This window comes from Streptobacillus felis, from assembly GCF_001559775.1.
Lineage (GTDB): Bacteria > Fusobacteriota > Fusobacteriia > Fusobacteriales > Leptotrichiaceae > Streptobacillus > Streptobacillus felis.
Genome location: NZ_LOHX01000101.1, coordinates 1 through 57,671, shown reverse-complemented (window position 1 = coordinate 57,671; position 57,671 = coordinate 1). Strand labels below are relative to the sequence as shown.

General features: G+C 27.8%; 44 protein-coding genes (1 of these 44 running past the window's edge). 24 read left to right on the top strand and 20 right to left on the bottom strand.

What is annotated here, in order from left to right:
* Window positions 1–89: the 5' portion of a metallophosphoesterase gene (locus tag AYC60_RS01785; RefSeq protein ID WP_067320583.1), read on the bottom strand. The gene continues 1,078 nt to the left of window position 1, outside the view; 89 of the gene's 1,167 nt are visible here — the first part of the coding sequence; its start codon is at window positions 87–89; its stop codon lies off the left edge, out of view.
* Window positions 90–267: 178 nt separating this feature from the next.
* Here AYC60_RS01785 and AYC60_RS01780 point away from each other — a divergent pair, with 178 nt between their 5' ends.
* Window positions 268–1,290, top strand: a complete 1,023-nt coding sequence (locus tag AYC60_RS01780) for a hypothetical protein (protein ID WP_067320580.1) — start codon at window positions 268–270, stop codon at window positions 1,288–1,290.
* A gap of 58 nt (window positions 1,291–1,348) precedes the next feature.
* On the opposite strand, the gene AYC60_RS01775 is transcribed toward AYC60_RS01780, so the two are convergent.
* From AYC60_RS01775 to AYC60_RS01765, 3 genes are read right to left on the bottom strand one after another with little or no spacing between them, the layout of a single operon-like run.
* Window positions 1,349–2,533, bottom strand: coding sequence for an ADP-ribosylglycohydrolase family protein (locus AYC60_RS01775; RefSeq protein ID WP_082762535.1), 1,185 nt, complete (start codon window positions 2,531–2,533; stop codon window positions 1,349–1,351).
* Window positions 2,534–2,535: 2 nt separating this feature from the next.
* The gene (gene era, locus AYC60_RS01770) at window positions 2,536–3,435 is read right to left on the bottom strand and encodes a GTPase Era (RefSeq protein ID WP_067320577.1); all 900 of its coding nucleotides are present in this window, start codon (window positions 3,433–3,435) and stop codon (window positions 2,536–2,538) included.
* A 51-nt stretch (window positions 3,436–3,486) separates the two neighbouring features.
* Window positions 3,487–4,710: a phosphoglycerate kinase gene (locus AYC60_RS01765; RefSeq protein WP_067320574.1), complete on the bottom strand. Its 1,224-nt coding sequence runs from the start codon at window positions 4,708–4,710 to the stop codon at window positions 3,487–3,489.
* Between the two features lie 349 nt (window positions 4,711–5,059).
* On the opposite strand from AYC60_RS01765, the gene lacD reads away from it, so the two are divergent.
* Together lacD and AYC60_RS01755 are read left to right on the top strand one after the other, a co-directional pair.
* Window positions 5,060–6,034, top strand: a complete 975-nt coding sequence (gene lacD / locus AYC60_RS01760) for a tagatose-bisphosphate aldolase (protein ID WP_067320571.1) — start codon at window positions 5,060–5,062, stop codon at window positions 6,032–6,034.
* A gap of 124 nt (window positions 6,035–6,158) precedes the next feature.
* Window positions 6,159–10,619 (top strand): S6 family peptidase, encoded by a 4,461-nt coding sequence (locus AYC60_RS01755; protein ID WP_067320568.1) that lies wholly within the window; start codon window positions 6,159–6,161, stop codon window positions 10,617–10,619.
* 27 nt (window positions 10,620–10,646) lie between these two features.
* Here AYC60_RS01755 and AYC60_RS01750 read toward each other — a convergent pair whose 3' ends face one another.
* The 12 genes from AYC60_RS01750 to AYC60_RS01700 form a co-directional block, all read right to left on the bottom strand.
* Window positions 10,647–12,086: an arylsulfatase gene (locus AYC60_RS01750; RefSeq protein ID WP_067320565.1), complete on the bottom strand. Its 1,440-nt coding sequence runs from the start codon at window positions 12,084–12,086 to the stop codon at window positions 10,647–10,649.
* A complete protein-coding gene (locus AYC60_RS08850) occupies window positions 12,083–12,250 on the bottom strand; it encodes a DUF6903 family protein (RefSeq protein WP_180136001.1) in 168 nt (55 codons plus the stop codon). Before AYC60_RS08850 ends, AYC60_RS01750 begins: the two co-directional genes overlap by 4 nt.
* An 8-nt stretch (window positions 12,251–12,258) precedes the next feature.
* The gene (locus tag AYC60_RS01745) at window positions 12,259–13,146 is read right to left on the bottom strand and encodes a carbohydrate ABC transporter permease (RefSeq protein WP_067320561.1); all 888 of its coding nucleotides are present in this window, start codon (window positions 13,144–13,146) and stop codon (window positions 12,259–12,261) included.
* A gap of 11 nt (window positions 13,147–13,157) precedes the next feature.
* The gene (locus AYC60_RS01740) at window positions 13,158–14,054 is read right to left on the bottom strand and encodes a carbohydrate ABC transporter permease (RefSeq protein WP_231724608.1); all 897 of its coding nucleotides are present in this window, start codon (window positions 14,052–14,054) and stop codon (window positions 13,158–13,160) included.
* 66 nt (window positions 14,055–14,120) lie between these two features.
* Window positions 14,121–15,452, bottom strand: coding sequence for a carbohydrate ABC transporter substrate-binding protein (locus AYC60_RS01735; protein WP_067320558.1), 1,332 nt, complete (start codon window positions 15,450–15,452; stop codon window positions 14,121–14,123).
* A gap of 21 nt (window positions 15,453–15,473) precedes the next feature.
* Window positions 15,474–17,591, bottom strand: a complete 2,118-nt coding sequence (gene gnpA, locus AYC60_RS01730) for a 1,3-beta-galactosyl-N-acetylhexosamine phosphorylase (RefSeq protein ID WP_067320555.1) — start codon at window positions 17,589–17,591, stop codon at window positions 15,474–15,476.
* Window positions 17,592–17,599: 8 nt separating this feature from the next.
* Entirely contained in the window at window positions 17,600–18,754 is a 1,155-nt protein-coding gene (locus AYC60_RS01725; protein ID WP_067320552.1) for an SIS domain-containing protein, read from the bottom strand.
* A gap of 131 nt (window positions 18,755–18,885) precedes the next feature.
* Window positions 18,886–19,311, bottom strand: a complete 426-nt coding sequence (gene agaF, locus AYC60_RS01720) for a PTS galactosamine/N-acetylgalactosamine transporter subunit IIA (RefSeq protein ID WP_067320550.1) — start codon at window positions 19,309–19,311, stop codon at window positions 18,886–18,888.
* 12 nt (window positions 19,312–19,323) lie between these two features.
* Window positions 19,324–20,133, bottom strand: a complete 810-nt coding sequence (locus tag AYC60_RS01715) for a PTS system mannose/fructose/sorbose family transporter subunit IID (protein WP_067320548.1) — start codon at window positions 20,131–20,133, stop codon at window positions 19,324–19,326.
* On the bottom strand, window positions 20,123–20,890 hold the full coding sequence (agaW, locus tag AYC60_RS01710) for a PTS N-acetylgalactosamine transporter subunit IIC (RefSeq protein ID WP_067320545.1): 768 nt from the start codon (window positions 20,888–20,890) through the stop codon (window positions 20,123–20,125). Before agaW ends, AYC60_RS01715 begins: the two co-directional genes overlap by 11 nt.
* 18 nt (window positions 20,891–20,908) lie before the next feature.
* On the bottom strand, window positions 20,909–21,382 hold the full coding sequence (gene agaV / locus AYC60_RS01705; RefSeq protein WP_067320541.1) for a PTS N-acetylgalactosamine transporter subunit IIB: 474 nt from the start codon (window positions 21,380–21,382) through the stop codon (window positions 20,909–20,911).
* 294 nt (window positions 21,383–21,676) lie between these two features.
* A complete protein-coding gene (locus tag AYC60_RS01700) occupies window positions 21,677–22,702 on the bottom strand; it encodes an extracellular solute-binding protein (protein WP_067320538.1) in 1,026 nt (341 codons plus the stop codon).
* 428 nt (window positions 22,703–23,130) lie between these two features.
* On the opposite strand from AYC60_RS01700, the gene AYC60_RS08845 reads away from it, so the two are divergent.
* The 8 genes from AYC60_RS08845 to AYC60_RS08530 all read left to right on the top strand — a co-directional run bounded on the left by AYC60_RS08845 (window position 23,131) and on the right by AYC60_RS08530 (window position 31,625).
* Window positions 23,131–23,472, top strand: a complete 342-nt coding sequence (locus tag AYC60_RS08845; protein WP_197416920.1) for a hypothetical protein — start codon at window positions 23,131–23,133, stop codon at window positions 23,470–23,472.
* Between the two features lie 46 nt (window positions 23,473–23,518).
* Complete coding sequence (locus AYC60_RS01690; protein ID WP_067320532.1) at window positions 23,519–24,757, top strand: dicarboxylate/amino acid:cation symporter; 1,239 nt, start codon at window positions 23,519–23,521, stop codon at window positions 24,755–24,757.
* A complete protein-coding gene (locus AYC60_RS01685; RefSeq protein WP_067320529.1) occupies window positions 24,750–25,559 on the top strand; it encodes a Cof-type HAD-IIB family hydrolase in 810 nt (269 codons plus the stop codon). The genes AYC60_RS01690 and AYC60_RS01685 overlap by 8 nt, the downstream gene beginning before the upstream one ends.
* An 11-nt stretch (window positions 25,560–25,570) precedes the next feature.
* Entirely contained in the window at window positions 25,571–25,942 is a 372-nt protein-coding gene (locus AYC60_RS01680; protein WP_067320527.1) for a response regulator, read from the top strand.
* Between the two features lie 3 nt (window positions 25,943–25,945).
* Window positions 25,946–26,299 (top strand): CidA/LrgA family protein, encoded by a 354-nt coding sequence (locus AYC60_RS01675; protein WP_067320524.1) that lies wholly within the window; start codon window positions 25,946–25,948, stop codon window positions 26,297–26,299.
* On the top strand, window positions 26,299–27,003 hold the full coding sequence (locus AYC60_RS01670; protein WP_067320521.1) for an LrgB family protein: 705 nt from the start codon (window positions 26,299–26,301) through the stop codon (window positions 27,001–27,003). Before AYC60_RS01675 ends, AYC60_RS01670 begins: the two co-directional genes overlap by 1 nt.
* Before the next feature lie 446 nt (window positions 27,004–27,449).
* Window positions 27,450–31,451 carry a hypothetical protein gene (locus AYC60_RS01665; protein ID WP_067320518.1) on the top strand — a complete coding sequence of 1,334 codons (4,002 nt, stop codon included), beginning with the start codon at window positions 27,450–27,452 and terminating at the stop codon, window positions 31,449–31,451.
* A gap of 9 nt (window positions 31,452–31,460) precedes the next feature.
* Window positions 31,461–31,625 carry a hypothetical protein gene (locus AYC60_RS08530; protein ID WP_156447633.1) on the top strand — a complete coding sequence of 55 codons (165 nt, stop codon included), beginning with the start codon at window positions 31,461–31,463 and terminating at the stop codon, window positions 31,623–31,625.
* A gap of 146 nt (window positions 31,626–31,771) precedes the next feature.
* On the opposite strand, the gene AYC60_RS01660 is transcribed toward AYC60_RS08530, so the two are convergent.
* Window positions 31,772–33,271 carry an IS1182 family transposase gene (locus AYC60_RS01660; protein WP_067320516.1) on the bottom strand — a complete coding sequence of 500 codons (1,500 nt, stop codon included), beginning with the start codon at window positions 33,269–33,271 and terminating at the stop codon, window positions 31,772–31,774.
* A 227-nt stretch (window positions 33,272–33,498) separates the two neighbouring features.
* Here AYC60_RS01660 and AYC60_RS08525 point away from each other — a divergent pair, with 227 nt between their 5' ends.
* The 4 genes from AYC60_RS08525 to AYC60_RS01645 all read left to right on the top strand — a co-directional run bounded on the left by AYC60_RS08525 (window position 33,499) and on the right by AYC60_RS01645 (window position 42,637).
* Window positions 33,499–33,642, top strand: coding sequence for a hypothetical protein (locus tag AYC60_RS08525; RefSeq protein WP_156447632.1), 144 nt, complete (start codon window positions 33,499–33,501; stop codon window positions 33,640–33,642).
* Window positions 33,643–33,699: 57 nt separating this feature from the next.
* Window positions 33,700–36,072: a YadA-like family protein gene (locus AYC60_RS01655; RefSeq protein ID WP_067320515.1), complete on the top strand. Its 2,373-nt coding sequence runs from the start codon at window positions 33,700–33,702 to the stop codon at window positions 36,070–36,072.
* Between the two features lie 429 nt (window positions 36,073–36,501).
* Window positions 36,502–37,176 (top strand): Fic family protein, encoded by a 675-nt coding sequence (locus tag AYC60_RS01650; RefSeq protein ID WP_067320512.1) that lies wholly within the window; start codon window positions 36,502–36,504, stop codon window positions 37,174–37,176.
* Between the two features lie 1,489 nt (window positions 37,177–38,665).
* Window positions 38,666–42,637 carry a YadA-like family protein gene (locus AYC60_RS01645; RefSeq protein ID WP_067320509.1) on the top strand — a complete coding sequence of 1,324 codons (3,972 nt, stop codon included), beginning with the start codon at window positions 38,666–38,668 and terminating at the stop codon, window positions 42,635–42,637.
* A 425-nt stretch (window positions 42,638–43,062) separates the two neighbouring features.
* On the opposite strand, the gene AYC60_RS09280 is transcribed toward AYC60_RS01645, so the two are convergent.
* The 3 genes from AYC60_RS09280 to AYC60_RS09275 form a co-directional block, all read right to left on the bottom strand.
* Complete coding sequence (locus AYC60_RS09280; protein WP_067320506.1) at window positions 43,063–43,383, bottom strand: transposase; 321 nt, start codon at window positions 43,381–43,383, stop codon at window positions 43,063–43,065.
* Window positions 43,307–43,504 (bottom strand): hypothetical protein, encoded by a 198-nt coding sequence (locus tag AYC60_RS09440; RefSeq protein WP_269146641.1) that lies wholly within the window; start codon window positions 43,502–43,504, stop codon window positions 43,307–43,309. The genes AYC60_RS09280 and AYC60_RS09440 overlap by 77 nt, the downstream gene beginning before the upstream one ends.
* Window positions 43,505–43,757: 253 nt before the next feature.
* Window positions 43,758–44,027, bottom strand: coding sequence for a transposase zinc-binding domain-containing protein (locus tag AYC60_RS09275; protein WP_156447631.1), 270 nt, complete (start codon window positions 44,025–44,027; stop codon window positions 43,758–43,760).
* A gap of 215 nt (window positions 44,028–44,242) precedes the next feature.
* Between AYC60_RS09275 and arcA the strand changes: the two genes are divergently transcribed.
* From arcA to AYC60_RS01600, 9 genes are all read left to right on the top strand, one after another.
* A complete protein-coding gene (gene arcA, locus AYC60_RS01635) occupies window positions 44,243–45,460 on the top strand; it encodes an arginine deiminase (protein WP_067320503.1) in 1,218 nt (405 codons plus the stop codon).
* A 46-nt stretch (window positions 45,461–45,506) separates the two neighbouring features.
* A complete protein-coding gene (gene argF, locus AYC60_RS01630; protein ID WP_067320634.1) occupies window positions 45,507–46,499 on the top strand; it encodes an ornithine carbamoyltransferase in 993 nt (330 codons plus the stop codon).
* Window positions 46,500–46,508: 9 nt separating this feature from the next.
* Window positions 46,509–47,441: a carbamate kinase gene (gene arcC / locus AYC60_RS01625; RefSeq protein ID WP_067320499.1), complete on the top strand. Its 933-nt coding sequence runs from the start codon at window positions 46,509–46,511 to the stop codon at window positions 47,439–47,441.
* 22 nt (window positions 47,442–47,463) lie between these two features.
* On the top strand, window positions 47,464–48,918 hold the full coding sequence (locus AYC60_RS01620) for a YfcC family protein (RefSeq protein WP_067320496.1): 1,455 nt from the start codon (window positions 47,464–47,466) through the stop codon (window positions 48,916–48,918).
* Between the two features lie 71 nt (window positions 48,919–48,989).
* The gene (locus AYC60_RS01615; protein ID WP_067320493.1) at window positions 48,990–50,438 is read left to right on the top strand and encodes a C69 family dipeptidase; all 1,449 of its coding nucleotides are present in this window, start codon (window positions 48,990–48,992) and stop codon (window positions 50,436–50,438) included.
* 179 nt (window positions 50,439–50,617) lie between these two features.
* Window positions 50,618–50,983 (top strand): YadA C-terminal domain-containing protein, encoded by a 366-nt coding sequence (locus AYC60_RS01610; RefSeq protein ID WP_067320490.1) that lies wholly within the window; start codon window positions 50,618–50,620, stop codon window positions 50,981–50,983.
* Window positions 50,971–51,375, top strand: a complete 405-nt coding sequence (locus tag AYC60_RS09270; RefSeq protein WP_082762534.1) for an OmpA family protein — start codon at window positions 50,971–50,973, stop codon at window positions 51,373–51,375. Before AYC60_RS01610 ends, AYC60_RS09270 begins: the two co-directional genes overlap by 13 nt.
* A 174-nt stretch (window positions 51,376–51,549) precedes the next feature.
* On the top strand, window positions 51,550–51,690 hold the full coding sequence (locus AYC60_RS08510; RefSeq protein ID WP_156447630.1) for a hypothetical protein: 141 nt from the start codon (window positions 51,550–51,552) through the stop codon (window positions 51,688–51,690).
* A gap of 267 nt (window positions 51,691–51,957) precedes the next feature.
* Window positions 51,958–57,609: a DUF3320 domain-containing protein gene (locus AYC60_RS01600; protein ID WP_067320484.1), complete on the top strand. Its 5,652-nt coding sequence runs from the start codon at window positions 51,958–51,960 to the stop codon at window positions 57,607–57,609.
* Window positions 57,610–57,671 lie beyond the last annotated feature (62 nt).

Sequence of the window (57,671 nt, the reverse complement as noted above, 5' to 3'; positions counted from 1 at the left end):
TCGGATGTTTCTAATAAAACGATTTTAACTTCTTTAGTAAATGAAAATAGTCCAAGTACTAATAGTATTGAAAATAAGAATTTTTTCATAATAAATCTCCTTTTAAATAGTCTATTAAAATATTATACCCTATTTTTTATATTTGTCTAGTACAAAAGTTTTTCATTGGTATGATAAGTATTTGAAAATTCTTAGTTCTATTGAAAAGCTAGAATGCCTATGATATAATGAAGCATATTTTAAGAAGAGATAAAAAAGGAGAATTAAATGAAAAAAAATATATTATTAATGACTATGTTACCACTTGCAACATTTGCTAGTGATAAGGTATTTGATTTTAAAAATGCAAAACCATTTGGAGGAGAAGTAGAGACTAATTTAACAGTTTCAAATGAAATATCAAAAGAAGAAAATAATAAAGTAGAAAATACTAATGTTAAACATGACTTAGGTCTTAAAGTAGAAATTTATGATTTCGTAACTTTAGGTGCTAAAGTAGGATATGGATATAAAGGTCAAGCAAAAGAAACGTATTTTGATGCAGCTAATAGTGAATTAAGTGCTAAGGCTGATTTTAAAAAATACGGTAATATTAAATTAACTTATGAAATGGGTGGTAATTATGGTCCTTCAGTTGAGTTAAAATATGCTAATGAAGGAAAATTTAATTCAGTAACAGTAGGAGGACATGCTGCATATAAACATACATTTGTTCCAAATGTTAAAATTGCAAATACAGATCTTGTAGCACAAGATTTAAATGCATTTGATGGAGAAGCATATGTTTCTTATGATGCTAATAACGATTTAACGTTAACTGGAAAAGCAGGAGTAAACGTTAGTGTTGGAACTCAAAAATTATTTAATTCTGATGAAATTAAAAAGACTATAATAGATACTAATGTAAGATTAGGAGCAAAAGTAGATTATACAGTAAATCCTAAAGTAAAAATAACTTCAGATAATGAATTAGGTATAGGTATAAATCAAATTAAAATACCTGTAGGGAAATATGATCCTTCTACAAATGTTAGATTTAAATCAGATAATAAAGTAGAAATTAAAGCAGTAAAAGGATTATTAGTAACTCCTGCATTTTCAGTAGATACTAAAAAATATGACACAAAATTAAATACTAGTGTAAGAGCAGATTATGAAATTCTTAAAGGATTATCAGTAAATGGTACTTTAGGATTTGAAAACGACTTTAAATACAACTCTGATGGAGATAAACAAGAGTATTACTCAACAACACCTTATGCTAAATTAGGTTTAGCTTATAAATGGTAAGATAATTATATGAAAAAAGAACATGCTCAGAAAAAGAAAGAGAACATGTTCTTTTTTTCTATATATTAATATTATTTACTATCTCTTGATATCTTCTTAAAAGATCAGACACTAAACCGTCTGCTATAGCCCTGCTTATAGTTCCAACACCAAATCTTTCACGTCTAATAATACTTGTAAGCATAGCTCTTACACCAAGCATATTAGCATTAGGTATTGCATCTTTAAATGAAGATATTTTAAGCCGTTTTATAGTCTTTTGATATCCAAAATCTACAAAGTTATGATTATTCATAAGTTTTATTAAATCGTTTACCTTTTGTCCATAATTTGCATAGAATTCTGGAGTTTTTCTATTATTTGTAGGTAACCATCTTACTATTTCTTTTTTATCAAAATAAGGTAGATATTCTAAAATTTTATTCATCATAGATATTTTTTCAGCTCTAAGTCCTGAAAGTGCTTCATAATAGTAAGTTAGAAAATCAACAATAGTTTCATCAAGATATGTAAAAGCTAGACTAGATATATTTTCATCTATACCATAATATGCCTCTGCAATAGAACATGAAATAGCAGCTAAAGTATCACTATCCCCACCTAAAGAAATTGAAAGTCTTAAAACATCTTCAAAACTTTCTCCTTCAAAAAATGCAGAAAATGCCTCTGGTACAGTTTCTTGACAACTTTCTACATGCATGTAATTTGGACGTATTTCATCACATTTTCTAAAAACATATCCATAAGTTTCAGTAATATATTCTCTAATATATTCCTTAGTTGCACCCATTCTTGCAAGAAAAATTGCAGATGCAACTGATTTTGCCCCTTTAATACCCTCAGGATGGTTATGTGTAATTTTTGCAGTAATTTCTGCATATTTTTCTACATCTCTTAAGTTATTATATATCCAAGCACAAGAAGAAACTCTCATTGCAGAACCATTCCCATATGAATTATATGGATTAGTTTCATCGCTAAATAACCAGTTGTTAAATTTTATTCCATATCCTGAGTCAGGATAAAATTTTCCCCATTTTTTTAAAGATTTTATTAACTCTTTCTCTGTTAATTCTTCATTTCCATATCCTGCTATTAATCCATCAGCAACAGCTATTGACATAACTGTATCATCAGTGAAAAATGATCTATCTGAAAATAGTTTAAAATCTTTAGTCTTTATATTATTTTGATCAAATTCATATGGTGATCCGACTATATCACCTATTATTGCTCCAAGCATGTTTATCTCCTTTTAAATTTTTTTACATCATAACCCAATTCATTAAGCATTTTTTCATTTTTTCTCCATTTTTTACTTACTTTAACCCAAAGTTTTAGAGTTATTTTTAATTCTGTTAATGCTTCAATTTCACGTCTAGCTTCTATTCCTATTTCTTTTAATAATTTACCACCATTACCAATAATTATACCTTTTTGACTGTCCCTTTCAACATAGATATTAATATCATATCTTCTTCTATCGTCTTTTGATTCTATATTTATAATTTCAAGAGCTACAGAATGAGGTATTTCATCTTTAGTTTTTTGTAGTATTTTTTCCCTTATAGTTTCTATAACTATCTTATTAACAGATATGTCAGTATAGTAATCTTCTGGATAGAACCATATGTCATTTGATAGGTATTTTTCACAAACTTCAAATATTTTATGAGTACCTATACCAAATATAGAAGACATAGTAATTATTCCATCAAATTCACCTAGTTTTTCTTTTATATCAAGCATCTTATTTTCTATATCTTCATCTGACATTTTATCTATCTTATTAACTATTACATAGGTAGGAGTTTTAGAATTTCTAATATTTTCATTAACATACATATCACCTAAACCTATTTCTTTTGTTCCATCAAGTAAAAAAAGTATAAGGTCACATTCGTTAAGAGTTTCTATAGCGAGATTAGTCATATATTCACCTAAAAGATGTTTAGGTTTATGTATACCAGGAGTATCTATGAATATATATTGATTTTCTCCTTTATTTACTATCCCCCTTATTTGATCTCTAGTTGTACCAGCTTTATCTGAAACTATAGCAACTTTTTCTTCTATTAACTTATTTATCAATGTTGATTTACCAACATTAGGTCTACCTACAATAGATATGAATCCTGATTTCATATTTCCTCCAATATATTTTCTATAAAAAATGCACCCTAAGGTGCATTTATATTAATGACAACAACAACATTTCTTTTCAGCTATTGCATCTACTCCTGGTAAAACTTTACCTTCTAAGTATTCAAGTGAAGCTCCACCACCTGTAGATATATGAGAGAATCTTTCAGCATATCCAAGTTGGATAGCAGCTGCTGCAGAATCTCCTCCACCTATTACAGTTACAGCGTCAGCTAAGTTTGCTATAGCTTCACATACACCTATTGTACCTTTAGCATAGTTAGGCATTTCAAATACTCCCATAGGTCCGTTCCATACTACAGTTTTAGCTCCCTCTAATTCTTTAGCAAATAATTCTATTGATGCTGGCCCTATATCTAGTCCCATTTCATCATCTTTAACTTCATCAACTGAAACTACATGATGAGGTGCATCGTTGTTAAATTCTTTAGCAACTATAGTATCTATAGGTAAGATTAATTTGTTACCAGCTTTTTCTATTAATTGTTTAGCAAGTTCAACTTTATCTTCTTCTAATAATGATTTACCTGTATTTTTACCTAAAGCTTTTAAGAATGTAAACATCATTCCACCACCGATGATTACTTTATCAGCTTTATCTAATAAGTTTTCAATAACACCTATTTTATCACTAACTTTAGCTCCTCCTAAGATAGCAACAAATGGTCTTTTTGGTTCATCAACTGCTCCACCTATGAATTCTATTTCTTTTTGCATTAAGAATCCTGCAGCAGAATCAGCAATGTTAGATGAAATTCCTACGTTTGAAGCATGTGCTCTATGAGCTGTACCAAATGCATCATTTACAAATACATCTCCAAGTGAAGCCCAGTATTTACCAAGTTCAGAATTGTTTTTAGATTCTTTTTTAACTACTTCTCCGTTTTCAACATCTTCAAAACGAGTGTTTTCAAACATTAGGATTTCTCCTTCTTTAAGTTCAGCAACTGCTGCTTCTAGTTCAGTACCTCTTGTAGCAGGTATAAATTTAACTGATTTACCTAATAATTCTTCTAATCTTTTAGCAACTGGTGCAAGTGTTTTTGAAGCTTTATCTTCTTCAGCTTTAATTCTTCCTAAGTGTGAGAAAGCTATAACTTTTCCACCATTTTCTAAAATGTGATTTAAAGTAGGTAATGCAGCTTTAATTCTATTATCATCTTTGATAACACCTTCTTTTATGGGTACATTGAAGTCAACACGTACTAATACTTTTTTCCCTTTTACTTCTAAATCTTTTAAAGTTTTCTTTGCCATTTTTTTCTCCTTAAAAAATATGATTTTACAAGATAATTATAGCACTAAAGTGCTTTTTTTTCAAGATATATTTGGGGTTTAAACAGAAAAATAACTTTTTAAAATAATTTTAATTTATAGTATTAAAATTGACAAAAGTAGAATAAAATTTATGAAGGGGGAATATATTTAATGATATGGACTTAAAAATTTCGATACTTTGAGTTAATTAATATGATAATATTATAACAGGTCATTTTTAAATTTATGTAGTTCTTTTTAAATCTATATTTTATACAAAAAAAGTGGAAAAATTCACTAAAATATTGTATAATAGGAGTATATATATTTGAAAGGTGGATTTCACGTTATGAGAAAAATTTCTGAAAATGTTTATGCAGCTATGGAAAGACTTTCTAATAAAGAAGGGATAATAGGAGCATTAGCTATAGACCAAAGAGGTTCTATTAAAAAAATGATAGGAGCTTATTCTGAAGCAACAACTGAAAAAATTGAAGATTTCAAATGTTTAGTTTCATCTGAATTAACTAAATATGCATCATCAATTTTATTAGATCCAGAATTTGGATTACCAGCATCTAAAGTAAGAGCTACAGATGCAGGATTATTACTTGCTTATGAAAAAACAGGTTATGATGCTACTAAAAAAGGTAGATTACCAGATATTTTAGAAGAATGGTCAGTAAAAAGGTTAAAAGAACAAGGTGCTGATGCGATTAAATTTTTACTTTATTATGATGTAGATGATGATAAATCAATAAATGAATCTAAACACATATTCGTTGAAAGATTAGGTTCTGAATGTTTAGGAGAGGATATACCATTCTATTTAGAATTAGTTTCTTATGATGAAGAAGGAAAAACTGGAAAAGAATATGCAAAAGTTAGACCTCATAAAGTTATAGAAATGATGAAAGAATTTTCAAAAGAAAGATATAACGTTACAGTATTAAAAATGGAAATACCTGTAGACATGAACTTTGTTGAAGGATATGGTGAAGAATGGGTATATACTAAAGAAGAAGCTAAGGCATTCTATAAAGAACAATCTGAAGCTACTCCATTACCATTTATCTTCTTATCAGGTGGAGTAAGCATGGACTTATTTAAAAAATCACTTGAATTAGCTAAGGAAGCAGGATCTACATTTAACGGAGTTTTATGTGGAAGAGCAACTTGGGCAGATGCTATCAAACCATATAGCTTAGAAGGAAGAGAAACTGGACAAGAATGGTTACAAACTCAAGGTAAAGAAAAAATTACATCACTTGATGAAGTATTAAACAAAACAGCTAGTGACTGGAGATTAAAATTAGGTAAATAATAATTTTGCAATTGGACATATCAGAGATGATATGTTCTTTTTTTGTTTATATAATACCCCTTTATTTTTATTTAATAGTATAGTACAATAAAAATAGCTAATTAAATAAGGATGTAGATATAATATGAATAAAAAAATTACACTATTATTAATTATTGAAAGTATTTTTTCATACTCAGGAGCATTAAGATATGATATACCTTTTATTGACTATCAATCATTTGCATTAAATAATGGTAAATTTAAGGTTGGAAATGAAAATATAAATATATATAAATATGATGGGACTAAGGTAGGCATTATTGAGAAGATGCCAAATTTTGATGGGGTTAATAAGGAGGCTAATTATTCTTACTTAGATGATCCTCAAATATTATCAGGTGTAAAACATATAGGTAATTTACATTTTGGATATGAATTTTTAAGTAGGCATATAAGAAGAGATGTTAATTTATATGAAAATAATAATAATATTTTTTCTAAAAATGATTCAGAACTTACAACTGAAGAATATTATAGAAGAAGAAATGAAATTAAAAAGTTTAGTGAAATTGCAGAGGGCAAAGAATATATGCCTATAGGAACTGATTGGGCTATAGTGAGGTTAGATAGGGTTTTACATGATGGAACACAAAATGAAGTGTTATATGACCTTTCAAAATTATCTATTGGTGATTTAGTCGCTAGAATGGGGCGGGGGAATACAACAATAAGCAATGAAAACGGAACAATGACACGTGTAAATAGAACTTATACTGGAGGTTTAAATAAAATAACATATTTTGCAAGTGATCCTTTTGAAACAAGGATTAATATAAGTTTTTCGAGAATTCCAGTAACAGTTATGGATATAGGAACAAATAATGGTGATAGTGGATCTCCTTTGTTTTGGTGGGATAAGGATAATAAAAAATGGCTATATTTAGCCAATAATAGTGCTGGAAATGGAGCAAGTGAGACTAATCCATGGCATGTATATTCAGTATTAAGAAGTAATGTTTCAAAATATAAAGAAATAAAAAATAAGACAAATTCAAATGAAATTTCTAATGCGTATAATGTGGTATTTAATAATAATAAACTAATAGTAGATGGTAAAGAAATATATTTTGATAAAAATTTTATTAATGATGACACATCATTAAATTTTTATAAAGTAAAAAATCAAGTATTTAACATTCCTAATTTAACTATACAGGTATTATCTAAAACTAATACTAATGAAGCAAGACTTGAATTTAAAGAGGATACTAAAATAGATGGTATTGCAGATTTAAAAGCAGCAGGATATGTAGTTGCTGAAGGGAAAACTCTTACGTATAAACTAAAAATTAATGAAGGTAATGTAGTTAGAAAAATAGGTAAGGGTACTCTTCATGTTAATTCAACTGGTAACAACGAAGGTGATATTAATATAGGGGAAGGGACTTTAGTATTAAGTAATGCAGGTGGATATGGTGCAAAAAATGTAAGAGTTGCTAAAGGTGCAACTGTTAAAATAATGTCAGCTGATCAACTTAATAAGAATAATATATACTTTGGTCTTAGAGGTGGAAAACTTGATTTAAATGGTAATAATTTAAATTTTGAAGACATTTATCATATAGATAGTGATGCTGAAATTAATAATAGTAATAGTCAAAAATCTAATTTTACTCTTTCGGCTAAAGGGGAACAAGATAGAGTATATCTAGGTTCATTTAAGGGTAATTTAGATGTTACATATACTCCAACAAATGAAACTAAATGGGAGTTAAGAGGTAATAGTGAAATAAATGGTAATTTAAATATTAATAAAGGTAAAGTAAAAGTAATAGGGGATAATGTAATAGTTGGGGCAGATAATGATGTTTTAGAAAATGAGTATATTAGAGCAAGATTTAAGTCAAATGAAGTAAGTGTAAATACTAATTTAGAAATTGGTAGAGCTGCAGAAATTGAAAGTAATATTAATGTTAAAAATGGTGCTAGACTTGATGCTAACTTAGAAGGTATAGTTAAGGATAAACAAGGTAAACTTGACTTTGTTAATGGTAAGACTGAAGAAGAAATTAATAAATCTAAAATTTTAGGAAATATTAATTTTGAAAATAATAATACATTTAATATGAATGTAGAGAATAATAATAAGCTAGAAATAGATGCTAAATTAAGTGGAAGTGCAAACATTACTAAAAAAGGTGATGGAGTAGCAGAAATAAATAGTAAAGATAATAGTATAGCAGGTAATATTACTGTAGAAAAAGGAAGATTAAAGGTAGAAGAAAAAACTAGCTTAGGTAATACAGTAAGTTTAATTAATGGAAATGCTATACTAGAAGTTGAAAATAGGGTTGATTTTTCTAATTTACTTGATAGAATAGATAAAAATTCAAGTGGGGTATTAAGTTTAGGAGAGGATGTACCTATACTTGATACTAAATACAAAAATTATCCAAAACTTTATTTAGGTACTACAAAAAATATTACTATAGGATCAGATAATATTAAAATATCTGATGAAATTAAAACTATTAATTTAGGTGGAGATAATGGTAGTGTTACTTTAAAAGGAATGCATTTATCAAAAGATGCTAAGAATATTAATATTGAAGATGGTACTAAAGTATTAATAGATAAGGTATTAGATGATAATAAATTTAAATTTGTAGTTAAAAATGGTTCTGTAAATATTAGAGAGATACTAACTAAAAATAGGATAATAGATTTACAATATGGAAACTTTGCAGATTATTCAAGTAATGATATTATTCTACAAAATTCTGAAGGAGTACTTGAGTTAGAAAATGAAAATACTTCTGAAACAGATATGTATATAGGTGCAAAAGAAAATACTACAGTAACTGTTAATAATATTACTACTAGTGGGGATTATAAGCTATCGGGTAGAGGTAATCTAATAGTAAATTCTAATCTATTAGATAAAAATATAGTTGTAGATGGACAACGTAGTACTAGTGGTACTGTTAAGATTAATACAGAAAATCCTAGCTACACTGGTAATATTACAGTAATGGGTAATAGAGAAGGTAGTGAAAATGGTAATATTACTTTAATAGTAGATAAGGAAAATGTACTAGGTAAAGATAATAAATTCCTAATTAAAGATGGTGGAGTACTTGATGTTAAGGGTACTAAATTAAACTTAAAATTAGATGATGCTAATAATCAAAGAGGAAGCATAGTTAATAGTGGAAGTGGTATTTCAGAGCTAAATCTTTTAGTAGAGAATAATTTAAAGATTAATAATTTAATTAGTGGAGATATTAAGGTTATAAAAAGAGGTAATGCTGATTTAGAATTTATAAATATTGATAATAAGTTAAAAGAGTTAGATATTACTAGTGGTACTTTAAATGTTAATGTAAATGCTCTAAAAGGTACAAATATTAATATTAAGGAAAATACAAGAGCGAATATTAATATAGATGCTAATATGAAAACTGTAAATAATGAAGGTACTATTAACTTAAATGATAGTGTACTTACTCTAGATAAATATAATCCTAGTAAAACATCAATAATAAACCTTTTTTTAAATAATAGAGAAAGTTTATTAAATATAAATAGTACGGATAGTAGTGAAAAAGTAAATATGAATATATATTTAGGAAGTAATATTAATAAGGATAAGGAAATAGTAATAGGTAGCTTACCTAATGAAATAAATTTATTAAATTCTAGTGACTTATCTAATATGTATAGATATAAATTGGTTAAAAGAGATATGTTAGCATTACTTACTAAAATTATTGAAGAAAAACAAGTTAATAAATTATGGTTCCTAAATGAACTTAATTTACTTTCAAGTAGTGTAACACCTTCTAAATTTGAAAGTGGTATTTATGCATCTTTTGTAAATTATACTAAGAAGGATAATAAGGAAGATAGTATATATAAAAATGATTTATCAAGTAATGGTGTTAAATTAAATCTTGAAATATTAAATAAGGTGAAAAATATTGATATACTTTCAGGATTTGATTTTAGTACTATGTATACTAGTGTTACTACAAAAACTGAAGATAAAGATGTAGATTCAAGATTCTTAGTAACAGAAATTTTACCTAAAATTGGTGTAAAATATGGTATGTTTAGAGTAGAGGGGAGACTTGGATATATTAATGTTTATGATACAGTAAATAGTAAGAATATACATATGATAAAACATAATTTAGACTTATATATAAATCCAGTATTTAAAGTAACTAAGGATTTAGATATAGAATATATGAATACTTTAGGTTATGTAATTAATCCTATTATTTCTTCAAACTATGAAGAAACTATAGAAAATGCATCACCATTTTCTGGAAGATATATAACTGGAGTTAAACTTAAACATAAGTATGTTGATACTTTCTTTGATGTAGATTTAGGATTTAATTTAGCTAAGATTAATATAAAGAAAGATAATGATGTATTAGAAAATACATATACAGATATGTTAAGAACTAAATTCAGTTTAGGTTTAGATGGTAAACCTACAAAAAATATATTAATTAATGCTAAATTTGGTTTAAATTTAAATAGAAATACATATTCAAGCTATAACTTTGATTTAGGATTTGGATATAAATGGTAAATAAAATAACGGAGATATTAATCTCCGTTATTTTTTAAAACTAAGAGTTGGATTAAATTTCATGCCAACTACTAATTTATTGTTTTCAACATAACCTTCTTCTCTATCTTTAAGTTCATTAATTAAATAGTTTCTAAGTTTTGTTGCAATTTCTTCATTTTCATTTATTAAATCATGAAGTTCTTTCTTATCATTTGATATATTAAATAGTTGTTCTACACCAGTTTGACTATACCAAATATATTTCCAATCTTTAGTAATAATAAACTGACTAGAATAGTCATCTAGTGTATGTTCACAATGTAAATATTCATGTATAGCTTCATTATCTTTAATTGTAGTAAGCATAGATTTACCATCTATATCTTTAGTCTTGTTATTTGTTGCAAGTTCAATTAAAGTAGGGAAGATATCCCTTAATTCAACTATTTCATTTATTTGTTTAGTTTTGAATTTACCATTTATATCTTTGTCATATATAAATAGAGGTATATGTGTACTTCCTTGATAAGGGTACCCCTTTCTAAGTAAGTTATGATCACCTAGTTCATCTCCATGATCTGAAACAAACATTATTATTGTATCATCAAGTAAATTATGTTCTTCAAGTCCTATTAAGAATCTACCAATTTGATGATCTATGTGAGTAATTAAACCATAGTAGGCTGCTATAGCTCTTTTTAATTCATCATCTTTTAATATACCTTTTTTTGCATATATAGATTTAGTTAATTGATTTAATCCAAGTTTTTCTATCCAATCTCCCTTAGGTGGAGTTGGAAAATCAGTATTTGCATACATATCATAGTAATACTTAGGTGGATCTAGTGGTGAATGAGGTCTTACAAAAGATAGTTTTAAGAAAAATGGCATAGTAGTATCTCTTTTTCTTAAGAAGTCTAGTCCTCTTGTAACTACCCAATTAGTAGGGTGATATTTTTCCTCATATTGCCAAGGTCTTGCAACCCAAGAATTACAATCTAAACCAAGATCTATAAGGTCAGCTTCATTACCAATTTTTTCTTTTAGCCAATCTAAATAATCATCAGTTTGAGTGTATTGAGAAATGTATGATTTATCATACTTTCTATTTTCATGTAAATATCCATCATGTAATTCTATATGATGGAAACCACAGTTTCTTCTTGCTGGATATACATGCATTTTACCTATACATTTACAATAATATCCATGTTCAGAAAATTCAGTAGCTATAGTTTTTGGATAATCAAAATCTATACCGTCTTCATAACCTACATGGCCATGATTAACAGGTTTTAAACCTGTTAGAAGAGAAGCTCTTGCAGGTACACAAGAAGGTGTAGCTGTATAAGCGTTATTAAAATTATATCCCTCATCTGCTAAGAAATCCAGATGAGGGGTAGATATTATTTCATTTCCATTAATTCCTAAGCTGTCATATCTTAATTGATCAACAACTATTAAAACTACATTCTTTTTTTTCATTTTTGCCCTCTGTTATATTCCCATAAAAGTGCAATAAGTCCAAATAAACCAACAAGCATAAGTCCAAGATTTTTAAGACCTACAGTTTTTTGCCCGTCTACTATTAATTTGAAAAAAAGAACGAATAAAATCAGATAAATTACTTTCTTTATTTTATTATTCATATTTGCTCCTATTCCTTACTTCCACCGGCAGTCATACCTTCTGTAAGTTTTTGTTGAACTATAATATATAGTATTAGTGTTGGTAACATTACTATAACCATACCTGCATAAAGTCTTCCATAATTTGCAGCACCTCTACTTGCAGCCATTAATGTCATTAATCCAACTGGAAGAGTTTTTTGAGGTCCAGGTAATAATGTTAAGGCAATAATATATTCGTTCCAAAATGCTAAGAAATTGAATAATATTACTGTAATTATACTAGGTCTAGCCATAGGTGCCATTACCTTAACCATAGTAGTGAAGTGTCCTGCACCATCTATATACGCTGCTTCTTCATAAGTATTAGAAATAGATTGGAAGAAGTTAGTTAATAGATATATAGTAAATGGTAATGCAGTTGACATATATATTATTGCTAGTACTGTCATATTGTCTAAGAAGAAAGCTTTTTTGATTAATTCATTTCTTCTTAAGAACTTATCACCATCAAGTAACATTAAAAATATAGGGATAACTATATAGTTAACATTGATAAATAAACCAGCTTTCATGAAAGAATTCCAGAAAGCTCTACCTTTAAATTCAAATCTTGCAAGTACATATGATGCAGGTAGTGCAACTATAATTAAAAGTACTAATGCAAGAGCTGTAACATAAATAGAGTTTAATAAATAATCTCCCATTTTTGCATTAACAAATGCATCTACGAAGTTTTGATAGTAAAATCCCATAGGTAATTTCCATGGAGAACCAGCAAATTCAGAATTTTGTTTTAAAGATGCTAAAAATACCCATGAAACAGGAACTATGATAGATATAGCAAAAGTAATTAATGCTACATATATAAATAGCTTGTATAGAGTTTCAGCACTCATACCTTTTTTCTTTTTCATTCACGGCCTCCTTAATATTGTAATATATCTCTATCAGTAACAACGTTAATTATTCCAGATAATGAAAATGAGAATATAAATACTATAACCCCTATAGCCATACCATAACCATAACTTTGGTTAGTATATGCTTGAGAGTACATGTAACTTAAGAATACTTCAGTTGCTCCATCTGGTCCTCCACCTGTAAGTGGAATTACTAATAGGAAACTTAGATTTATTGTACTTATTATAAAAAAAGCTAAAGTAGCTCTAATATTTAGCCATACTAATGGTAGAGTAATTCTAAAGAACTTAGTTATTTTACCTGCACCATCAATATCAGCTGCTTCATATAAACTTTCTGGTATTGCTGACATAGCTGCCATATACATTACCATATAATAACCTATTGCTTGCCATATTAGTGCAAATGCAATAGAGTAGATTACTATACTTTGATCTCCAAGCCATCCAAACTGTGGAGGTTTAATTCTAAACATTATTAATATACTATCTATTAAACCACGACCTGGATCATATATTGCTGCGAAAATTCCTGAAACTACTACTATAGATAATATATTAGGTATGTAGAAAATTATCCTAAATAAATTTGCACCTTTAATTTTTTCTGTAGCAAGTATTGCAGCAAATATAACAGCAATAGCAAGAGTTACAACAGTAACAACCACAATTAAAAGTATAGTATTTTGGAATGTTTTAATAAACTTTGGATCATTAAAAAGTATCTTGAAATTGTTTAAACCAACAAATTGTGGATTTCTTGATAATGCACTAGTTTTGAATAAAGACATTCTAAATACTTGGAATGTAGGTATAATTCTAAACATTATGTATAAAATCATAGCAGGAGCTAAAGAAAAGAATATAAATAAATTTCTTGAATAATTCTTACCTTTCTTCACTATTCCTCCCTAAAAATATTACAGAGAGCATTCGCCCTCTGCAATATGTATATCAATATCTAATTATTATTTAATTACATGAGGTCTTAAAGTATCAGCCATTTTAGCAACATCTGCTTGCCAATCTTCAACAGATTTAGTTCCATTAATTACAGAGTTGATAGTTCCATAAACTGTTCCTTTAACGTCAACACCTTCTACTGGAGCAGTTGCTGCAAATCCACCTGCTAGAGGGTTAGCACCATTTTTGAATGCTTCGTAGAATACTTGGTTTTCTTCACTTAACATATCGAAAGGATAGTTAGTAATAGGTTGAACTGCACCTTTTTCAGCAAATATTTTAGCTGCTACATCAGAATATAAGAAAGCGATAAATTCTTTAGCTGCTTCAACATTTTTAGCTGCTGCAGGCACCCAAATGTGTTCAAAGAAGTTAATTGCATATTGTTTTCCATCTTTTTCGAATGCTGGATATGCAGTCATTCCCCATTTGAATCCTTCAGGAGTAGTAGCTGCCATTTCTCCTACTATCCATGTACCATTAGGCATAAATAATGCTTTGTTATCTATTACTAATTGTTGGTTTTTAGTGAATCCTTCTCCATTAGCATTAGCTACTGTAGTAGGGTGAACATATTTAGTAACTTCACCTAATAATTTGAATACTTCTGTCATTTGTTCTGAAGTCCATACACCTTCTTCATAGCTCATAGCTTTGTTTAAAAATTCAGTTCCACCTTTAGCAGCTAAGATTGGTGGTAAGAATGAATCTAAGTATCCAGGTGTTGGATAAGTTAATAATGAAATTCCTTCAGCTTTTGCAGTTTCAGCAAGTGCTAACATTTCATCCCAAGTTGTAGGAACTGCCCATCCTTTTTCTTCGAATAATCCTTTGTTGAAGAATAATCCAGTAGGTGAATTAAACATAGGCATTAAGTAAGTTTTACCATCTAAGTAAGGATCAGTTTGGTTATTTCCAACTGCACCATCAGTTAATTTAGATCTTACTGTAACACTTTCACCAGGTACTGTCATGTCAAGAACTGAAGTTAATTCAGCTAAAGCTTGTTCTTTAACAAAGTTTTCAGGTATTCCTGCTTTTCTACTTAAAGCTAACATTACTACATCTGGATAATCTTCAGCTTGGAATAATCCAGGTAATGTAGATTCGATATCTTTTGATTGATTTAATTCTATTTCAACGTTAGGGTTTACTTGTTTGTATGCTTCAATTATAGCTGGCCACATTTGATCACCATAAGCACTTTCAATTGCTGCAAATTTTAAAGTAACTTTTTCTCCTTCCGCTGCTGGTTTTTCTTCAGCTTTTGCTCCACATGAAGCAATAGTGAATATAGTTAAAATAGCCATAAGAGCTAATTTAAACATTTTTTTCATTTTTGTTTACCTCCTAAATATTTATTTCTTAATCCATTTAAGTTCATATTTTGATAATTCAACATTACCAAGTCCTGTAATGTTTGATGTAAGACTTTCAGCAGAGTTATTAACTATAGCTATATAGTCTTTAAACTCATAAGCTTCAACATAAATGTTGTCACTTACATATTTTTTATTTAAATCATTAGTAACATATCTAATAATGTTGTATAGGAAACGAGTATTTTCTACGCTATAAGGTAGCCCTTGTAAATAAACCCCCTTACCTTTACCATAATTATTTATACTTGCTTCAACACCGAATTCTTTATCAAGTTGAAGTATTTCTAAATTCTCATTAGTAGAGTAGATATATTTGTTTCTATTTCCTATATATATTTTACCTTGAATTTGGTCAAAAGCAAAATGTTTTTCTTCATTTTGTTTCATGTATCTAGAAAATTGTAAAGTATTTCCAACTTCTTTATCTACACCTAAAACATCTTGTAATTGGAAGTAAGTACCATTTCCACAAGTAGCAGAAGGGTCTCCAACTCCTATAAAGCTATTTCCTTTTGCAACAAATTCTCTTATTGCACTAAGAACTTTTTCATCTTTCCAGTTACATCCACCAGAAAATGATGTATTAGCTTCTCCAACATTTATTATTACCTTAAATTCAGCTAATTTTTCAGGATTTTTAACATCATCAAAGTTAATAAATTCTAAGTTATATGGTAATCCTGAAAGAGCTTCAAGTACACCTATATATGATAAATTTTCCTTAACTCCAGATGCATGACCTGTTCTATTTGCTTGCCATGATTTAATTTTACCCCAAGAGTTTAATATACCAATTTTGTAATCTGGTTTAATACAATCTTCATTAGGGCTATTTTCGTGTATTTCTCTAAATTCATTAGTTGATTTAGTTACACCGTCAACAAATTCAGGGAATTTAGCTGCAAGTGACAAATATCCTCCAAATCCCATTCTGTCAACTTTTTTAGTAAGTATAGCTCTTCTTGATCTCATCCAGTTGTATTCCCATTCTAAGTGAGGAGTATTTCCTTCATAAAAAGTATCTGGAAATAGGTAAGGTAAGAATCTAATTTCTTTTATTCTTACATCTTCCATATCAGAAACCATTCTAATATCTACACCACATTCAGCAGATCCTGCAACACCATCTAGTCCAATATTTTTGAAATATTTACCATAAGGCTCAGTACCTACCCAGTTATCACCTATAAACATTATGGCTTCTTTACCATATTCATGAACTATATCTACACATACTTTTGCAAGAGTAGATACAAATTTTTGCATGAAATCTATGTAGTCTAAGAATACCTTACTTGGATTTCTAAATTGGTTGTTATAATATCCTTTGTCTATAATATCTTCTAAAGTGATTTCATAACCTTTTTCTTCTTTGAATTTTTCAAACATTTTTGGAGAAACTGAAGCAGAATATCCAAACCAGTCTCCAAATTTTTGCATAGCATGTTGGTTATACATAATAGTAAAGTGATAAAAGAAAGTAGTGAATCTAACCACATTAATATTAGTATTTCTTTCGCACCATTCTTTTAAATGAGCATATATATGCTCACGAGTTTTATCAAATACAGCATCATATGGGATAGATTTATCAGTATCCCAGTTGTTAGTCATATGGTTATACATATGAGTTGTGTCCCAAACTTGCTTTGAGAAAAAGTTTACTGTATATTCATGGAATTTTGTAACTTTATTAATTTTTACTACATTACCATCAAAAGTCCAGTTTTCTTTAGTAACAAGCTCTCCTGTTGTTCTATCAAAAACTTGCCAATAATCTACAGTTTCTGGATCTAATTCTAATTGTTCCTTATAGTATCCAGCCATAGGATCAATTTCTAAAGTATCATCAAAAGCAGTATATCTTTCAGATATTAAAGCTTGATGTTGTATTTCATCTGGATTTTGTCTAGGCCATTCTTGATCTTCCCTTGCTGGAAAGTATGTAGAATAAACCTTTGCATCAAGATTTTCAAAAAATTCATTTAATTTTGTACCGTCACTATTTCTAATAGCGTCAGCACCCCATAATTTAATTAGTTCTAAAACTAATTCTTCACAACCTTTTTCTATAGGTAATGTAACTCTACTCATTTTCTCTCCTAAAATTCATAAATTTGGAATTTTTTAACTACTCTGTTAACTTCTCCACTAGGGAAAGGATTATCAGTAGTTAAGTTGAAGTGTTGTGATTTAAAGAATGCATACATTTGTCCGTAGATTAAGTATGTAAATATTGCTTTTTCAAGACTAATTTCTACTGCAGGACTTACTACAACTTTACTTGCTTCTTTAACACAATCACAGTCTTTTAATGAATATGTAACTATATTATTTGCTACATTTTCAGATTTCATTTCTGTTAAAATATCTAGTGCATATTTTCTTGAATGAGCTTCACTAGAAAGTAATAAGAATACTATAGTATTATTATTGATTATTGATTTAGGACCATGTCTGAATCCTAAAGTAGTATCACTTTTAGCAACTACTTTACCTGCTGTAAGTTCCATAACTTTTAGTGTTAATTCTTCAGCAAGACCTTTGAAAGGACCGTCACCTAATACTATTATTCTATCTTGATCTTCATTTGCTATAGCTTTAATAGTTTCAAGTTTAACATCTCTTTCTTTTTCTACTAAAGAGATAACTTCTCTCATATTAGCAGCACTAGTTTTGTTATAGAACACTAGCATAGCTGTCATTAACATACTAGAGAAACTTGAAGTCATTGCAAATCCTTTATCATTACTTCCTTCTGGCATCATTAATACTAAAGTATTATTAATGTATTCTGGAGTAGTAGCCATTTGCGCAAGCTCTCCTTCAGGATTACAAGTAATAAATAAATGATAAACTTCTTTAACTAATTTATTTGCAAGATTAATAGTTGCTACTGATTCAGGAGAGTTTCCTGATCTTGCAAATGAAACTAATAAAACTTTTTTATCTTTTTTAAGATAGTGAAGAGGATTATTAACTATATCTGTAGTAGCTATAGATCTAAAATCTCCTTCTTGCATAGAATTTAACATTGGTGCTAATATGTTACCTACATATTCTGAAGTTCCAGCACCTGTAAATATTACTTGTGCATCTTTACCAACTTTTTCTAAAAAAGCAGTAACTTTCTCCTTGTTTGCTTCAAAATAGTCAACAGCTTTAGTCCATATTTCTGTTTGTCCATGGATTTCTTTAGCTGTATTAAACGAATTTGTTTCAGTTAGAATGTTTTCACAAATTCCTAAATATTTCATTTTATTCACCTCTTTTTTCAACTGGTACTAACCAATTTGTATTCTTAATATATTATACTTTAAAAATTCAAAAAGTCAATATGCTAGTGTAAAAATATATTAAAAAAAGTGATCCTAAGATCACTTTTTTTCTATATACCATCTTCAAAATCATCTGAAGTTTGTTCTTTAACTTTAAGTTCAAAACCTGTAATTTCTTCTTTTCCAACTTCTAATGCGAAGCTATATAATTTTTCAGTAGTAGAATAATCTCTTTCAGATAATACTTCAAGTACCATAGGTAAGTTCATACCACCTATAACTTTAACATTTTTATGTTTTAAAGTTAACATTGAAGCTGTTTTAAATGGAGTTCCCCCAACTATGTCAGATAGAACTAAAACTCCATCTGTACTTGAAATTATTTCATTTTCAATTTTTTCTTCTAAAACTTCGGGTGTTACATCTTGAGTAAAGTCTATTGCAACTAACTCTTCAGCAACTCCATATATTAATTCTACTGAAGAAAGTATTCCAGAAGAAATTTTTCCGTGTCCTGTTAATAATACTTTTATCATTTATGCTCCTTACTATATTATACCAAGGAAAGTTCCTACAATACCTATGATTAATGTAAGTATAACTAAGTTAAGTGGAGAAACTTTCTTTCTTAATAAGTATAACATTAAGAATGTATACCCAACTGGTAATAATCTTGGCATAACTTTATCAAAGCTTTCTTGTAAGTTAACACTTGCTTCTCCAGCAGGTATAACAATTTTAGTTGTTAATCCTATAAATGAAGCTATCATAGCACCTACTACAGTTAATCCTAATATAGTAATAGATTTAGTGAATTTTTGAGTGTTAGCCTTTAATGTAGCTATTGAGTTAACCCCAGTTTTGTATCCATAGTGCATTAATCCAAATTTTAATGTAAATTGCATTGCATTAAATAATACAAAGAATACTAATGGACCAACTATAGATCCTTGAAGAGCAAAAGATGCTCCAAGACCAGCTGAAATTGATAAGAATGTTAACCAGAATAATGAATCTCCTATTCCTCCTAAAGGTCCCATAGTAGATACTTTAATCGCTCTTATAGTTTCAACATCTTCTTTATTTTCTTCCATAGCAACTACTAACCCTAATATAAATGTAATTAATAATGGGTGAGTGTTGAAGAATTCCATGTGCATTTTCATTGATTTAGATAAATCTTCTTTATTTGTATGTATTTCTTTTAATGCAGGGTTTAAAGAATATAACCAACCTGCAGCTTGCATTCTTTCCATATTAAATGCACCTTGGCAAAAGAAAGAACGAATAGCCATTTTATTTAACATACTTGGCGTTACAACTTTTTTAACTTGTTTATCAGTATATTTAGATTCCATTTTCTTCCTCCTCATTTCTTACAACTTCTACTGCTTTAGAAGAGTTTGAATAATAATCATATAAAGCCATTGCTATTGCAACTAATGTAACAGCTACTAAGTCAAGTTTTAAGTAAGCAGCTAATACGAAACCAACAATTAAGAATCCAAAGTATTCTTTTTTAAGCATGATATTTAATAATAATGCAAATCCTATTGCTGGCATCATTCCACCTGCTGTTCCAAATCCAGAAACAACTTTTTGTGGTAATAGATCTATAATAGTTTTAACAGCATCTCCACCGAAGTATACAAATAGGAATGTAACTCCACCAAATAATACGAATCTAATTAGTAATTGAATATATACTAATCTATCAACACCTTCTGGATTAGCTTCTTCTGCAGCTTGGTCTCCTAATTTCATCATACCTGAATATAAAGAGAACATTAAAGTAACAATTATTTGTCCTATTACTGCAAGTGGGAAAACAATACCTATAGCTTCTTGTGCTTGTAATCCTGATAGTAGTGCAAGTGAAACTCCGAAAACTCCTCCAACAACTATGTTAGGTGGTTGAGCACCTGCAAGTGGAACTAGTCCCATCCATACAAGCTCTAAGCTTCCTCCTACCATTAATCCTGTTTTAACATCGCCTAAGATTAATCCTATGATTAAACCTGAAAATATTGGTCTGTGGAAAGTTTGAAGTCCATCAAATTGTTCTATTCCAGCAAATCCAGCCCAGATAGCGATTAAAATTGCTTTTAATAACATAAAGATTCCTCTCCTTTACTATAATAAATTAATTAATTCCTGACCTTTATCTGTTGGTACCCCTTTAATTGTAAGTTTGATACCATGACTTGAAATTTTTCTAAGAACTTCTCTATCATCATCATCTACAGAAACTGTAGGTGTGATTTGAGTTTTCCCTTCAGCAAAGTGCATGTTTCCAACTATCCATTCGTCAAGTTTTAAACCTAACTCAGTTAGTCTTAATACATCTTGTGGTGTTTTACAAACTAAAAGTATTTTTTGACTTGGTGAAGCCTTGTGTATAACAGCAGCTGTTTTTTCAACTGTGAAATATCTAGTTTGTATACCTTCTGGAACAACCATGTCCATTAAAGATTGTTGAACAGTATTTGTAGCAACTTCATCATTTGCAACTAAAATTAAGTTTGCTTGTAAACTGTTAACCCATGTCATTCCAACTTGTCCATGAATAAGCCTGTTGTCTATTCTAGCAGCTAAAATATTTGGCATAAAATTCCTCCTTTAATTTTTTTAGGTGCATAAGGTCCATACCACTGTCACCGTTTAACTAAAGTATAATTCATTTTTTCAATTTGTCAATATCTTATATAGAAATTTTTTTCATTTTTTTGCAACCATTATATTGGACTTTTTCTACAATCCAAGTAAAAACAAGGGTTATAGAAGTTTGACTTAATATACTTAAATATAAAAAATATGAAAATAAATTTCAAAAAATAATATTAATTGAAATTGTATTTTAAAACAAAAAGCATCAAAGTTTTCTTTTGATGCTTTTTCTATCTATTTAACTTTTATTTCATTCCATATTTTGTCTTGTTTTTCTTTAGCCTCGTCATCTAATGCATTAGGTAAAGTTGAATTTTGTAAAACATATTCAAGTTCTAATATTGGAGCTTTGTTTGCTTTAATATGTGAGAATATACTTGGCGTTTTAAATTGATCTAAAACTTTAACAAAGTTTTCAGGTTGATATAGGAAATTTAAGAATTTGTATGCATTTTCTTTATTAGGAGCCTCTTTAAGTATAGCCATAGTATCTATGTACATCATAGCCCCTTTTGGTAAGTAGTAAGTATATTCTTTAAATTCTTCCTCATCTATTTCATAAAATACATCTTGATATCCATGTACTGCAACAAACTCACCAGTAGTTAAACCTTTACCATAAGTAACATTTTCAAATTTAGCAATATTTTCTTTCCATTTTAAGATTAAATCTTTTGCCTCTTGTAATTCATTATCATTTTTAGAGTCTGATGGATATCCTAAATATTGTAATGCCATCCCTATAACTTCTCTTGAATCATCAAGTATAGTCATTCTAGACTTGTATTCAGGATCTAATAGTATTTCTAAACTTCTTTCTTCTGCATATTTAGGATTTACTGAATCATTTTTTAGACTTATACCTGTAGCAAATAAATTATATGGTATAGTATAATCTAGATTCTCATCATAAGTTTTTAATAAATCTTTTGAAATAGTAATGTTTTCAAAAACATTATTAAATTTAGACTTGTCTAATTTTTCTAAGAAATCATTGTCTCTTAAAACTTTTATAAAATCCGTAGATGGAGAAATGATATCATATTCCTTTACTCCTGATAATAATTTAGAAAGCATAACATCATTAGTATCATAGAAACTTACATTAACCTTTATACCAGTTTCTTTCTCAAAATCTTCAAATATTTCATCTGGCACAAATGATTCCCATGTGTAGATGTTTAAAACTTCCTTTTTCTCTGTGTTAGCTCCACAGCTGATTAAAACAAAAAACATTAATAAATAAATTAATCTTTTCATTGTCACCTTCCTTCTTTCTTTTTGATGTTAATATATGATAGCAAAAAAAATAAAATATATCAATTGATTTTTATTTGTGAAAAAAGGTATAATTAATAGGTATTTAAAATTAAGGGGTGATTATTATTTTAAAAGAAATTTTTAAGACATTTTCTTCAAATATTTTGTATATTATATCAAGGGCATTTATATTTTCATTACCTTTATATTTTTTGATTAATTTTGTAAATCAAAACATTTTATTAGTAATAGTTATATCCGTATATTTAACTTTTTCTGTAACCTATTTACAATTTAGTTTTATAGAAAGATTTAGTGGTAAAAGTTTTGGTAATAAGAAATTCTTGTATATATTATTAACGGTAATTTTTTACTTAGTAATAAATACTCTTATTGGAGCAATAATTTCTAGATTTTATGGGATGATAATGATAATAACTACCTCTCTATATATTACATATTTTGTAGTATTAATTAATAACGAAGATGAAGAAAATAAAAATGTTTTTGCTGAATTTAAGGAAGTAGTTAAGGCAAAATGGTTAAGATATATCAAATACTTTTTTATCTTTGCTTTATTCATTACAATATTTGTAGCAACAATATTTTTAATATTAAGCAATATTGATGAATTTGTATATATTTTTTTATTGTCTATAATAATATTTGTATTATCTATTTTATTTATCTATTTAGCATTAGAGACTATAATTATACATAAACTTGTAGAAGAATACAAAAATGAAAAATTAATAGTTGAAAGAGAATAATAAAAAAAGTATAATAAAAAATAAATAAAAATATTTTGGAGGAAAAATGGAGAAAAAAAGTATATGGCAGTCATATAAATTTTCTATTATTTTAATTTTATCTATAATTACAGGTTCTTTAATAGGAGCTGTTTTTGGAGAAAAGGCTAAGGTTTTAAAACCTTTTGGAGACTTATTTATTAACTTAATGTTTACTATAGTTGTACCTCTTGTATTTGCTACTATAGCATCATCAATTTCTAATATGACTAATATGAAAAGATTAGGGAATATAATTAGATCTATGCTTATAGTATTTGTTGTTACAGGATTTATAGCTTCAGTAATAATCTTATTTGTTGTTAAGGTATTTCCACCTGCAGAAGGAGTAAATATAGTTGTAAATGAAGTTGCAGAGTTAAAAACTATTTCAACATGGGATCAAATAGTTAAAACATTTACTGTTACAGATTTTCCAGAATTAATTTCAAGAAAAAATATGCTACCACTAATAATATTTACAATATTTTTCGGATTCTGTGTTAATGCAATAGGAGAATCAGGAAGAGTAATTTCAAACTTTTTAGATGCTTTATCTAAAACTTTATTAAAAATGATAGGATATATTATGTATTATGCTCCTATAGGTTTAGGTGCTTACTTTGCGGCATTAGTAGGAGAATATGGTAAAGAATTAATAGGTTCATATACTAAGGCTATGTTAATATACTATCCTTTATGTATCTTATACATATTAATTTTCTTCCCTATATATGCATATGTAGCTGGAGGTAAAGAAGGAGTTAAATCTTTAAAATATGTATTATCCCCTGCTGTTACAGCAGTTGCAACTCAAAGTTCTATAGCAACTTTACCTATAAATATAGAAGCTTGTGAAAATATTGGAGTTCCTAAAGATATATCTGATATAGTATTACCAATAGGAGCTACAGCTCATATGGATGGAACAGTTATAGGAACTATATTAAAAATATCTTTTCTATTTGGTGTATTTAATATTCCATTTACAGGATTTAGTACTTATCTTACTGCTATACTTTTATCTATAGCAGGGGGAGTAGTAATGTCAGGTATACCTGGTGGAGGTTTAATAGGAGAAATGTTAATAGTAAATCTATATGGTTTCCCACCTGAAGCCTTCCCTATAATTGCTACTATAGGATATTTAATAGATCCACCTGCAACTATGATTAATGCAGCTGGAGATACAGTTGCTTCTATGCTAGTTGCTAGAATGGTAGAAGGTAAAAATTGGTTATTAAAAAAAGGTGAAAAAAATGTATAAAGCAGTAGTAACAGATCTTGATGGTACTTTATTAAATAGTAATCATGAAGTAAGTGAATATAGTAAAAAAGTTATAAAAAAATTTGTAGAAAAAGGATATAAGTTCTATATAGCTACAGGAAGACTTTATGCATCGACTAAGGAAATAGCAGATTCTATAGGGGTAAAAATACCATTAATCACTGTAAATGGTACAAGAATTTTAGATGAGGATGGAAATGAAGTATATAACAATACCTTAGATCTTGAAACTGTAAGAAAGATAGCAACTATAGACTATAAATCATGTGGTGAAGATTTATTAATAAATGGATATTTTAGAAATATATGGTTAGTAACAGATAAAAAAGCGGAGGAGTATTATAGAAAAGAAAGACCGGATAAACCATATTTTCCTAATACAGTATCACCTGAAGAATTTATGTCTAAAACATTTAATAAGATGCACTTCATAGGTAAACATGAAGGTTTATTAAAATTAAGAGAAAAGATACAAAAAGAAATAGATGCAGATTTAAATGTAGTATTTGTTGGAAATAACTGTCTTGAAATATTTAATAAAGATGCTAATAAGGCTAAGGCTGCAGAATATATATTAAATAAAGATGGAATTAAATTATCTGAGGCTATTGCATTTGGAGATTCTTTAAATGACTATGAAATGTTAAAAGAAGTAGGTAAGGGCTATGTTATGGGAAATGCCATTTATTTATTAAAAGAAATAGCTAAAGATCTTGAAATGGTAGATACTAATGATAATGATGGGGAAGCAAAAAAAATAGAAGAAATATTTAATTTGTAAGGAGGTATTAAATGGAAAAAAAGGCTCTTGTTGTAGATGATAACGGAGTTATCAGAGGTAATATTAGAGAAATACTAGAAAGTTCTAATTTTGAAGTATATGAAGCTTGTGATGGAATAGAAAGTATAGATATGTATGAGGAATTAAAACCTACTATAGTGATAATGGATATAAATATGCCAAGGCTTAATGGACTTGAAGCAACAGCTAAGATTATGCAAAATCATCCTGATGCAAATATTGCAATTTGTTCTTCTATGTTATTTATTCCATATTATCAAAAACTTGCATTAAAATCAGGAGCAAAAGCTTTGATTTCTAAACCTTTTACAAGACTTGAACTTATTTCAGGATTGAATGAACTATTAGAGAAAATGAGGTAAAAAATGAAAATAATTATAGAATTACTGTATATATTAACTTTTTCTTTCATAGGACAGGGCCTAAGTAAAATATTAAATTTACCTATACCAGGTTCTGTGATAGGACTAATACTGTTTTTCTTAGCACTGCAATATAATATAGTTAAATTAGAAAAAGTTGAGACTACATCAAAGTTTTTAGTTGATAATTTAGCTATGCTATTCATACCAGCAGGTGTTGGAATTATGGTAAGCTTTAAATATATACAAAATATTTGGGTGAGTATCTTATTGATATCACTATTTACTACAATATTATCACTAGTACTTGTAGGAAAATTAACACAATATTTAATATCAAAGGGGGATAAGAAATAATGCTTATGGAAATTACTAGCGACCCTTTATTTGGTATGCTTTTAACTATAGGAACTTTTGCTTTTTTTAGATATTTATCTATAAGGCTTAAGTCATCAATTATTAATCCAACTATTTTTTCCATAATTTTCATAATACTATTTTTAAACTTATTAAAAATACCTTATGAAAATTACTATAAAGGTAGTGAAATATTTAATAGAATGATAGTTCCTGCAACAGTAGCGCTTGCTATGCCTTTATACAAGAACTTTCATATATTAAAAAAATACTACAAGGAAATTCTTTTAGGTATAGGAATAAGCACCTTACTTTTATTAGTAATGCTTGGATTAATAATGGTAGGATTGAAAATGGAAAATGAAATTATTGCATCTATACTTCCTAAGTCAATCACAACAGCAATAGCAGTAGGTGTTACTGAAAAAATGAATGGATTACCATCTATTACGGTAGTTGTAGTAATAATATGTGGTAATATAGGTGCTATATTTGGTGAAATAATATTTAAATGGTTTAAAATAGATAATCCTATAGCACAAGGTATATCTCTTGGAACAACTTCACATGCTATAGGTACAAGCAAGGCAGTAGAACTTGGAGAAGTTCAAGGATCTATGTCAGGTCTTGCAATAATAATAACAGGAATATTTACAGTTATTTTTGCACCTGTTGTTTACGCATTACTTATGTTATTGAAATAAAAAACTGTACACTGAAAATTGGTGTACAGTTTTTTATATATATCAAAAACTTCAATATTATTTATTTTTTGATTTATAAAAAATAAAATAATATATTATAATACCTAAAAATGAATGTTTAATTAAAGTAAAATATCTAGGCTCTATACCATCTTTCTTTTCAATAAAAAGAAAGATGATATAGACCACTGTATATGCTAATATTCCTAAAAACAAATTTCTATTCATTATTTTTCTCCCCACTATATATTTTAAAATAAATATACCATGTACAAATATAAATTGTCAATCAATTTAATGAATTATGCTTTCTAATAAAAAAATATCATTTTTTTGACATATATAAAGAATTGAGTGTTTTTAAACTTAATTTTTAATTGTAATATTCCTAGTTTTAAGTTATAATATCCTTAGGGGTTTTTTAGGAAGCTAATAAAAAGGAGGATATGATATTTTATCATAAAGGTATTATGAATAAAAAAAAGTTATTATTTTTATTATTACTTTCTTCTCTTGCATATTCAATGGAGGAAAAGAGTAATGTAGAAGGAGAAGTTACATTTGGTGTGGATGCAACATTTGGAGCAGATGGTGCTGAAACAGTAGTTAGATTATTCCCACCTATGATAGATTTACTAAGGCCTATGAAATATAGTGATTATGAAGCTGAGGTAAGTGGTGGAAGTGCTGCCCCGAATAATGTTCAGGAACCAGAAATATATATTCCAGAATATGATGGACTAAACAGAGATGTTGAGCTTGCAGTTAAATACCTATCTAAGAATGCTGAATTAAGAAAAAGATTGGGTGTTAAATTAAAAGAAAATTATCTTGGTTTAGGAATTAAAGTTGATGTATTAGGAAAACAAATCTCTCATACTCAATTTTTGGGTAATAATGAAATCGATAAATTAAAGATTTCATTAACATCTGAAAACAAATATGTTAATGGTGAAATTAACTATTATGCTATAGGCGAGAGTAAGGATAAAGTAGACATAGACAAAATTGATACAGAAAAACCTTTAAAAAATAAGGTTGTAGACTATAACTTTAGTATAAATCCTATACCTGATAAAAGTTTATCTGTTTCGCTAGATTTTGAAGGTCAAGATAAGAATTTAAATATAGGGCCTACTTTAAAATATAGAAATGGTGGGACATATGTAAATACTTCGGTGCTGTTTAATAATGTTAAATCAAATTATGATTTAGAAAAAGAATTACATAAAATTAAACATACTGCACCTGGATATGATAAAATTGAATATTTTAAAAAGTGGACTCTTAAAGAAGAATATAAAAATCCACCTGCAGAAATATCAAAAGAAAAATATGAAAATGAATATGCTGACTTAGAAAAAGCTGAAGTTTCAGGAATTAAAGGAACACAAAGAATACTTGGACATTATTCAGGTTCTTTATATGGTGATTCTCCATTTAGATATATTGCTAAAAATGTATTTGATGAAATACACTCTAATCCAAATTTTTCTAATATTTCAAGTGTTACAAAAGTATTAGAAAAAGATGAAAAACCTGGACTAACATCTTTTTCAATTTCAGCACTTCAGTCTATTGGCTCTGAAATTGGAAATAAAAACGAGATGAATAAATTAGCTGAAAAATTAGCTATAAAAATGTATAAAAGATTAGGAGTTCCTTTAGATAGAAAATATTCTAGTATAGGAGTATGGACTCAAATTCCAAGTGAATTTGCTTACCTTTTACCGGGATATTTTAAAGACTTTGATTATACTAAGATAAAATCTGATGAATTAGATGCAGATTATTTATATGATAATGGGATGAAAAAACCACCTAGACCATCTGAAGGATATGATAATGGTCCTTTAGTTGTAAGTGATACATATAAATTAAAAGAAAGATGGCACTATTTTGGACCAGATATGAATAAATATGTATTAAATGAAATAGGTAGAGAATACAAATTTGATAAGATAAAAGAACTTGCAAATACGAGCACTACAGGTTTAGTACTAGATGGTATTTTAGGTGCTATATTTGGTGGAGGGAAGATACAAGAAGTTATTAAATATTTACCTACTATCCAAGATATAGTTAAAAATCCTTATGAAATTAAAGGTATAGATATGTTAAGAGGGATGTATCTACACCAAAGTGAAAAAGAAAGAAATATGATGAAATATGAAGATGAATTAAAGGAATCATTTTCAGATGTTGATTTAAAAGACAATAAGGCAAGATATTCTACTAAGATAAGATTAAATGCTGGACATTTTGGTAAAAACTATAAAGTGGGTGGAGCATTATTATTAAATGATAATATATATGTTGATTCAGAGAAATATGGATATATTAAAAAATCAAATCACCTTGGATTTGATGCTATGTATAAAGAAGGATTAATAGAATTTGATACTAAGATGGCACTATCTTTTGCAAAAAATAATTTATTTAGAAAAGATAATAGTGAAAAATATGTATATGATACAGTTAATTTAAATACGGATACTTATTTTGGGCTTGATATACCAAGTACTGATAAATTTAATGTAGGTTTAGGTATAAGACATATAGGTGATTATGGTTGGATTAATCCTAAATCATTTACTGATAAAAATGGTGATAAAATTAAATGGAATAATATTGCAAAAAGAGATAATAAAAATAATCCAATAGGAAAAGAAGGAGAAACTATAATAGTTTCAGAAACAACTGAAAAAGTTTTAGTTGAGAAAGAAGCTACTACTAATACTAAATTAAAAAGAGACATACATCAATCTGATTATATAGCTACAGTAGAAAGTGAACCAGTTAAATCAACGTATGAAGTATATAATATAGTATCTCCAAGAATTACAATGAGGTATAGACCATATAATAATTATATATTTTCAACTCATTTAGAAGTACCTATAAGTATAAGAAAAGATGCGCCTGCAGGTATAAGAGGAATATATAGTGGAGAAATAAAATACTTAATAGATGATAGTTTTGCAGATACGATATTTAGTCAGAGAAATCCTATTAAATTTAAAACTTCAGGTAATATTGAAGCAGGTGCTATACTTGGCTCAGATTTAGGATACTATCTAGGATATAAAGCAATGGCAGATGCTACTTTTTTAAGAGCTGATATAGATGGTAATGATAAAGATATAGATTTCAGTTTATCACTTAATCCATTAATAGCTAATTTCTCAGTTAAGCCAAGATTAATTTTAGCGAAAGAAGGAAAAGAAATAGTTACTAAATTAGGGCTTGAATATTCAAAAGATACAGAATTTTCAAGTGTTTTAGGTTTTAGAAAAATAATTAAATCAAAAAATGAAATATTAAAAGAAAAATTGATTCCAGAAATTCTAGAAACATTAAAGGATAGAAATGAAAAAGAGTATGAAAGAATATCTGAAAAAGTACCTAGAATTACTTTTGATAAAAAGCTAGAATATATCTTAACTCCTTTTGTGGATATAAGAAAAGAGGAAGGAGACTTTAAAATAAATATTAAAGCCTCATCTATTAAAGGTAATGCTGAAGAGAGAGGAAGCACTGAAACAACAGGAGAAGAAACTCCAAGAGCAAGTGAGTTAGAAGGTAAGAGTAAGGACTATTTATTCTGGACATACAAAAATTACTATAAAAGACCAAGAAATTATGTTTACTTTAAGAAATTAAATTATGATCAAACAAATACTAGAACAGAATATGTAAATAAATTAAATTATGAAAAATATAATTTTTTAGTCGATGCAAAATATAGTAAAGGTTTAGGGATTGATTTTAATACTAAATTAGATATTAGTTATGAATTTAAACAACTTAAAGGAACAGGAATCGAAACAAGAACGACAAATTCTTATTGGAAGTTAAAAGGATTTGTAACAGATGGAACATATGATAATTCTATATTAAATTTACCTGAAAATGATGTTGTATATGATGAAAATGCACCATATGAAGATATGCTTAAATTTGCTGTAGATAAAGGTTCTGACTATATTTCAAGATATAGAGAACTATATAAAGGTTCATCTTCATGGTTTAAAATGAAAGAATCAGAACTTATAGAATTACTGAAAAAAACACCAGAAGTAAAAGTTGAAACTAAAGAAAATGAAGAGACTTTATTGTTAGAAAATAAGAAGATAATAGGGAAATTAGATACTTATTTAGGATATAACTTTAACCCTATTGAAAAATTAATACTTTCAGTTGGTGCTATGCATAATTTAAAAGTTGATTATACATCTATGAATAAAGTTATAGTAGAAGATGAAAAATTATTTGGAAGCAGAAAGATAACTATAAATAATACGATATCTCCAGAATTTGGGGTAAAATATGATATATTTAAAGGATTGAATGCTACATTAAGAACTTCTATGCCTTTTGATTTTGAAAATAAAGACTTTAAAGGATTAAAATTTAATATAAAAACAGGATTAGAATATAAATGGTAGGTGAAAGATATGATAGAAATTCCTGAAAGAGTAAAAGAAATAATTAAAGATTTTACTGAAGAAGAAAAACAATTAGTTTTTTCAAAAGAAAGCGAAGAAGAAATGTTTGCAGAGGTTGCAAAAATTGCAGAAAAATATTGGAATAAAACTAAATGTGTTCATTTAATTAAATAGAAGGGGCTGTTGAAAAGTGAATAATTTTTAGCTTTTCAATGTTATGCTCAAAAAAATAGAAGGGATTAATCTAAAAATTAGATGATTCCTTCTATTTAATTACATTTTAAGCATAACAAAAATAAGGGTATTACTTTTTTAAACATCTATGCTAATTCTTTTATTTTATGCAATATCTCACCCTTTTTATTATTCTTTATTTTATTCATATAAGTCTTAAAGTTATATCCCATCATTATGAAAGTAAGTTCTCTATTAACAGATTTTTTACCTTTAACCTTTAATTTTCTAACTTTCATATTTTCCTTTATTACTGCAAATGCACCCTCTACTTGAATTGAACGATTTAACCTTAATTTTTTTCCTAATTTAGAATCTATATTTTCTCTAGACCTTTTACTATATTCTCTAAATTTAAAGTTAAATTTAACTAACTTATCTGTTTCAGGATTTCTAAATATTTTGTAATTTATACCTTTAATTTTTTTGTCTTCTATATACTCAAATATTAATCCATCTTTTCTACTCAACTCATTTTTTTCTTCGTAATATACTAAATTATCTATTCTATTTAAATCATTTTTAAAAGTTCTACTTTTAGATTGTTCATAATTTTGTGGTTTAATATATGAATTTAAATTATTTTTCTCTAAATATTCATAATTTACAAGACTTTCATATCCTGCATCTGCAACTATATTATTTAATTCATACCCCTTATCAATTAACAAATCTAAAAATGGTATTAAAGTATTTATATCTGTAGGATTAGAAAAGACTTTAAATCCAATAATTAATTCACTACATACACCAATTTGTAAATTGTATCCAGGTTTTAATTGACCATTATTCATATAGTCGTCTTTCATTCTCATAAATGTAGCATCATTATCTGTTTTAGAATAACTATTTCTATCTCCCATTATATTAAGATGTTTTTCATATTCTTCATTTTTTTCAAAGAAAGATAAAGATCTTTCTAGAAGCTTTTGTTCAAATGATTTTCTTTTACCTTTTCCTTTAACCATTTCGATATTTTTTGATAATAGATAATTTATTATTTCTTCTAAATTAATTAAATTCATATCATAATATGAATTAAATTCACTGATAAGTTCTTTTATTTTTACATTATTTTTTTCTCTATTTTTAATAATTGTTTTTTTCCATACAAAAGTATATCTATTAGCATATGCTTCTAGTTTAGTTCCATCAATATATATACTTTTTGTGTTAATGTTTTGTTTTTCTAATATTCTTCTATTAAACTGAATAAATATATCATCTAAAACATTTTCACATTTTTTCATAAATTTAGAGATAGTTGTGTAATCTGGTGCAGGTGCACTATCAAGTAGATATTTAAATTTAATATTTTCTTTACAATATGTTTCTATTTCTATAAGTGATGTAATTTTTCTTGAATAAGCATAAATTACTACTGCTAGAAGTCTAATAGGATTAATCTTTCTTTTGTATTGGAACAGCTTTTTAAATTCAGTTAAATCTAATCCCTCCAATATATTTATTAATTCCAATACAGGATCTCCATTTTCTATTTGGTAGTAGAAAGCATTAAAAAGTTTCATTTGCTTTATTTCAGAAAAAGTTGTATAATTAGTTGTATAATTAGTAGAAGATTTCATAAGTATATTATACCATAAAACCTACATTTTTACTAGGTTTTACGTGGTTTAATATACTTTTTTTTGTAAGAAAAAAGAGGTAAATTTTATATGATAACTCACATATTTTTACCTCTTTTTATTAATCAGGACTTTTCAACAGCCAATTTTACATTAAAATTTATTGACAAAAAAGTGGGGGGGTGTATAATAAAAAAATAAAAAAAATATAAAAATGGAGTTGAATTATGAAAAAAAGATATTTATATGCAATAATTGCATTTTTATCAGTTACAAGTTATTCAGATACTATTTATCAGACAATAAACAATATATCTGGGACAAATAATTATGGTAATGGGACTGAAAATTTTATATTAGGTCTTGATTAAAAAGCTGATGGAAGTAGAAAAATAGAATTAGGAAATATTATTGAAGATGGTACTAGTATGGCAATTGCGATAGGGGCAACTAATAGATTAAAAGCAGGAGATCAAGGTAATGTAGACATGGCTGCTATTGGATACAAAAATGTTGTAGGGAATAGATGGGCAGTTGCAACAGGAGCTTGGAACCATGCTTTAGGATATTATTCAACAGCTGTTGGAATAGAGTCAAATTCAGTAGGGAGTGAATCAGCTGCAGTTGGTAGATATGCAGGAAGTAAGGGGAAAAATTCGGCAGCTTTTGGTAATAGGGTTATAGCAAGAGCCGAAAATTCAACTGCTTTTGGAGTGAATACAGAATCTATAGGATTAAATTCAGTTGCTTTTGGTAATAAAGTAATAGCTAAAGAAGATAGTTCTACAGTTTTTGGATTTAATTCACATGCAAATTCAAAAGGCTCTATTGCAATTGGAAACAATATTACAAATATTGGTGAAAATTCTGTGTCTGTTGGATATCAGGCAAATACTAATGGTAAAAATTCAATTTCAGTAGGGCACTTATCTTTAGCAAATGGAGAAAGCACTACAGTTTTTGGGAATAACTCAACTTCAACTGGAATTAGATCTATTGCTTTAGGAAGTTCAGTAAATTCAATAGGGTCTGAATCAGTTGCTTTAGGATCAGGAGTTACTTCTAGAGGAAATAAAACTGTAGCAATAGGAGCTAGCCAAACACAAGCCATTGGAGCAAGTTCAGTTGCTATAGGGGATTATGCTTGGACAGGTCCAACAGGAGAAAGAGGAATTGCTATTGGGTCTAGAGCTTTTGGATATCTTGCAGATTCAATAACTATAGGTAGTAATTCAGAAACAAATGCATTAAATGCAATAGCTATAGGAAAATCAGCACAAGCAAGAAATGAGAATGCAATAGCTTTAGGTGCTAATTCAGTTACAAGTGAACCTACACCATTTTCTAATGCAAATATTGATGGAGGTAAAGGGGAAGTAACATATGGAACATTTGCTGGAAATACACCAACTTCGGTTGTTTCTATAGGAAATGGAAATGATAAACGTCAATTAAAAAATGTTGCAGCAGGAGAGATAAGTAGCTCATCAACAGATGCAATAAATGGATCACAACTATTTTTTGTAGCAGAAAAAGTTTCATTACTTCATGAAAATCCTATAATTTTTGAAGGTAATACAGGTAAAACAGACAAGAAAAAATTGAGTGAAGAACTTAATTTTGAAATAAAAGGTGAAAATGGAATAACAACTAGTGCAGCTGGAAATAAGGTTACAATAAATGTAGAAAAAGGTAATGTAGTTAGTAATACTTTAGAAGTAACTAATGGAGAAGGTAGAGTAATAGGAACAGATGATTTAACTATAGAATTAAAAGATGGCACAATTACAAAAGATAAGTTATCTAAAGATTTAAGTGATGAATTAGATGGTAAATTAAATGCTTCAGATTTAGTAAAAGGAAATTTAACTGGTAATGGAATTACAGTAACAGGAAATGGTAAATTACTAGATTCTAATTTAGAATTAAGTATAACAGATGGAGCAATAACAAAAGATAAATTATCAAATGATTTAAAAAATGAAATAGATAATAAGCTATCAGATGAAAACATAACTAATGAATACTTAACAAACAAATTAGAAAAGGGAAATGTTGTAAGTAATACTTTAACTGTGACTAATGGAAATGGAAGAATACTTGGAACAGAAGATTTAAGCATAGAGTTAAAAGATGGAGCAATAACAAAAGATAAATTATCAGATGATTTGAAAAATGAATTAGATGGTAAATTAAGTTCTTCTGATTTAATAAAAGGAAACTTAAATGGAACTGGAATAACAGTAACAGGAAATGGTAAAGTTCTTGACGGAGATTTAAATATTTCTATAGATAAATCAGGTAAAGTAGAAGCTGGAGATAACAATCTTGTCACAGGAGATACAGTTTTTAATGCAATAAATAAAGCTGATGATAAAATAAAACAAGCAGTTGAAAAGGCTACTTCTGCAGCTAGTGGAGTAGCAAGTGCAGTAGCAATGGCAAACTTACCACAAGTAAGTAACATAGCAGGACATAGACATAATATTGCAGGAGCATATGGATACTATAACGGAGAACATGCATTTGCATTAGGATTATCAGGATTAAATGAAACAGGAAACTTAGTATATAAGGCAAGTGGATCATTAAATACTAAAGGACATGTTGCACTTGGAGCAGGACTTGGATATCAATTTGACAAATTAGAATCAAGAAAAAAAGATATGTTAACATTACAAAGAAATGGAAATATTAACTTACTTGATGAAAAAGTTTATGAACTTGAAAATAGAGTTGAAAACTTAGAAAATAAAATATTAGAGCTTGAAAAAATGTTACAAGAAGTACTGAAAAAATAAAAATATAGAAATGCTAGAAAAGTATTGCTTAACTAGCATTTCTTTTTGTATTAGAAAATAAAAATTATACTAAGCCAAAGTTTGATTATAAAATTAAATTTGCAAGTTCAAACAATAATTATGAAGGTAGTGTAATAAGACTTTGAAATATATATAACCTTCATACTATATTTAATATAGAATGATTAAAATGTTGATTTTATGATATTTTATAATGTATAATGTTATTAAGAGAAAGTAATAAACATTTTAATGAAAGAGTAAAATTATGGAAATATTATGTCTAATTATTAGGATGTTGAAAATTCAAAAAAATATGGTAAAAATTAATTTCTGTCTCCTAAACTAGATAAATGTTTAAGTTTTAATAGTAAGAACCATAAATGATTATAGATTATAATTAAATTAACAGATGAAAGGAATATATTCATGAAAAATAAAATACTAAAAGATAAATATTCAATGACTTTAGAAGAAAATATATTTGTAGTTAAAAGAAATTTAGTTGATTATTTATGGAAGTCTGCAAATCTTGAAGGTATTGCTGTTACATTCCCTCAAACTGAAATTATTTATGAAGGTATGTCAGTAAGTGGACTTAGAATAAAAGATATAAATAGTATTACGAATTTAAAACATGCTTGGCAATTTATATTAGATAATATAGATATTCCTTTAGATTTTAAATTTATATCTCAAGTAAATAAAATTGTTGGAGAATATAATGTTGTTCCTTATGCTGGAGATATTAGAAAATCTGATGTAACAATGGGTGGAACAAGTTGGAAGCCAGAAATACCAATTAAAGAAGTGATTGAACATAATTTAATTGAATTTGAAAAAATAGAAAATGTTACTGATAGAGCATTAACAATAATGTTGTATTTGATGAGAACACAAATTTTTTATGATGGTAATAAAAGAACATCTATGTTGATTGCAAATTTAATTCTAATACAAAATGGGAGAGGGGTTATTTCAATACCCATTGAACATCAAGAAATATTTAGAGAATTATTAATTAAATTCTATGAAACAAATAATATGGATGAAATAAAAAAATTTTTATATCAAAATTGTATAGATGGTATTAATTTTAAATAAAATATTTCCAAATAAATTAATATTGAAAGATAGTTAAGATATTAATCAACTTATAAACTCATGAAAAATCTAAATTTAAAAGGAACTATTACCAATTTTATTAGGAATAGTTCCTTAAATCTATAAAATGAATTTTTAAAAAAATGTTCTCAGTTTATGGGTATATGTCTTAAAATCACACCCTCTATATTGTCGTGCTTTAAAAAACAGATATAATATCTTGAGTCGTTTATAAATTAAATATCAAATATCATAAGAATCTTGAAATAAAAGCAAATTTGAAGAATTTACAGACTTATTTCAATATTCTCAAATTATCTTGATTATTTGTTATTTTTATTATACGTACTTGAAATAATATCATTTGCGTTTATTTCCTATATATTTAATGCTTTTAGTATTCTTGCTGGATAAGATGATAAAAACATTTCTCCCCTTTGTTACATATCTTCTAAATATTCTTTGTATATTTTCTATATTTGGTTTTTGTTTTGGACTTGCTGTATCACAGTAAAGTATTTTGCAGCTTTGTGAATATAAATTATACATACTTTTTGTTATTTCTTTAAATTTTAAAAACTCATTCCACTAATCATATAACATTATATCAAATAACTTTCTAAACATTTTATATAAAATTTTTATAACACTTTGTGCTTTCCTATTTTCTATTTTAAAAACAAATAAAAATTGTTTTGAAGTTATTACCATAGTTAGTAAAAAAGATGAATAATTAGGACATTTACAACCTTCTACTAAATCTATGTATGTTATTGTTTCATTTGGATTTTTTTTAACATATTCTAAAAAATTACTATATTATTTTACTTTTATTATCTAGACCAATCATAAATAGTTTCGCCATATTTTTTGTATAAATTTACTAATATATGAGATATTGGTTGACCTTTACTTATATATTTTTCAACTAATTTAAGAAATTTATCTCTTTTTGGTTTACTTTTTTTGTTATTCCTTTATAAATACATTTCATTTGCCTTAATAGAATCATAAACAACAAAATCATAGTTAAAATTATTCTTATGAAATCTAGGACACTTATTACAAACTACGGGTTGTTTTTTAATATGTCACAATTATGTTCATCAATTGTTGAAATATGTCCATATGGTAATATAGAGTTTAATTTTAGGACCCTTCTATTTTTAATTTCTCTTAGTATTGTGTGAAAGGAAACTCCTATTAATTTTGAAACATATTTTATTGATTTAACTTCTCTTAAATATACTTAAATATTAATTTTATCATTAATTTTTAACTGCATTTTCATTTTTGCTTGACATTTTGTGCATTTCATTCTAAACATTGACTTTTTTACCATTTGTAATTTCTATTTATCATTAACTTTTAGTTTTTTTTAAATTTGACAAAATCCGGGGGGGTGTATAATACTACTAAGGTAAATATATTATGAAAAGGAGGAAATGTATGGTAGATTTTAATAAATAAAAATATCATACAAAATTTTATGAAAATAAATGAATTAAAGAGATGGCTTAAAAGAAAAGTAAGTATAGATTCTAAAACAATAATAGTATTTCTAATAACAGGATTATTAGCTTTAGGTGGTACAATATCATATTCTGCTTTTGAGGGTGGTACTCAAAAAGAATATAATACAGATCCTGCAAATAAACCTACGGAAACTATATTAATTGATGCAGGGTATAATATACCTACTGGAAAAACAAAATTGAATAAATCTTTGATTATAGGTGGATATTATGAATCAGCAGGTTCTACAACAGCAAGGCAGTATAATACTATAATAGGAAATACAGCTAAGGTATATGATGTTTCACATAGTTTATCTCTTGGTGGGGATATCTATGGTAAACCAGGAGAGAATTACCAGAGAAGTAATATAGCTATAGGTAATTTTACAACAGTTGGTGATGGTGTAAAATCTATAAATCAATCAATAGCTATAGGTGCTGGAGATAATCCTCGTCCAAGAAATTTATTAAATGAATCTTGGGAAGCTGTAAAGAAAAAAAACATATATGGTGCATGGGCTAAAGGGGACCAAAGTATTGCCCTTGGTGGAAATACTGTTGCATATGGTGATACATCAATTGCAATAGGTGGAGATGATATTAATAAAGCAATAGAAAAAACAGTTACTTATACAGACGTAGATGGGAATGTAGTTGAGGGGGCTACTTTAAAGGATGCTTTTAAGAATTTTACAGGAATTGAATTAACTCCAGGATATAAATTTACTGGATACACACCAACAACTGCAAATACAATGGCAATATCTATAGGAACTCAAGCACAAGCAGAAGATTTAGGTATTGCAATAGGATTAAGAGCAAGAGCTGAAAAAATAAATACAATGGCAATTGGATCAGGGGCCACAGCCAATCTAGACAATTCAGTTGCTATTGGACCAGGTTCTTCTACAGATAGACCTGGGAGAAAACAGGAAACTTATGAATACAATGGAGTTACATATAATTGGGCTGGAGGAGAAAAAATTGTTTCAGGTGATATAGTTTCTTTTGGAAAAATTGGGTATGAAAGACAACTGAAAAATGTTGCGGCAGGTGAAGTTAGCGAAACTTCAACAGATGCTATTAATGGTTCACAGTTAAATGAAGTTATAAAAAAATTAAGTAATACTACATTAACTTATTTTCATACAAATAATAATGATCCAAATCAGGCTGTTGGCAATCCAGTAACTAATAATGGTACTATAGATTCTAAAGCAGGAGCATTAGGAAATAATTCAATTACTGCTGGATATTATGCAAATACAAGTGAAGATGCTCTTAGAGCAATTGCTATTGGAGAAAAATCATTTTCTGGAGGTATAGCTTCGGTATCACTTGGAGCTAATGCTCGTTCTGAAGGATTAAGTTCTATTGCATTAGGAGCAACAGCTAATTCAACAGGAGATGAATCAACAGCACTAGGAAGTGGAGCAAATTCAATTGGAAATAATTCAACAGCATTAGGTAACTCATCTGTTGCAACAATAGACTCATCAGTTTCTTTAGGATCATATTCTTCTACAGATGCTGCAGTAGCAACAAATGAAGCAATAGTAGGACCACTAACATACAATGGTTTTGCAGGAAATAATCCACATTCAATTGTTTCTATAGGTAATAAAAATGAAGGAATTACTAGACAATTACAAAATGTAGCAGCAGGTCAAATTAGTAAAACTAGTACAGATGCAATAAATGGATCACAACTTTATGCAACTAACAATGCTTTAGGTAATTTAACAACTGCTACTAAGACAATTTTAGGTGGAAATGCAACTATAACACCAAGTGGAGATAATGCTGGTGAAATTACAATGACTAATATTGGAGATACTGGTAAAGATAACATACATGATGCAATAAAAGCAACTAAATTTGAAATAACAGCAAACGAAGGAGAAGAGGCAAATTCTACTACAGGAAATGTAACATTAACATCTAAAGAAGGAAAAGATGGTAATACAATTTATGATATTAAACTTGCAGATAAAGTAACACTAGGTAGTGGAGATAAAGCAGTTACAGTAGATGGAACAACAGGAACAATAGGGGGATTAAGTAATAAGACATTTAATCCAACTAATATAACTAGTGGACAAGCAGCAACAGAAGATCAATTAAAATCTTTACATGATAGTATAAATACTAACATAAGTAATTATGGATTTAATGTAACATCAGGAAAAGAAGGAAGTGGAACTACATCAGGGACAGTATCAGTAAGTAAGGTATCTAAAGACGAAACAGTAACATTAAAAGCTGGGGATAATTTAGATATAAAACAAGATGGTAAAAACTTTACATATTCATTATCAAAAGATATAACAGGAATAAATAGTATAGAGTTAAAGGGAGAAACAGGAAAAGATGGAGTAACAATAAAAGGGCCAGATGGACAAGATGGTTTAGATGGTAAGCTAGGTATTTCTGGAAAAGATGGAAAAGATGCAGTATCACTATCAGGAAAAGATGGAGTAGGAACAATAGGATTAAAAGGTGCAGATGGAAAATCAGCAGATATACAAGTATCAAATGGGAAAGATGGATTAGATGGTTTAAATCCAAATGGTAAGACAAGAATAGTATATGAACCAAAAGATTCAGAAGGGAATCCAATATTAGATAAAGATGGAGCACCAGTAAAAGAAGAAGTAGCGACACTAAATGACGGATTAAAATTTGCAGGAGATAATGGAGATAGTGAAGACAATATCATTAAGAAAGCATTAAATGAGAAATTAGAAATAGTTGGAGGAGCAGATAAGGATAAATTATCAGACAACAACATAGGGGTAAATGCAAAAGATGGTAAGTTAGAAGTTAAGTTATCAAAAGAGTTAAAAGATTTAACAAGTGCAGAGTTTAAAGATGCTGATGGAAATACTACAGTAATTAATCCTACAGGTATAACATTAACACCATCAGAGGCAGGAAAAAATCCAGTAACATTATCAAATACAGGATTAGATAATGGAGGAAATCAAATAACTAATGTTGCATCAGGAGGAAATGTAGAAACAAATGCTGCAAATATAGGAGATGTTAAGAAACTTTCAACTAAGATAACAGCAAACGAAGGAGAAGAGGCAAATTCTACTACAGGAAATGTAACATTAACATCTAAAGAAGGAAAAGATGGTAATACAATTTATGATATTAAACTTGCAGATAAAGTAACACTAGGTAGTGGAGATAAAGCAGTTACAGTAGATGGAACAACAGGAACAATAGGGGGATTAAGTAATAAGACATTTAATCCAACTAATATAACTAGTGGACAAGCAGCAACAGAAGATCAATTAAAATCTTTACATGATAGTATAAATACTAATGTAAGTAATTTAGGGAATAATACCATCAAATTAGGTGGAGATACTGGAGAAACAGATGAACAAAGCTTAAATAAAGATGGAGGAATACAATTTAATATTAAGGGTTCTGAGTTAGTGAAGACTACAGCTGAAGGAACAGACATTACAATAGATTTATCAGATAAAGTAAAAGATGAACTTGGAAAAGGAGTTGCAGCAAATTCAGGAGTAGCAAGTGCAGTAGCAATGGCAAACTTACCACAAGTAAGTAACATAGCAGGACATAGACATAATATTGCAGGAGCATATGGATACTATAACGGAGAACATGCATTTGCATTAGGATTATCAGGATTAAATGAAACAGGAAACTTAGTATATAAGGCAAGTGGATCATTAAATACTAAAGGACATGTTGCACTTGGAGCAGGACTTGGATATCAATTTGACAAATTAGAATCAAGAAGAAAAGATATGTTAACATTACAAAGAAATGGAAATATAAATTTACTTGATGAAAAAGTTTATGAATTGGATAATGAAGTTAAAGAATTAAAAGAAAAAAATAAATCTCTTGAAGATAGAGTATCTGAACTAGAGAGATTAATGAAAGAATTTATTAAGAAATAGTTTATAAATGTACCAATAAAAGTTTAAACATAAAATATTTAAACTTTGAGGTACATTTTTTTGTTCTTCTATAGGAAATTAGAAACTTAATAAACTGTATAGAATCGTATATAATTTTAAATTCTATAGAAAAATCAAAAGAAGAAATGAAAAAATAATATTTTTTAGTAACAGAAAAATACCTATTAAATAATAGGCTATATTAACTATATATTTTATGATATGGTCGGCCAAAAGGACTTGAAACAAAAATCTCATGAATTTTAAGTTTAACATCACAATTAGGACACATAAAAGGATCAAACTCCCAAATACTTTTAAAATTTTTTCTAAATAAAGAAGTAACTTTAGTAAATTTAGTTTTAAATAATGCTAAAGCTAATTTAATTTTATTTGATTTTCTTCTAGCATAAAAACCAAATATATTAATAATGTTTATATGGTAGATGAAAAAGTAATTTAGCAACAAATTCATTAATATCTAATGTATGAAAAGTAATATTTTTATCGTTAGCTAAATCATTGAACATAAAAGTAACTTTATTATTATCTAAATCAATATCAGTAATTTTATAATCAGCAATAGGAACTCTAGCAAGATATATACCAAGATACTTAATAATACCTTTAGGATTATTAACATCATTATCACCAACATTAAAGGAGAATCTAACATCTTTTTTTATACATGAAATTAACAATATTAATAGCTTTTTGTTTAATAATATTTTTAGGGTAGTTACCATTTTTAATTAAATTACAAAGAAGAAATTTCCATTGATTAGCAATAGAATTAACATGAAAGTAATTAAGTTTTTTATATTCGAAATATTTATTGAAACCACTAAGAGAAACAATAGCATGAATATGAGGATTAAATTTAAGATTTCTACCGAAAGTATGAATAACAGTAATTAGGCCGTAGTAAATTATATCTGAGTTAGTAAAATAGTTAGTAGGGATATATGATTTTATTTTATTTTTATCATGAATATTATGAAATTGATATTTAAATATTTAGTTAAAAGCAGAAGACATTTTAGAAAGAATAAGTCTATCATAAGCTATAAATCAAGCTATAAATCTTCTAAATTCTTCAGGTACAGTAAAAAGAACATGTCTATGAGGGTATATTAATAACATGATTAGTAATAGAATTAGTCCATTTAATAGAATAGTTGTAACCACAAGAATTATATAATCTGGACTTACAAGTAAGTTTCATTTTATGTTTAAAATCACAATTAGGACATCTATATGTAACAAAACCTTTGTTTAAATCACCACAAGCAAGAAATTTATTAATTGAGTTTTTGATATGCTCAATATGTTTATTAGAGAAAAATTTCTTGATAGAGTTAGTGAAGATAAATTTGATTTTAGAAAACATGTTTATCAATCCTTTCTGATAGTTTTGTGTGGTAACTAAATTATACAGAAAAGAAAGAGGTGATTCAAGGATTTTTTTAAAACCCAGAATCACCTTTTTTTATATAGAATAAATTTTGAACATATTTTACAAAAAAAATATAAAAAAAATTCCATATATATTTTAAAAATAGAGGTATACTTTATTGTAAAATAAAATATACAGGAGGAAAATGTATGGTTATTAATGTAAGAAGTGAGATTAACACTTTAAAAAAAGTATTGCTACACAGACCTGGTAGAGAATTATTGAATTTAACACCAGATACTTTAGAAAGATTACTATTTGATGATGTACCTTTCTTAAAAGTAGCTCAAGCAGAACATGATAGATTTGCTGAAATTTTAAGAGAAAATGGAGTTGAAGTAGTTTACTTAGAAGATTTAGTTGCTGAAACTTTAGAAACTTCTCATGAATTAAAAGTTCAATTCTTGAAACAATTTATTGAAGAAGGTGGAGTACAACTTGAAGTATACAAAGAAGCTTTATTAAATTTCTTCTTAAGTTATACAGATACTAAAGAAATGGTTCTTAAAACTATGGAAGGTGTTAATATGTCTGAATTAAAACTTCCTAGAAAAGATTTAGTAAGTTATTTAGAAGATCCAACAGAATTAATTTTAGATCCTATGCCTAACTTATACTTTACAAGAGATCCATTTGCATCAACTCAAAATGGTGTAATACTAAATAGAATGTACTCTGTAACAAGAAATAGAGAAACTATTTATGCATATTATATATTCCATTATCATCCAGAATATAAAGGACAAGTTACTTTCTTCTATGATAGAACTAATCCTTTCCATATAGAAGGTGGAGACGTATTAAACATTAATGATAAAGTATTAGCAATAGGAATCTCTCAAAGAACTGAAGCAGCAGCTATAGATTTAGCGGCAAAAACTTTATTATTTGATGAAGCAAATTCAAATATAGAAGCAATATTAGCATTTAGAATAGCTGAAAAAAGAGCATGGATGCATTTAGATACAGTATTCACACAAATAGACCATGACAAATTTAGTGTACATCCTGAAATTTTAGGACCATTACAAGTATTTGAATTAACTAGAGATGGTAATGAAGTAAAAGTAACACCAAAAGAAGGTAAACTTGAAGAAATATTAGAACAATATATGGGTGTTAAAGTTACATTAATACCTTGTGGTGGTGGAGATAGAATAGCTGCAGAAAGAGAACAATGGAATGATGGTTCAAATACTTTATGTATAGCTCCAGGTAAAGTAATAGTTTATGAAAGAAATGATGTTACTAATGCATTACTTAGAGAACATGGAATAAATGTTATTGAAATGCCAAGTGCCGAATTATCAAGAGGACGTGGAGGACCAAGATGTATGTCTATGCCTTTAGTAAGGGATGAAAAATAAAAAAAATAAATTAATAACTTTTTTAGAAATGAAAGGAAGAAATATAATGCCAAAAAATTTACAAGGGAAACACTTTTTAAAATTATTAGACTTCAGTACAGAAGAAATTAGATATTTAATTGATTTATCAAAAAAATTCAAAGAATTAAAATTAACTCATACACCACATAGATATTTAGAAGGGAAAAATATAGTATTATTATTTGAAAAAACTTCTACAAGAACTAGATGTGCATTTGAAGTAGCAGGAATGGATTTAGGAATGGGTGTTACTTACCTTGATCCAGGTTCTTCTCAAATGGGTAAAAAAGAAAGTATAGCTGATACAGCAAGAGTATTAGGAAGAATGTATGATGGTATTGAGTATAGAGGATTTTCTCAACAAATAGTTGAAGATTTAGCTCACTATGCAGGTGTACCTGTATGGAATGGTTTAACTGATATGTTCCATCCAACACAAATGTTAGCAGATATGTTAACTATAGAAGAACATTTTGGTTACTTAAAAGGATTAAACTTTACTTTCATGGGAGATGCTAGAAATAATGTTGCAAACTCATTAATGGTTGCTTGTGCAATGTTAGGGTTAAACTTTACAGCATGTGGACCAAAAGAATTAAAACCTGAAGCTGAATTAATAGCTAAATGTGAAGAAATAGCAAAACAAAACGGAGCTACTTTAAGATTTACTGAATCAGTTGAAGAAGGATGTACTAATGCTGATGTAATTTATACAGATATTTGGGTATCAATGGGAGAACCAGATTCAGTATGGGAAGAAAGAATTAACTTATTAAGTAAATATCAAGTTAATAAAACAGCTATGGGATATGCTAAAGATGAAGCTATATTCTTACACTGCTTACCTTCATTCCATGATTTAAAAACTACTATAGGTAAAGAAATTTATGAAAAATTTGGATTACCTGAAATGGAAGTTACAGATGAAGTATTTGAAAGTAGACAATCTAAAGTATTTGATGAAGCAGAAAACAGAATGCATACTATTAAAGCAGTTATGTTTGCTACATTAAAATAGAGGTGCAATATGAGTAAAAGATTAGTAATTGCATTAGGTGGAAATGCTTTAGGTAATAATCCACAAGAACAATTAGAATTAGTAAGAGGAACAGCAAAAGCAATAGTTTCAATGGCTAAAGAGGGTTATGAAGTAATAATAGGTCATGGAAATGGGCCTCAAGTTGGTATGATAAACTTAGCAATGGATTATGCAGCAAATGGAGATGTTAAAACACCATATATGCCATTTGCAGAATGTGGAGCTATGAGCCAAGGGTATATAGGTTATCATTTACAACAAGCGATAAGAGAAGAATTGAAGAATCAAGGTATAAATAAAGAAGTAGCAACTATAGTAACACAAGTTTTAGTTGATAAAGAAGATGAAGCTTTCAAAAATCTAACTAAACCTATAGGTATGTTTTATACTAAAGAAGTTGCTGAAGAAATAGCAAAAGAAAAAGGATTTACTTTTGTTGAAGATGCGGGCCGTGGATATAGAAGAGTTGTTGCATCACCAAAACCAGTTAAAATAATAGAATTAAATGTTGTTAAACAACTAGTTGAAGCAGGAAACATCGTAATCACTGTTGGAGGTGGAGGAATTCCAGTAATTGAAACTGAAACTGGACTAAAAGGTGTTGACGCTGTAATAGATAAAGATAAATCAAGTGCAAAACTTGCTCAAGACTTAAATGCAGATATGTTAGTTATATTAACTGCTGTTGATAGAGTATGTATTAATTTTAACAAACCAAATCAAGAAGAACTTGCAGAATTAACTATAGAAGATGCATTAAGATACATAGAAGAAGGACACTTCGCTAAAGGATCTATGTTACCTAAAGTTGAAGCATGTTTAGACTTTGTTAAAAACTCAGATGGAAACGCATTAATAACTTCACTTGAAAATGCTGCTATAGCATTACAAGGAAAAACAGGAACTTTAATTAAAAAATAACTAAAGAAAAGAGGAAATAGATATGAGTGAAAAAAAAGAACGTAAATCGCTTTCGGCTTTTACCATTATATTCATACTATTAATATTAATAGCTCTTGTTACAAGAGTATTACCTAAATTACCTGCTGATGTTACTGCTGAAATGTTAGATGAAAACATAGCGCTTGCAACAGGAGTTAATGGTGCATCAATAGCTGATGTATTTATGGCAACATTTAATGGATTTAAAGATGCAATAGATGTAGCAGTATTCGTATTATTACTTGGAGGATTTTTAGGTATAGTTGCAAAAACTGGTGCATTAGATGCAGGAGTTGGAGCATTAGTTAAAAAATTAAGAGGTAGAGAATTACTATTAATTCCTATACTTATGACTTTATTCTCTATAGGTGGATCAACTTATGGAATGGCTGAAGAAACTATAGCATTTTATGGATTAATATCAGCAACTATGGTAGCAGCTGGATTTGATACTATGGTAGCAGCTTCTACAGTATTATTAGGAGCTGGAGCAGGGGTTTTAGGATCTACAGTTAACCCATTTGCAATAGGGGTTGCATTAGATGCTGCTAAAAGTGCAGGAACTGACCCTTCAAATGGTACAGTAGTATTATTAGGAGTTATCCTTTGGGTAGCTACATTAATACCTGCAATATGGTTCGTTATGAGTTATGCTAAAAAAGTTAAAGCTGACAAAGGTTCTATTATACTTTCGTTACAAGAACAAAAAGCTATGGAAGAAAACTTTGGACATGTAGATTTCTCTAATATAGAATTTACATCTAAACATAAAATGACTTTATCGATATTTGCATTTTCATTTGTAATTATGATACTTTCATTAATAGTTTGGTCAGAATATGATATTCATGTATTTGAAGGATGGTCTTCATTCTTAACAGGTGCACCACTTGGTGATTGGTATTTTGGTGAACTTTCAATGTGGTTTACTTTCATAGGTATCATCATAGGTGTAGTAAATGGATTTAGTGAAAAAGAAATAGTAGATTCATTTATGTTTGGTGCGGCTGACATCTTATCAGTTGTATTAATTATAGCATTATCTAGAGGTGTTTCAGTATTAATGTCAGTAACTTACTTAGATAAATACATACTAAACTTAGCATCTCAAGGACTTGCAGGACTTTCTGCATTAGTGTTTGCACCTGCATCATATATACTATACATGGTATTATCATTCTTTATACCTTCTACTTCAGGACTTGCTTCAGTATCAGTTCCTATACTTGCACCATTAACACAAAGTTTAGGGTTCAGTGTAGAAGTAATAATTATGATATTCTCTGGAGCATGTGGATTAGTAAACTTAATCACACCAACTTCAGGGGTAGTAATGGGTGGACTTGCAGCAGCAAAAGTAGAATATGGAACATATTTCAAATGGGTATTTAAATTATTAGTTATTATATTCATAATTAATGTTGTTATTTTAACAGCTGCAATGATGTTTATTTAATAAATAAGTCTCAGTTTCTTATTCATACATTAAAGGGCCCTATGGGCCCTTAATAATTAGGAGGAAAAAATATGAAAAAAATATTAGGTTTAGGGTTATTATTATTCTCTATACAAGCATTAGCTTGTACAGGTTTTTTAGCAGGTAAAGATGCAACTGCTGATGGTTCTATGATGTATGCTAGAAATGAAGATTTGTCAGGAGTAAATCCTAAAAAATTTATGGTTGTTGAAGCAAAAAAATATAAAAAAGGTGAGATGTTTGTTAATCCAGATACAGGATTTAAATGGCCATATCCACAAAAAGCACTAAAACATACTTTAGTCCCAGATGCAGACCCTAGTTATGGTGTATTTGGTGAGGCAGGTATTAATGAATTAGGTGTAAGCATTTCAGCTACAGTATCAGCAAGTGCAAATGATGAAATACTAAAATTAGATCCATATGTAGAGGGAGGATTAACTGAACCAGATGTTGCATCCCTTGTATTAATGCAAGCTAAAACTGCAAGACATGCTGTTGAAATTATTGCTGAAATAGTAGAAAAAGCAGGAGCTGGAGAAGGAAATGTTATAGTTTTTGCTGACAAAAATGAAATGTGGTATATGGAAATATATACTGGCCATCAATATGTAGCTGTTAAAGTACCTACTGATGTTTATGCTGTAGTTCCTAATGCTTTTTATTTAGGTAGTTATGACTTTAATAGTAAGGATGTAATTTCATCTAAAGATATACAAAAATTACCTGAAAGTAATGGTCTTGCAAAAACTGTTGAAGGAAAATTTCATTTGGCACTTACTTATAGGGAAGAACACGGAAAATATAATTATGATAGAATAGCTATGGGCCAAAATCATTTTTGTCCTCTATTACCAGTAGCACATGATGGTGAAATGGCATATGAATTATTTAGAAAACCTGATAAAAAAATATCTGTTAAAGATGTAATGAATTTCTTAAGATATAGATATGAAGGTACAGATTATGATGTAGATACACCTGAAAATAAAGGTAAAATTAGAGCTATAGGTACAGATACTAACTTAGAGGCACATATATTCCAAATTAGAGAAAATGCACCTACAGTAATGTGGCTTGCTATGGGTACAGTTGAGCATTCAGTATTTGTTCCATACTATGAATATATTACTAAGACTCATAAGAGTTATACAGCAGATGCTGATAGTTACAATAGAGATTCTATGTATTGGGCTATGAAAGGTCTTCATATACTTGCAAGGGAAGATAGAATTAGATATGGTCTTGGAGTAAAAACATATTGGGACAAAGTAGAAAATGATTTCATCACTAAATTAAAAGAAGAAGATGAAATGATTAACAAAAAAACAGGTAAAGCAAGAATTGAATATGCAAATAAACTTGGACTAATGAAAGCAGAGCAAGTTAAAAAAGATGCAGATAAAATGTTTGATCAATTAATATATTTTAAAGGAAATATGACAGATATGGCTCTTCAAGGTAAGAAAAAAGATGCAAAATTTGAATATAAGAAATAGAAATTAATTTTTAGGGAGTAGAAATAAAAAAAATTAAAATTCTTTTATTAATTATTTTTGGAGTAGTAACCTTTTCTCAAGTATTAAATCCTCCTACTAATAGTGATTCAGTAATTATACCAGGTGAACCAGGTAAAGGAATTGAAGGTGAAAGTGAAAATGACATAGAAAAAGATCCAATGTTTAAGCCTTTTTCTGATAAAGTCAAATCTAGAATTGATAATTCAACAGCTATCGCAAGTATACCACAGGTATCATCTAATAAATTAATAAGTATAAGAGCAGGTATTGGTTATAGTGGTGAAAAATTTGCATCTATAGCATTAGGAATATCAGGACAGAATAAAAGTAAAGACTTTATATATAAATTGAATGCTGCACTTTCTACAAATCTTAATTGGAATATAGGTGTTGGATTTAATTATTCATTTATACCTATACATGATAAAAAAGAAGGAAATAATATAGAAATAGAAGGTTTATTAAAGGAAAATAATGAATTAAAAGAAAAGCTAAAAGACAATGATAAAAAATTGAAGAATTAAACAAAAAAATTAACTTATTAATTAAAAATGGAGATAAGCAAATAATTAATAATTATACTTTAAATGAAATATATAAAACGTATAATTTATTTGGTTATGAAATTGATAAATATATTTTAACTGAAGAGCAAAATAAAAGTTTAGATAATATTTTATTGGATATTTCTAAAGAAAGTGAAATTATAATTGTTGGTTATTCTGATACAAGAGGTACAGATAAATATAATTTACAATTAAGTTATAAGAGAGCTAAAGCTGTTTCAGAATATTTATTAAATAAAGGATTTTTAAATATAATTGTTAAATCTAATGGATATAATATGTTAATTGAAGAGTCTAAAGGAGAACAATTTAAAAATCTTAGGGTAGAGTTAATAGTTAAAGAAAAGTAAAGAGAATATGTACCAATAAACTGTGCACAAAAAAGTGAATAGTTTGGAGGTACATTTTTTATTTGAAGAAAAATAAGTACTAGCTAAATATCTTACAGTATTAAAGATATTTAACTTATATAAACTATTAAAACAATAGTTAAAGAATTAAATTATACATATTATAGGAATAAAATGGTTATAGAAATTAATACAAGAGTTAATTCAAAATTCAATGAAAATAGAATTAGAAGAATAATGGTTAAAGAATATATAGATTGTGTTATTAGAATTAAGAAACGAAGAATAGAAAATATAGCAAAGAATATGTTGTAGAAAATATTAGGAAGAGATTTTCCATAAAATAAAGACAATGAAAAAGAATAAACAGATGCTACTAAAAATTATTTTGTTGAATTATTTTGATATACATAATTATAAAATTTAAAAGGAACTGCATCTAATCAAATTTGTAAAATGCATAAATTTGTGTTCAGTTTATTAGTATATATTTTTTAATATTACATTCTCTATATTAGAATATTGAAAAAAAATAATATAGGGGTTATACTAATATATATAAAGTGTAAAAGGCGGAAATGTATGTTGAAAATTAATAAAGAAATGATGACTAATGTTAACTATTTACTGTATCATAACTATGTGCCTATTATTCATAGATTGGAAATAGAAAATACAGGAGATGAAAAGCTTGAGGATTTAAGTTTTAAATTATATTCAAAAACAGAATTTATGGATGTATTTGCATTAAAAATAGGTCAGTTAGATCCTAAGGAAAGTCTAGAAATAGATAATGTTAATATTAGACTTAATTCAGATTATTTGTCTAATATCACAGAAAATGTAAGAGCTGAAATGATATTTGAGGTATATAAAGTAGATGAAAAAATATATGAAGAAGTAGTTGATATAGATTTAAGTCCATCTGATTATTGGTTAGGTATATATGTAATGCCAGAAACTATAGCTTCATTTTCTACACCTAATCATCCACTAATTTCAGAAATTGTTGTAAAAGCATCTAAATATTTAAGGAAATGGGGGTTTGATAGTGCATTTACTGGCTATTTAACTGGTAATATGAATACCGTTAAAGCACAAATGGCTGCTATTTATGCAGCATTGCAAGAATATAATTTAATATATAATTTGCCTCCTAAAGATTATGAAGTGTTAGGACAAAGAATTAGAACATCACAAGTTGTTTTAGAGCAAAAACAAGGTACTTGTTTAGATCTTTCCATGCTATATTCTTCTTGCCTTGAGGCAGTGGGATTAAATCCTATTTTGATAATAATAAAAGGGCATGCTTTCATAGGATGTTGGTTAGAAGAATCTAGTTTTAGTGATATAATAACTGATGATTTTTCTGCTATAGAAAAAAGAATAGTAGAGGGTTTAGAAGAAATCTTACTAGTTGAATGTACTGATTTCGTTGCTGAGAAAGGTATAGACTTTGATAAGGCCGTTAAACATGGTAAAGATAATATGATAGATTTATCAAATTTTATTATGGCTATAGATATAGTTAGGGCTAAAAGTGGAGGGTTTCGTGCCATACCAAGTAAAATAGATGGAAAGTTTGTTATTGAAAGAAAAGTAAATACTGAAGTAACATCTAAACCTAAGGAACTAATAGAAAAACATATAGGTATAGCAGAAGATGTTAAAGTAGATAAACAAAGATTATGGGAAAGAAAGTTATTAGATTTTAGTTTAAGAAACTCTTTATTGAACTTTAGAATTACTAAAAATGCTTTAAGAATAATGTCTCATGATTTATCTTTAGTTGAGGATAGGTTAGTTCAAGGTAAAGATTTAAGTATATTAGAAGCACCTAAAGAATGGAATGTTGGGTTAAGAAATTCTAAAAGTTTTGAAATTGAAACAGGATTAGATTTAATTAAGGCTATATCTGAAAGTGAATTTAAGAGCAATAGATTAAGAACATACTTAAATGAAGAAGATTTAGAAAATAGTATTAAGACTGTATATAGATCATCAAAGTTAAGTTTAGAAGAAAATGGAAGTAATACATTGTTTTTAGCACTAGGTTTTCTTCGTTGGTTTGAAAATGATGTTTCAGAAATAGCAAGATATGCCCCTTTAGTATTACTACCTATAGAAATAGTAAGAAGTAATAAGAATAAGGGTTATGTAATTAGAAGTAGGCAGGAAGAAACTCAAATTAATATTACCTTACTTGAATACTTAAGACAGATGCATGACATTAAAATAGGAGGACTAGATCCTCTTCCAGAAGATGAACATGGTGTAGATATGCTTTTAGTATTTAATACTATTAGACAGGCTGTGTTGAACAAGAAGAGATGGAATGTAATAGATGATCTATCATTTATAGGATTATTCTCTTTTGGACAATTTGTTATGTGGAATGATATTAGAAATAGGGGAGATGAAATAAAGGAAAACAAGATAGTTTCAAGTTTAATTAAGGGTTATAGAGACTTTGAAAATAAAAATAATGAAATAACTATAGAAGATTTGCCTGTTCCTTTAAATGCAGATTCTTCACAATTAAGAGCTATAAAAAGAGCTATAAATGGTGAAAGTTTTGTACTGCATGGTGCACCAGGAACTGGTAAGTCGCAAACTATTACTAATATGATAGCTACAGCTCTTTATGAAGGAAAGAGTGTACTTTTTGTTGCAGAAAAAATGGCAGCATTAAATGTAGTTGAAAATAGGTTAGATAAGGTAGGGCTTGGACCATTTTGCTTAGAGTTACATTCTAATAAAACAAATAAGACTACAGTATTAAAACAATTAGAAAATGTATTGGAGGTTTCAAGATACAAATCACCTGAAGAATTTGAAAAGGTAACTAATGAAATTAAGTGGACTAAGGATAAACTTAAATATATTGTAGATGAGTTACATCTAAAGAGAAAATCAGGTTTATCTATATATGAAAAAATAGAAAAAATTACAAAAAATAGTGACTTAAAAGAAAAGGTGAAAGTAGAAAATTACGACATCACTAAGGAAGAGTTAGAAAAAAATGTAGATATTATTAACAACATAGTTATTAATATGAAGGAATTAGGTGTATATAAGGAACATAGTTTAAAAAATGTTGGACTATCTGAATATAATATGGATACTAAATCTAATTTTGAAAATGATATTAGTGAAATATTAGAATATAGGACTGAAAGTATTGCAGCTTCAAATAATATAGGTATAAGTTCATATAAAGATATTGAGAGTATATATAGTATATATACTAAGATTTCTGATAATAGTATTATACTTGATGATTTGATATTATCTAATAAGTTTGATTTTAATGTGAGTCAAATGGAAGAATTAATTAGTAAAATAGAAAGATATAATGTAATAAAAAATTCTCTATTTAATGAATTTGAAAGTAGTATTTTAGATGTAGATATTAAAAATATATATTTAGAATGGAAGAAGACAGAACAATCTTGGTTCTTATCAAAGATGTTAAAACAAAATTCATTAATAAAAGAAATATCTATACATAGCAAAGTGAAAATAGATAAGAATAATATGGTAGAAAAGTTAGAAAAGTTAAAAGAATTAATGAATTCTAAAACAGAAATTTTAGAAACTAACACTAATATTAAATCGTATTGTGAGAATATATATAACGAAGAAAAAACTGATGTAACAGTGCTTGAAAAGGCATTGCAAGATACTATATCTTTAAGAGAAGAAGCTAAAAATTACTATGGAGATATTAATGAAGAAGTATTGAAAGAAATGTATAAGCTTAAGGCAAACTATATTGATTTTGAAAATTTAGAAAAATTCTTATCTAAATGTAGTAGTATAAAAGAAAAATATGAAGTAAGTTTATCAGGAAAACTTAATGATGTATTTGAAGAATTAAATAATATGTTTAGAAATAGTGATAAACTTAAAGATATGATACTTTATAATCAAAAGAAAAATAATTTAAAAGAATATGATTTAGAATCTATAAAAGAAGCTTATGAAAATAATGAAGTAAGTATAGATGAGATTTTGGATGCATATCTAACTAATATAGTATATAGATCGACTTTAAAAGAAATAGATGAAAATACTATGCTTAAAGAATTTAAGGGACTTGAATTTGAAGAAATAATTAAAAAGTATGATGAGTTAATAATTAGATATCAAGAATTAACTATGCAAGAAGTTGTAGCAAAACTTTCAAATAATATACCTAATTCAGATGTATCTAATGTAAGTAGTTCAGAAATGGGTATATTAAAAAGGGCAATTAAATCTAATGGAAGAATGATAAGTATAAGACAGTTATTTAATCAAATACCTAATCTACTTAGAAGATTATGTCCATGTATGTTAATGAGTCCTATGTCTATAGCTCAATATATAGATCCTAAATTCCCTAAATTTGATTTGGTAATATTTGATGAGGCATCACAAATACCAACATATTCAGCTATAGGTGCTATGGCTAGAGGAGAAAATGTAATCATAGTAGGAGATCCAAAACAAATGCCACCTACAAGCTTCTTTAAAAGTAATAAGGTTGATGAAGATAATTTAGAGATAGAAGATTTAGAAAGCTTACTTGATGATTGTTTATCTATAACTTTACCAGAAGAACACTTGAAATGGCATTATAGATCTAAACATGAAAGTTTGATTAGTTTTAGTAATAGAATGTATTATGATAATAGACTATTAACCTTCCCATCACCAGATGATTTAGTTTCTAATGTTAAGTTTATTAAAATAGATGGTTTTTATGATAAAGGTAAGAGTAAGCAAAATAAGGAAGAAGCAAGAGCTGTAGTTGAAGAAATAGTTAGAAGATTAAAAGATGAAAAATTAAGAAAATATAGTATAGGTGTTGTAACATTTAATATGGTTCAACAAGAATTAATAGATGATATGTTAACAGAAAGACTATATAAAGATGCTGAACTTGAAGAAATATACAGTAATCTACCTGAGCCAGTATTCATTAAAAACCTTGAAAACGTACAAGGTGATGAAAGAGATGTAATAATGTTCTCTGTAGGTTATGGTGCAGATAAAGAAGGTAAGGTATCTATGAATTTTGGGCCTTTAAATAGAGATGGAGGATGGAGAAGATTAAATGTAGCTATTTCAAGATCAAGAACAGAAATGTTAATATTCTCAAGTCTTACTCCTGATCAAATTGATTTAAATAGAACTAAATCAGAGGGTGTAAAAGGTCTTAAAATGTTCTTAGAGTTTGCAATGAAAGGAAAGAACATTCTTGCGGTTAAATATACAAGTAATATTTCTAAAGATTTATTAATAGAAAAAATATCTAATGAATTAAGTGAAAGAGGATATAAGAATAAGATAAATCTTGGAAGTTCTGAATATAAGATAGATTTAGGTATAATAGATCCTAATAATCAAGAAAAATATCTATTAGGTATATTGTTTGATGGATATTCTTGTGTTAATTCTGAAACTGTAAGAGATAGATTCATATTGCAGCCAACAATCTTAAAATTACTAGGTTGGTCAGTGTATAATGTGTGGTCTCTAGACTATATTGAAAACCCAGATAAGATATTAAATGAGATTATAGATAAGGTTGAATATATTATTGAAAATGGTAAGGAAGAACATAATTTATTGAATGCTAAAAAAGCAAAAGACTTAAAAATGGAAGTTAGTAATGAAACTATAATTACCAAAAAAATAGCATATACTCCTTATGAGGTATGTCATTTAGGAACTAATACAGAATTTTACAATATAGAATCACAAATATCTATAAAAGAGAATATATTAAAAATAGTGGAAATGGAAAGCCCTATTAGTAAAAAGAATTTAGTGAAAAAAGTTTTAGCTTGTTGGCATATAGCAAGAAATGGTTCTCAAGTTGAACAAATAATAGACTTACAAATAAGAAAACTTAACTTTAAAGTAACTAAAGAATCTATGAATGACTTTATATGGTCTACTAATAGTGAAATAAAAGAATTAGAAAACTATAGAGTTGAAGATGTAAATGGTAATAAGAGAAATATAGAAGATATATCTATATATGAAATTATGCCAGCACTAAAAGAAGTAATAATAGAGCAAATAGCAATAGAGAAGAAAGATTTAATAAGAGAGGTTGCTAAAAAGTTTGGATTTACAAGAATAGGAACATCTATAGATAAAGTAATATCAAATGTAATAGATTATTGTTTTGATAATGGAGAAATAAAGTTAGAAGAAGGTAAGTATTTAATGAATTATTAAGGTAAAGAACATGAGAATATGTACCAATAAACAGGATACGGAAACGTAAAAAGTTTGTAGGT

Bases quoted from the DNA above. Each gene is read 5' to 3' on its own strand.
- AYC60_RS01780 (WP_067320580.1), top strand. From the start codon at position 268: ATGAAAAAAAATATATTATTAATGACTATGTTACCACTTGCAACATTT.
- AYC60_RS01775 (WP_082762535.1), bottom strand. From the start codon at position 2,533: ATGCTTGGAGCAATAATAGGTGATATAGTCGGATCACCATATGAATTT.
- era (WP_067320577.1), bottom strand. From the start codon at position 3,435: ATGAAATCAGGATTCATATCTATTGTAGGTAGACCTAATGTTGGTAAA.
- AYC60_RS01765 (WP_067320574.1), bottom strand. From the start codon at position 4,710: ATGGCAAAGAAAACTTTAAAAGATTTAGAAGTAAAAGGGAAAAAAGTA.
- lacD (WP_067320571.1), top strand. From the start codon at position 5,060: ATGAGAAAAATTTCTGAAAATGTTTATGCAGCTATGGAAAGACTTTCT.
- AYC60_RS01755 (WP_067320568.1), top strand. From the start codon at position 6,159: ATGAATAAAAAAATTACACTATTATTAATTATTGAAAGTATTTTTTCA.
- AYC60_RS01750 (WP_067320565.1), bottom strand. From the start codon at position 12,086: ATGAAAAAAAAGAATGTAGTTTTAATAGTTGTTGATCAATTAAGATAT.
- AYC60_RS08850 (WP_180136001.1), bottom strand. From the start codon at position 12,250: ATGAATAATAAAATAAAGAAAGTAATTTATCTGATTTTATTCGTTCTT.
- AYC60_RS01745 (WP_067320561.1), bottom strand. From the start codon at position 13,146: ATGAAAAAGAAAAAAGGTATGAGTGCTGAAACTCTATACAAGCTATTT.
- AYC60_RS01735 (WP_067320558.1), bottom strand. From the start codon at position 15,452: ATGAAAAAAATGTTTAAATTAGCTCTTATGGCTATTTTAACTATATTC.
- gnpA (WP_067320555.1), bottom strand. From the start codon at position 17,591: ATGAGTAGAGTTACATTACCTATAGAAAAAGGTTGTGAAGAATTAGTT.
- AYC60_RS01725 (WP_067320552.1), bottom strand. From the start codon at position 18,754: ATGAAATATTTAGGAATTTGTGAAAACATTCTAACTGAAACAAATTCG.
- agaF (WP_067320550.1), bottom strand. From the start codon at position 19,311: ATGATAAAAGTATTATTAACAGGACACGGAAAAATTTCTTCTGGAATA.
- AYC60_RS01715 (WP_067320548.1), bottom strand. From the start codon at position 20,133: ATGGAATCTAAATATACTGATAAACAAGTTAAAAAAGTTGTAACGCCA.
- agaW (WP_067320545.1), bottom strand. From the start codon at position 20,890: ATGTTATTAAAAGCAATTTTAATCGCTATCTGGGCTGGATTTGCTGGA.
- agaV (WP_067320541.1), bottom strand. From the start codon at position 21,382: ATGCCAAATATTTTAGCTGCTAGAATAGACAACAGGCTTATTCATGGA.
- AYC60_RS01700 (WP_067320538.1), bottom strand. From the start codon at position 22,702: ATGAAAAGATTAATTTATTTATTAATGTTTTTTGTTTTAATCAGCTGT.
- AYC60_RS08845 (WP_197416920.1), top strand. From the start codon at position 23,131: ATGATAATAACTACCTCTCTATATATTACATATTTTGTAGTATTAATT.
- AYC60_RS01690 (WP_067320532.1), top strand. From the start codon at position 23,519: ATGGAGAAAAAAAGTATATGGCAGTCATATAAATTTTCTATTATTTTA.
- AYC60_RS01685 (WP_067320529.1), top strand. From the start codon at position 24,750: ATGTATAAAGCAGTAGTAACAGATCTTGATGGTACTTTATTAAATAGT.
- AYC60_RS01680 (WP_067320527.1), top strand. From the start codon at position 25,571: ATGGAAAAAAAGGCTCTTGTTGTAGATGATAACGGAGTTATCAGAGGT.
- AYC60_RS01675 (WP_067320524.1), top strand. From the start codon at position 25,946: ATGAAAATAATTATAGAATTACTGTATATATTAACTTTTTCTTTCATA.
- AYC60_RS01670 (WP_067320521.1), top strand. From the start codon at position 26,299: ATGCTTATGGAAATTACTAGCGACCCTTTATTTGGTATGCTTTTAACT.
- AYC60_RS01665 (WP_067320518.1), top strand. From the start codon at position 27,450: ATGATATTTTATCATAAAGGTATTATGAATAAAAAAAAGTTATTATTT.
- AYC60_RS08530 (WP_156447633.1), top strand. From the start codon at position 31,461: ATGATAGAAATTCCTGAAAGAGTAAAAGAAATAATTAAAGATTTTACT.
- AYC60_RS01660 (WP_067320516.1), bottom strand. From the start codon at position 33,271: ATGAAATCTTCTACTAATTATACAACTAATTATACAACTTTTTCTGAA.
- AYC60_RS08525 (WP_156447632.1), top strand. From the start codon at position 33,499: ATGAAAAAAAGATATTTATATGCAATAATTGCATTTTTATCAGTTACA.
- AYC60_RS01655 (WP_067320515.1), top strand. From the start codon at position 33,700: ATGGCAATTGCGATAGGGGCAACTAATAGATTAAAAGCAGGAGATCAA.
- AYC60_RS01650 (WP_067320512.1), top strand. From the start codon at position 36,502: ATGAAAAATAAAATACTAAAAGATAAATATTCAATGACTTTAGAAGAA.
- AYC60_RS01645 (WP_067320509.1), top strand. From the start codon at position 38,666: ATGAAAATAAATGAATTAAAGAGATGGCTTAAAAGAAAAGTAAGTATA.
- AYC60_RS09280 (WP_067320506.1), bottom strand. From the start codon at position 43,383: ATGGTAACTACCCTAAAAATATTATTAAACAAAAAGCTATTAATATTG.
- AYC60_RS09275 (WP_156447631.1), bottom strand. From the start codon at position 44,027: ATGTTTTCTAAAATCAAATTTATCTTCACTAACTCTATCAAGAAATTT.
- arcA (WP_067320503.1), top strand. From the start codon at position 44,243: ATGGTTATTAATGTAAGAAGTGAGATTAACACTTTAAAAAAAGTATTG.
- argF (WP_067320634.1), top strand. From the start codon at position 45,507: ATGCCAAAAAATTTACAAGGGAAACACTTTTTAAAATTATTAGACTTC.
- arcC (WP_067320499.1), top strand. From the start codon at position 46,509: ATGAGTAAAAGATTAGTAATTGCATTAGGTGGAAATGCTTTAGGTAAT.
- AYC60_RS01620 (WP_067320496.1), top strand. From the start codon at position 47,464: ATGAGTGAAAAAAAAGAACGTAAATCGCTTTCGGCTTTTACCATTATA.
- AYC60_RS01615 (WP_067320493.1), top strand. From the start codon at position 48,990: ATGAAAAAAATATTAGGTTTAGGGTTATTATTATTCTCTATACAAGCA.
- AYC60_RS01610 (WP_067320490.1), top strand. From the start codon at position 50,618: ATGTTTAAGCCTTTTTCTGATAAAGTCAAATCTAGAATTGATAATTCA.
- AYC60_RS08510 (WP_156447630.1), top strand. From the start codon at position 51,550: ATGGTTATAGAAATTAATACAAGAGTTAATTCAAAATTCAATGAAAAT.
- AYC60_RS01600 (WP_067320484.1), top strand. From the start codon at position 51,958: ATGTTGAAAATTAATAAAGAAATGATGACTAATGTTAACTATTTACTG.